At 72.9% G+C, this 48,190-nt stretch carries 35 protein-coding genes and 4 pseudogenes; 15 read left to right on the top strand and 24 right to left on the bottom strand.

The features are described 5' to 3' along the window. Window positions 1–113 precede the first annotated feature (113 nt). A complete protein-coding gene (locus tag G6R25_RS26040) occupies window positions 114–875 on the bottom strand; it encodes an XRE family transcriptional regulator (protein ID WP_235947234.1) in 762 nt (253 codons plus the stop codon). A 262-nt stretch (window positions 876–1,137) separates the two neighbouring features. Here G6R25_RS26040 and G6R25_RS02795 point away from each other — a divergent pair, with 262 nt between their 5' ends. Beyond that, complete coding sequence (locus G6R25_RS02795; protein WP_163551555.1) at window positions 1,138–1,455, top strand: hypothetical protein; 318 nt, start codon at window positions 1,138–1,140, stop codon at window positions 1,453–1,455. Between the two features lie 275 nt (window positions 1,456–1,730). On the opposite strand, the gene G6R25_RS24905 is transcribed toward G6R25_RS02795, so the two are convergent. The 3 genes from G6R25_RS24905 to G6R25_RS02780 all read right to left on the bottom strand — a co-directional run bounded on the left by G6R25_RS24905 (window position 1,731) and on the right by G6R25_RS02780 (window position 4,604). Next, entirely contained in the window at window positions 1,731–2,135 is a 405-nt protein-coding gene (locus G6R25_RS24905) for a hypothetical protein (RefSeq protein WP_205446814.1), read from the bottom strand. Continuing rightward, window positions 2,132–2,386 (bottom strand): hypothetical protein, encoded by a 255-nt coding sequence (locus G6R25_RS02785; RefSeq protein WP_163551554.1) that lies wholly within the window; start codon window positions 2,384–2,386, stop codon window positions 2,132–2,134. Before G6R25_RS02785 ends, G6R25_RS24905 begins: the two co-directional genes overlap by 4 nt. Before the next feature lie 964 nt (window positions 2,387–3,350). Beyond that, window positions 3,351–4,604, bottom strand: coding sequence for a tyrosine-type recombinase/integrase (locus G6R25_RS02780; RefSeq protein WP_163551552.1), 1,254 nt, complete (start codon window positions 4,602–4,604; stop codon window positions 3,351–3,353). 246 nt (window positions 4,605–4,850) lie between these two features. Between G6R25_RS02780 and G6R25_RS02775 the strand changes: the two genes are divergently transcribed. From G6R25_RS02775 to G6R25_RS28640, 4 genes and pseudogenes are all read left to right on the top strand, one after another. Further along, on the top strand, window positions 4,851–5,543 hold the full coding sequence (locus tag G6R25_RS02775; RefSeq protein ID WP_163551550.1) for a copper resistance CopC family protein: 693 nt from the start codon (window positions 4,851–4,853) through the stop codon (window positions 5,541–5,543). Between the two features lie 2 nt (window positions 5,544–5,545). Further along, the gene (locus G6R25_RS02770) at window positions 5,546–7,990 is read left to right on the top strand and encodes a bifunctional copper resistance protein CopD/cytochrome c oxidase assembly protein (RefSeq protein ID WP_163551549.1); all 2,445 of its coding nucleotides are present in this window, start codon (window positions 5,546–5,548) and stop codon (window positions 7,988–7,990) included. Between the two features lie 281 nt (window positions 7,991–8,271). Beyond that, the gene (locus G6R25_RS02765; RefSeq protein WP_336500426.1) at window positions 8,272–9,393 is read left to right on the top strand and encodes a Na+/H+ antiporter NhaA; all 1,122 of its coding nucleotides are present in this window, start codon (window positions 8,272–8,274) and stop codon (window positions 9,391–9,393) included. Beyond that, window positions 9,309–9,482: pseudogene (locus tag G6R25_RS28640) on the top strand (Na+/H+ antiporter NhaA); the annotation flags it as partial. The gene G6R25_RS02765 and the pseudogene G6R25_RS28640, both read left to right, overlap by 85 nt. A gap of 166 nt (window positions 9,483–9,648) precedes the next feature. Here the strand turns inward: G6R25_RS28640 and G6R25_RS02760 are convergent. From G6R25_RS02760 to mftR, 6 genes and pseudogenes are all read right to left on the bottom strand, one after another. Beyond that, window positions 9,649–12,309: an HAD-IC family P-type ATPase gene (locus G6R25_RS02760; RefSeq protein WP_163551547.1), complete on the bottom strand. Its 2,661-nt coding sequence runs from the start codon at window positions 12,307–12,309 to the stop codon at window positions 9,649–9,651. 164 nt (window positions 12,310–12,473) lie between these two features. Then, window positions 12,474–13,352 (bottom strand): undecaprenyl-diphosphate phosphatase, encoded by an 879-nt coding sequence (locus G6R25_RS02755; RefSeq protein ID WP_163551546.1) that lies wholly within the window; start codon window positions 13,350–13,352, stop codon window positions 12,474–12,476. Window positions 13,353–13,503: 151 nt separating this feature from the next. Further along, window positions 13,504–13,995 carry a cation transporting ATPase C-terminal domain-containing protein gene (locus G6R25_RS26035; RefSeq protein WP_235947240.1) on the bottom strand — a complete coding sequence of 164 codons (492 nt, stop codon included), beginning with the start codon at window positions 13,993–13,995 and terminating at the stop codon, window positions 13,504–13,506. 190 nt (window positions 13,996–14,185) lie between these two features. Beyond that, window positions 14,186–15,928 (bottom strand): annotated as a pseudogene (locus G6R25_RS26030) (HAD-IC family P-type ATPase); the annotation flags it as partial. A gap of 2,545 nt (window positions 15,929–18,473) precedes the next feature. Further along, complete coding sequence (locus G6R25_RS02745) at window positions 18,474–19,127, bottom strand: hypothetical protein (protein WP_235947231.1); 654 nt, start codon at window positions 19,125–19,127, stop codon at window positions 18,474–18,476. Between the two features lie 866 nt (window positions 19,128–19,993). Continuing rightward, complete coding sequence (gene mftR / locus G6R25_RS02740; RefSeq protein ID WP_235947229.1) at window positions 19,994–20,605, bottom strand: mycofactocin system transcriptional regulator; 612 nt, start codon at window positions 20,603–20,605, stop codon at window positions 19,994–19,996. Window positions 20,606–20,754: 149 nt separating this feature from the next. Between mftR and G6R25_RS31210 the strand changes: the two are divergent. Further along, a pseudogene (locus G6R25_RS31210) lies at window positions 20,755–21,921 on the top strand (mycofactocin system FadH/OYE family oxidoreductase 1); the annotation flags it as partial. A gap of 67 nt (window positions 21,922–21,988) precedes the next feature. Further along, complete coding sequence (locus tag G6R25_RS24900; RefSeq protein ID WP_235947237.1) at window positions 21,989–24,892, top strand: mycofactocin system FadH/OYE family oxidoreductase 2; 2,904 nt, start codon at window positions 21,989–21,991, stop codon at window positions 24,890–24,892. Between the two features lie 124 nt (window positions 24,893–25,016). Here the strand turns inward: G6R25_RS24900 and G6R25_RS02725 are convergent, their stop codons facing one another. Beyond that, complete coding sequence (locus tag G6R25_RS02725) at window positions 25,017–26,312, bottom strand: FAD-dependent monooxygenase (RefSeq protein ID WP_163551544.1); 1,296 nt, start codon at window positions 26,310–26,312, stop codon at window positions 25,017–25,019. Window positions 26,313–26,567: 255 nt separating this feature from the next. Then, window positions 26,568–26,768, bottom strand: a complete 201-nt coding sequence (locus G6R25_RS02720; protein ID WP_163551542.1) for a keywimysin-related RiPP — start codon at window positions 26,766–26,768, stop codon at window positions 26,568–26,570. A 480-nt stretch (window positions 26,769–27,248) separates the two neighbouring features. On the opposite strand from G6R25_RS02720, the gene G6R25_RS02715 reads away from it, so the two are divergent. Next, window positions 27,249–28,433 carry an aminotransferase-like domain-containing protein gene (locus tag G6R25_RS02715; protein WP_163551540.1) on the top strand — a complete coding sequence of 395 codons (1,185 nt, stop codon included), beginning with the start codon at window positions 27,249–27,251 and terminating at the stop codon, window positions 28,431–28,433. Here G6R25_RS02715 and ddaH read toward each other — a convergent pair. Next, the gene (gene ddaH, locus G6R25_RS02710; protein WP_235947227.1) at window positions 28,402–29,283 is read right to left on the bottom strand and encodes a dimethylargininase; all 882 of its coding nucleotides are present in this window, start codon (window positions 29,281–29,283) and stop codon (window positions 28,402–28,404) included. The two genes, G6R25_RS02715 and ddaH, sit on opposite strands and share 32 nt — an antisense overlap. 208 nt (window positions 29,284–29,491) lie before the next feature. Between ddaH and G6R25_RS02705 the strand changes: the two genes are divergently transcribed. The 5 genes from G6R25_RS02705 to G6R25_RS02685 all read left to right on the top strand — a co-directional run bounded on the left by G6R25_RS02705 (window position 29,492) and on the right by G6R25_RS02685 (window position 34,835). Beyond that, entirely contained in the window at window positions 29,492–30,499 is a 1,008-nt protein-coding gene (locus G6R25_RS02705) for a siderophore-interacting protein (RefSeq protein ID WP_163551538.1), read from the top strand. Further along, complete coding sequence (locus tag G6R25_RS02700) at window positions 30,496–30,681, top strand: hypothetical protein (RefSeq protein WP_205446812.1); 186 nt, start codon at window positions 30,496–30,498, stop codon at window positions 30,679–30,681. The genes G6R25_RS02705 and G6R25_RS02700 overlap by 4 nt, the downstream gene beginning before the upstream one ends. Window positions 30,682–30,847: 166 nt before the next feature. After that, window positions 30,848–31,126, top strand: a complete 279-nt coding sequence (locus G6R25_RS02695) for a GlsB/YeaQ/YmgE family stress response membrane protein (RefSeq protein WP_205446810.1) — start codon at window positions 30,848–30,850, stop codon at window positions 31,124–31,126. A 593-nt stretch (window positions 31,127–31,719) separates the two neighbouring features. Continuing rightward, the gene (locus G6R25_RS02690) at window positions 31,720–34,053 is read left to right on the top strand and encodes a serine/threonine-protein kinase (protein WP_163551537.1); all 2,334 of its coding nucleotides are present in this window, start codon (window positions 31,720–31,722) and stop codon (window positions 34,051–34,053) included. 476 nt (window positions 34,054–34,529) lie between these two features. Further along, a complete protein-coding gene (locus G6R25_RS02685) occupies window positions 34,530–34,835 on the top strand; it encodes a GntR family transcriptional regulator (RefSeq protein ID WP_235947225.1) in 306 nt (101 codons plus the stop codon). An 82-nt stretch (window positions 34,836–34,917) separates the two neighbouring features. Here the strand turns inward: G6R25_RS02685 and G6R25_RS02680 are convergent, their stop codons facing one another. Beyond that, window positions 34,918–36,075, bottom strand: a complete 1,158-nt coding sequence (locus G6R25_RS02680) for a glutamate ABC transporter substrate-binding protein (protein ID WP_235947223.1) — start codon at window positions 36,073–36,075, stop codon at window positions 34,918–34,920. After that, on the bottom strand, window positions 36,072–37,874 hold the full coding sequence (locus tag G6R25_RS02675) for a hypothetical protein (protein ID WP_235947220.1): 1,803 nt from the start codon (window positions 37,872–37,874) through the stop codon (window positions 36,072–36,074). Before G6R25_RS02675 ends, G6R25_RS02680 begins: the two co-directional genes overlap by 4 nt. A 183-nt stretch (window positions 37,875–38,057) precedes the next feature. On the opposite strand from G6R25_RS02675, the gene G6R25_RS02670 reads away from it, so the two are divergent. Further along, a complete protein-coding gene (locus G6R25_RS02670; RefSeq protein WP_163551535.1) occupies window positions 38,058–38,717 on the top strand; it encodes an HD domain-containing protein in 660 nt (219 codons plus the stop codon). A 90-nt stretch (window positions 38,718–38,807) separates the two neighbouring features. On the opposite strand, the gene G6R25_RS02665 is transcribed toward G6R25_RS02670, so the two are convergent. The 4 genes and pseudogenes from G6R25_RS02665 to G6R25_RS02650 all read right to left on the bottom strand — a co-directional run bounded on the left by G6R25_RS02665 (window position 38,808) and on the right by G6R25_RS02650 (window position 42,542). Beyond that, window positions 38,808–39,509, bottom strand: coding sequence for an alpha/beta hydrolase (locus G6R25_RS02665; RefSeq protein WP_235947217.1), 702 nt, complete (start codon window positions 39,507–39,509; stop codon window positions 38,808–38,810). A gap of 630 nt (window positions 39,510–40,139) precedes the next feature. After that, window positions 40,140–40,751 carry a superoxide dismutase gene (locus G6R25_RS02660; RefSeq protein ID WP_163551534.1) on the bottom strand — a complete coding sequence of 204 codons (612 nt, stop codon included), beginning with the start codon at window positions 40,749–40,751 and terminating at the stop codon, window positions 40,140–40,142. A 531-nt stretch (window positions 40,752–41,282) separates the two neighbouring features. Then, window positions 41,283–41,765 carry a bacterioferritin gene (gene bfr, locus G6R25_RS02655; RefSeq protein ID WP_136449120.1) on the bottom strand — a complete coding sequence of 161 codons (483 nt, stop codon included), beginning with the start codon at window positions 41,763–41,765 and terminating at the stop codon, window positions 41,283–41,285. Window positions 41,766–42,169: 404 nt separating this feature from the next. Next, window positions 42,170–42,542, bottom strand: a pseudogene (locus tag G6R25_RS02650) (response regulator). Between the two features lie 285 nt (window positions 42,543–42,827). Between G6R25_RS02650 and G6R25_RS02645 the strand changes: the two are divergent. Further along, window positions 42,828–43,817, top strand: coding sequence for a hypothetical protein (locus G6R25_RS02645; RefSeq protein WP_163551532.1), 990 nt, complete (start codon window positions 42,828–42,830; stop codon window positions 43,815–43,817). 114 nt (window positions 43,818–43,931) lie between these two features. Here the strand turns inward: G6R25_RS02645 and G6R25_RS02640 are convergent, their stop codons facing one another. The 5 genes from G6R25_RS02640 to G6R25_RS26015 form a co-directional block, all read right to left on the bottom strand. Beyond that, on the bottom strand, window positions 43,932–44,891 hold the full coding sequence (locus G6R25_RS02640) for a CoA transferase (RefSeq protein ID WP_235947214.1): 960 nt from the start codon (window positions 44,889–44,891) through the stop codon (window positions 43,932–43,934). Between the two features lie 32 nt (window positions 44,892–44,923). Further along, a complete protein-coding gene (locus G6R25_RS26020; protein WP_235947212.1) occupies window positions 44,924–45,532 on the bottom strand; it encodes a hypothetical protein in 609 nt (202 codons plus the stop codon). 155 nt (window positions 45,533–45,687) lie between these two features. Continuing rightward, a complete protein-coding gene (locus G6R25_RS02635) occupies window positions 45,688–46,371 on the bottom strand; it encodes an AIM24 family protein (RefSeq protein ID WP_163551531.1) in 684 nt (227 codons plus the stop codon). A 721-nt stretch (window positions 46,372–47,092) separates the two neighbouring features. Then, window positions 47,093–47,305 (bottom strand): NUDIX hydrolase, encoded by a 213-nt coding sequence (locus tag G6R25_RS02630; RefSeq protein ID WP_205446808.1) that lies wholly within the window; start codon window positions 47,303–47,305, stop codon window positions 47,093–47,095. Window positions 47,306–47,675: 370 nt separating this feature from the next. Further along, window positions 47,676–48,190, bottom strand: a 515-nt coding sequence (locus G6R25_RS26015) for an NUDIX domain-containing protein (RefSeq protein WP_235947210.1), incomplete at its 5' end; no start/stop codon positions are given.

Raw genomic sequence — 48,190 nt, 5'->3', positions numbered from 1 at the left:
CAACACCACATTGATGTCACGCAAAGCGACAAAACGTTACCGGGAAAGGCTCAGTGGCCGCAGGGACGATCGAGTTGGGCTTTGGCGCAGCCGGGTCGTTGTAGAAGTCCCTTCTAGCCACGGTGTGGCACGCTCCCCTCCACCGGCACGGAGCCGGAGTACACGCGGTCGAAGCTGCTCATGTAATGGTCGAACAGCCGACCGCCCGGGATCCGCTGTAGGTGGATCACCGGGCTCTGAGCGGCCGGAGCTCCGAACACATGGGTGTTCGCGAGCAGGACGTCATCGAAGCGGTAGATGGAGCTGTAGAGCGTCGTGCCGTGCAGGTGGATGTGAACCCCCGGCACCCCGATGGCATCTTGCAGGTGGGTCAGACTGAGGCGGACACGCGCCGACACCCCGCCGAACACCCCCTCTTCGGCGCCCCTCGCGGCCACCGCCTCCGAGTCAGGATCACCGAGGAGCACGCGGACACGCACTCCGTTCTCCGCCTTGCGGATGAGCCGCTTGGCGAGATCAGGTGTGCCGTCGGTCAGGAACAGCCCGGCGTAGACCAGCACATCGACACAGTCCTTCGCCTGGTCGAGTAGCACCGCGCAGAGGTCCAACGGGACAGCGCCCCGGTGTGGGTACAGGGTGACGAACTCGGCGCGGCTCGCCGAGTCCTGGCGCGCGTCATCAACGAGGGCAGGCCAGAGGTACGCCGCATCTTCCTTGAGCAGTGCCGCGGCTTCGAGAGCCGTTCGTCGGCGCGGTGTCCTGCCCTTCGAGAGCCAGCGCTCCGCCGTCTTGTGATCAACGCCTACCGCTTCAGCCAGGCTCGCAGGATCCATCCGTCTACTCGCCAGGGCGGCGCTCAGACGCTCATTTCGCATACCGGCTCCGCAGGGACGCAACGGGACGCCTTGCCGGGCGCCGTGACATCCCCAAGCGTCCCATGCGGGCGGTAGCAGTGTCCTCCGTACTGCGTGACGCTCGTGTGGCGTTCCGTCCGGGCAGCTATCCCCAGCATCGGCCCCCGGGCGGGGCGCCTACTGGCACCGGGCGCGCTTCAGCTACGGGCGGGCGTGCCCGGTGCCCTCGACCAACAGGAGGCGGGCGGATGGGTGTGACCAGGGGGCCGGAAGGGATACGACCGTGACCAAGCAGCGGACCCGCCGGGCGGACGCGGCTGAGACCGCGGACGATGCGGCTCCCCCAGATCCGACGTATCCGGTGCAGCTCCCGGCTATGCCGGGCGTCACCGTGCACTACTCGAAGATCATCGGCCGGCACACGGCGGTCACCGACCAGGGGATCACCGCATCGGCACTAACAGCGGCTCTCGCCCGCTACCTACCTGGCGATGTCCCACTGGTCGAGACGGTTACGCACGTCGGTGCCGCGATGCTGATCTTTCAGGGAGCGCCCGACCCGCGGGAGAGCGACGCCCCGGGGGATGGCGAGGCGACGTGATGGTGATCGTCGACTTCGCCAACCCTGACCGGGCAACCGCGCATGTGACGGTGGACGAGACTGAACCCGGGTTCGATCCGGTGGCCATCGCTCGCCGGTTGCGCGAGGCCATCCCCCACGCGAGCAGAGCCCGACTGTTCCGGCCCGGCGGTTCCATCGATACGGACCGGGAGGGGGCTCCGACCCCCGGGGAGGTCCTGGAAGACGTCGTTAACCGTCTGCTTGCCAGTAGGCGTGTGGTTCGCCCGGCGAATGACGACGCCGCCCAAGCCGGATCAGGCTGCCAGCGCTTCCACAGAGGCAAGGGAGACCCCGGTACCGACACGCCGGAGCTTGCCTGACGAGGGAGCGCAGTAGCGGCGCACGGTCCCGATGGACAGGCCGAGCCTGGCGGCAGCGTCAGCGAAGCTGACGACCGAATCAGGGGCCTGATCGACAGGGGCGTCCCTGCTGACGACATCGTCGCCCTGGTGATCGGGCGCGGCCGGTGCGACGAACACGGGTGACGCCAGGGTGACGGCGACGTCGGTCGGGCTGATGCCGCTGATGGCCACGGTCGGGGCGCCGAACATCTCGCGGACGATGTCCGCCCGGGTAGCCGGACGGCCGGATCCGAGTTCGTAGCAGAGCCGGACCATGACCGCAGCGCGCCGGGTCGGGGTGAGTCGAGTGGGGATCATCTGGTCACCTCCAAGTCGCCAAGCGCCACCAGACGCAACGCCAAGGCGTAGCGGACTGCGACGTCCGCGAACGGCTCACCCGCCAGGACCAGCCGCAGCGCGGCGTGCAACGCGCCGACCGCCGCCGCGTAGTCGTCGCGGCTAGCGAAGTCGGCCCGTGCCGTGGCGATGTCCTGCTCAGTCGGCGCGTATCCGGGCGGGATCGGCGGCAGCCAACTCGGATCAGCCGCCGCGGTGGGTGTGAGGGTCATGACTGCGCACCCGCAATCGACCGAGCCATGGCCCGCACAGCAGACGGGACCGCGAACCGTCCCAGTTGCTCCCTGGCGGCATCAACCGCCCACGCTGGCGGTTCGGGGGGGTAGGGCCGACAGGTCCAGCCGTGGTGACGGCTTCAGCCGGTTCGTCGGTGCGGTCGACGGTCTCTGCCAGGGCTGCATCTTCGGTGTTGATGATGATCTCTTCGGAGCGCAGACGCGCGACAGGATGTTCTTGCGGGGAGAAGAACCACCAGGGAGGCTGCCGGCAGGCCGGACCCTTTCCGAACCATGATCGGTACCAGTCGGCACGCTCTGGGTCCGGCTGTCCGGACGCTCCTTCTCGGCGAACAGGAGACGGTAGACAGCGTTCCTGCCTCGCCGTGCCCGTTCAGCCAGAGCCACCAGGCCGCGGGAGACGAGACGGGAAATCGTGACGGACAGTTGTGATCGACCCAGACCGGTACGTGCCGTCAGGACCTTGTGACCAGGTGAGCACGAGTCACGGCCGGACCGGCAATCCTCCGCCAGGGCGAGCAGCACGACGCGTTCCTGTGGGGTGAGTTCGCCGGGGAGCAGATCCCACGCGGCCAACTGATGTCCGAGGCTCATCGGCTAACCGCCACGGCCGGCTCCGCCGCATCGGGACGCACGAGCCCGACACCGCGGATGAGGCCATCAGAGACACGCATCATGTCCTGGTGGTGGAACGGGCACACGCGGGCCCGACCACCTTCTCGATCCTCCACGATCACCACGGCCGGGGCCTGGCAGCCGAGGATGGCTTCGCAGACGATGTTGGCTCCGGCCGCATCCGGCCGTGCGACAATGACAGACACGGGGTGACCTCCTGGGGTCGCTTCGAGGCCCCGGGGTCAGTGTTCGCAGCACCGCCCGGAGCCGTAAATTGCAGTCGGGGAATTTTCTAGATCAAAAACGGCTTCGGCTTCTCGCCTGGTCAGGCCGACTTCCCGATCTTCTTGTCGAGAGCCGCAACTGCCTCCGCTCCCATTTCGGGGAGGTAGTGGATATAGATCTCTCGCGTCAAGCGGTCGGACGAGTGACCCAGCAGCTTCTGAATGATCTTTGGGTCGATCTTCTCGCTGAACAGCAGCGTCGCGAAGGTGTGGCGAAGATCGTGGAGACGGACCACCGGTAGCCCGTAGCGCCGACATGCGGTCTGGAAGCGGTTGTAGATCACTGCCGGGGAGTACCGCTCGCCGAGCTCGTTCACGAAGACGTAGATCGGGGAGCCGTAGCCGTGCTTCAGGCCCTCGATCCGCTGGCGCTTCCGGTGCTCAGTGAGCAAGGTCACGACGACGCCGGACATCGGAATTGATCGCCGCAATGTCCCCTTCGGCTCCCTGTCTACGATCTTGGTCCCCGACTCGGTGTGCACGTACGCGCGCTGGTTCACCACGTGGATCAGGCGGGCATCAAGGTCGACATCGCGCCACCGCAGCCCGGCCAGCTCACCGCGGCGAAGGCCACCCATCATCGCCACGATCCACGCCAGGCCGAGCCGCTCCGCCGCGAACAGGTCGGTTCCCCGGTGCACCTCTGCGGCACTCCAGGGGGTGAACTCCTTGTGCTTGAACGCCGGAGGCTTGATCTTGATCATCGGGTGAATGGGGAACAGGTCGAGCTCGACCGCAAGACCAAGCATCGAGCGCAACACCTTGTGCACCTGCGCCGTGGTCGACGCGGACAGTGGCCTGCCCTCCCGACACCGGGTAACGTCCCCCCGCTCTGCGCGGGCGCGGTTGCGGTGGCAGCAGGACCGGTGCATGCCCTCTGTCCGGAGGAAGCGGTAGTGAACCTTCAGCCGGTCGGCGACGTCGCCGAGCCTGACGGTGCCGAGCCAGGGGATGACGTAGGTCTCGACGGTGTACTGGTACTTCGCGATCCGCTCGTCAGGTATCTCGTCCCGCTGATGTTCGGCCCACGCCTCCACGAACTCGGCGAGCGTCATCCGCCCACTGAAGTCGATCTTCCAGGCGCGGATCTCCCGCAGCCGCCGGTCCATCGCCTCAAGGGCCTCGCCTTTGGTCCGGAAGTTGACCCCGCGCGGCGAACTGCGGCCCTTCTCGCGGCGCCGACGACCATCGGGGGTCAAGCTCGCCGGGATGTTGATCTGGTAGAACCAGTGCTTCTTGATCTTGTCGTAGTAGGCATCGCTCGTGATGCGGCCCGTGGCCACGTGCACTCCCATGGCAGAACGCCGGATGTCGTCCGGTGCGTGGCGTCGGTGTGACGCAAGCTGCCGCTCAATGCCACGGGGAGCGCAGACGACTCTACCTGATCTCCCGTGGCGCCAAGTTGGCGTCAGAACTGGCGCCAAAGCGGGTCGAAGCACCTGCGACGGGGACGCGTTCCCGTCGCTGGCACGCAGGTTCCGCCCGGCAGTGCCCACGATCCACGTTCTACGGCGCGTAGAATCCGGCGGGTGCGACGACAGATGCAGACGGTTTATGCGCGTCGCGGCGGCGCTCGGCGGGGCAGGGTCACCGCCGCGGTCGGCGTCGTCGCCGCGATCCTGCCGGCGCTGCTGCTGGCTCTGGCGGCACCCGCCGCGGCGCACTCCCGGCTCGTGGCCACCACGCCGGCCGCGGACAGCGTGCTGCCCACCGCGCCGGGTGAGATCACCCTGAGCTTCAACGAGTCCGTCTCGTCCCGCTACACCCACCTCGCCGTGACCCGCACCGACGGCACCAGCGTGGTCATCGGCGCCACGGTGGTCGAGGGCGCCACCGTGCATCAACCGCTCTCCGCGCTGGCCGACGGACGCTACACGGTCTCCTACCAGGCCGTGTCCGAGGACGGCCATCCGGTCGGGGGGACGTTCGCGTTCACCGTCGCGGGACGGGCGAGCCCGCAGGCCGCCGATGCCGGCGCCGCGCCATCGGCCGGGAGCGGCGTTCCCGGCGTCGGCGCGGCCACCGCGGCGCCCGCCACGACCACGCCCAGCACGGGGACCGCGGCAGTCCCCGGCAGGTCCGCCTCGACCGCGACCGCCGCCGGCGCGCACGATGGGGACGGCGGGGGTATCGGCTGGGCCCTGTTCGTCGTGATCGCCGCCGTCGTCGTCCTCGCCGTCGGCGGCCTGATCGTCACCCTGATCCTGCGCCGTCGTCAACCCGGAGCGCGCTGACCATGGACTCTTCCTCCTCGGCGGGCACGCCCACCTCGGCCGACTCCCCTGGCTCCCCGGAGGTCCTCCCATCGGGGGGCGTCTCTCCGGCGCCGACGTCCGCCCGGCCGACATCGGCCCGGCCACCGGGCGCGGTCGCCCGCGCGCTGCCCGTCGCGGTGCTGGCCGGGTGCGCCGTGCTGGCTCTGGTCGTCGGCTTCGGCCCGGGTCCGCTCCGGCTGCCAGGGCTGCCCTCGGCCGGCGAAGGTACCTACTGGGCGTTGCCGTTCGCCCGGCTGGTGGGTCGGATCGCCTCGGTCGCCACGCTCGGCTGGCTGCTCGCCGCCGCGGTCCTGCTGCCGGCGCGGCGCACCCCCGCGCGCCGCGGCCATGAGCCGCCCGGTGCGGACGAGCCGTCCGGTACGGATGCGACGACAGCGCGCGCAGACGGCGCGACGACCCGCGCAGGCGGCGCGCGGACGGCCACGCGGGCAGCCGCCCTGCCGGACCGCGCGGCCGGGTCCCGCCAGCCGACCGCGCGCCGCTGCGGGCGGTACGCGGCCGACGCCGCGGTGGTGTGGGTGCTCGCCACGCTCGCGGAGCTGGTGTTCACCCTGTCCGACGTCTCCGCGAAGCCGGCCGGGGACGTGCTCGACCTGCGCGCGCTGCGGTCGTTCGTCGCCTCGACCGAGCAGGGCCGCGCCCTGATCACCGTCGCGGTGCTCGCCGCCGTGGTGGCGATCGTCGGCCGCACGGTGACGACGACGACCGCGGCCGGTGCGCTGCTCGCCGTCGCCGCCATCGGACTGCTGCCGCCGGTCTTCGCCGGACACGCCGCCACCTCCGGTGACCACGCGATCGCAGTGGTGACGCTCGCCGTGCACATCCTCGCCGCGTCGGCGTGGGTGGGCGGGCTGCTCGGCCTGCTGTCCGCCGTGCGGCTGCCCGCCGGTTCCTTCGGCCCGGCGCTGCGGCGCCACAGCCGGTTCGCCGCCGGCGCGGCGGCCGTCACCGCGGTCAGCGGGATCGGTGGGGCCGCGCTGCGCCTCGGCGGCCTGGCGCCGCTGTGGGAGACCCGTTACGGCCTGCTCGTCACGCTCAAGGCGGTGGGCCTGATCGCCGCGGTCGTGCTCGGCGGCCTGCTGCGCCGCCGGGTCGTCGCCCGGCTCGCCGCGACCACGCCGACGGCGGCGGCCACCCCGACGGCAGCGACCACAGCGGCGGCGGAGGCGGTCGGTCGGTTCCTTCGCCTGGCGGGCGTGGAGCTGACGGTACTGACGGCCACTCTGGGCCTGGCCGTGGGGCTGTCGCGCACGGCGCCGCCGGTGAACGACGCCCTCGTGCCCGCCGACCCGACCCGGGCGCTGCTCGGCTACCCGATGCCGCCGCCGGTGAGCGCCGCCCGGTTGGCCGCCGACTGGCGGATCGACTGGGTGTTCCTCGCCGCGTCGGTGGTCGCCGCCGGCCTGTACCTCGCCGGGGTGCGCCGGCTGCACGTCCGGGGCGCCCGCTGGCCGGTCGGGCGCACCATCGCCTGGCTGTGCGGTCTGGCCGTCGTCGTCTTCGCCACCTCCAGCGGGCTCGGGCGCTACGGGCCCGTCCTGCTCAGCGTGCACATGACCCAGCACATGCTGCTGAGCATGCTCGCGCCGATCCCCCTCGTTCTCGGCGCTCCAACGACCCTGGCGCTGCGGGCGATGCGCCCCGCGCAGGCCCCGCACCGCAGCGGGCCGCGGGAATGGCTGGTGGCGCTGCTGCATTCCTGGCCGGTGCGGGTGCTGACCCATCCGGCGCTGGTGACGGTGAACTTCGTCGGCAGTCTGTACGTGCTGTACCTGACGTCGCTGCTGACCACGCTGATGCACAACCACCTCGGCCACCTGTACATGAACGTGCATTTTCTCGCGGTCGGCGTGCTGTTCTTCGAGCTGCTCATCGGAATCGACCCGCTGCCGCGGCGGCTGCCGCATCCGGGGCGGATCCTGATGCTGATATCCGTCGTACCTTTCCACACCTTCCTCGGCCTGGCGATCATGGCCGAATCGTCGCTGCTCGGGGCCGACTGGTACGGCCGGCTGGTGCGGCCCTGGGGGGTCAGCCCGCTCAGCGACCAGCGCACCGCCGGCGCGATCGTCTGGTCGTTCGGGGAGCTGCCGACGTTCGTCGTGCTCATCGTGCTGTCCATCCAGTGGTCGCGGCTGGACGAGCGGCGCACCCGGAACCGGGAGCGCCGAATCGCCGCCGCCGGTGACGTCGACGCCGAACTCGACGCCTACAACGCCTACCTCGCCGGTCTCGCCGACGGCCCACCCCGGCGCCGTACCGCGGCGGCGACCGGCCCGGCAGTCACAACCGGCGTGCTGACCGGCAGCGGGCCGGTGGGACCGATCATGCCTCCCACGCCCCGCCGGGCAGCGGACGACGATATCGCCTTCGGCGGGCGCGCATCGGCCGGCGACGACGACTGAAAGCGATTACCTGGCGTCACTTCGACCGGCCTTCGCCACCGTCATGCAGTCCGCCGATTTGCGCCGACGGAATATCGATCGAAAAGTATAATCAACCTCCTGAGAAGGTGCGAGTTATTCTCGCTCAAGGGTGGGTCCTGATGTGATGTCTTCGCCATCTACGCGGCGCGTGCGGGCATTCCTCGTTACGATCTCTCAGGCGAACTGAAATCTGTCGCCATCCACACCTGCCGTCGCGCGGCGGCCGCGACGGAGGAGCAGCCAGGTGTCACAACCGCCCCGTGAGCCTGGCCCATTCCGCCGCCGAGCAGCGCAGAAGCCGGAACGTGTGGTCGCGGTGGGGAAAGGGCCGGGCGCGGCGGTCAGGCCGGCTCCGGCCCGGCACGCACGGGGCGGAGCGTGACGGGTTCGCCGTGTTCCTGCGGGCGGAGACCACCCGCGGGCTGCTGCTCGTCGGCACGACGGTGGCCGCCCTGATCTGGGCGAACGCCGCGCCCGGCGCCTACCACGCGGCGTGGTCCGCCCCGGCCGGTCTCGGACCGCCCTGGCTACACCTCGATCACCTGCGCGTCACCGACTGGGTCGCCGACGGCCTGCTCGCCGTCTTCTTCTTCGTCGTCGGCCTCGAACTCAAACAGGAACTCACCATCGGCGGCCTCGCCGACCGGCGCAGCGCCGCACTGCCCGTCGCCGCCGCCGCCGGCGGCATGATCACACCCGCGTTGATCTGCCTCGCTCTCACCCACAGCACCCCGGGCGCCGGGCGGGCCTGGGCCATCCCCGTCGCCACCGACATCGCCTTCGCCCTCGGCGCCTTCGCCCTCGGCGTCCTCTCCCCCGCCGGCCCCCGCGTACCCGCCGGGCTACGCACCGTCCTGCTCGGCCTCGCCGTCGCCGACGACCTCGGCGGCATCCTGCTCATTGCCATCGGCTTCAGCGACGGCATCACCCCCGGCTGGCTCGCCGCCACCGCCCTCCTGCTCGCCGCCGTCGCCCTCGCCCACCGGCAGCGATGGAACTCACCGCTGCTGCACGTCCCGCTCGCCGCGGCCACCTGGGTCAGCATGCACGCCGCCGGCATCCACGCCACCGTCGCCGGCGTCGCCCTCGGCCTGCTCGTCCCGGTCCGCCCGCGCCCCGGCGAACGCGAACCGCCCGCCACCCGACTCGAACGGCACCTGAGCCCGATCTCCGCCGCCGTAATCGTCCCCGTGTTCGCGCTGTCCGCGACCGGGGTCTCCCTCGCCCCTCTGCCCTGCTCCACGTCGCCACCGACCCGATCAGCCGGGGGGTGGCCGTCGGGCTGGTCGCCGGCAAGTTCCTCGGCGTCCCCGCCGGCGCCTGGCTCGCCGTGCACCTCGGCGCCGCCCGCCTGCCCGACGGCGTCCGCTGGCGCCACCTGATCCCCCTCGGCCTACTCGCCGGGATCGGCTACACCGTCAGCCTGCTCATCGCCCGCCTCGCCCTACGCGACTCGGACACCGTCGAGGGCGCCTCCACCGCGATCCTCACCGCGTCGATCGTGGCCAGCGCCCTCGCCGTCGTCGCCCTGCGTTCCCCGCTCGTCGCCGGGGACGATCGCGGCACCTGCAAGTCGCGCACGCGAGGCGGCCCGGACGCCGTCCGAGACGTGGTAGTCCCCGGCCGGAAGGCCCAGGTCAGGCCGGCGCGCCGGCCCTCCCCCCACCCGCGGTGGCCTCACCCCGAGCCACAAATTCGCCGTCGCCCTCCGGCCCCACGCCCGGCGCGGCGGGTTCGGCGCCGGACGCGGGCGGTGCCGCCGCCGGTGCCGGTGCCGGCAGCGCCGGCAGGGTCCGCACGTTGCTCTGCGACGCCGAGGGACGCCGCGCCGCGGCCAGCTCGTCCCGGGAGGCCGCGACGGCCAGGTGGCGCCGCGTCAGCAACCAGACGAGTTCGAGCAGCATCCCCGAGCCCGCCGCGATGCCCACCCCGGTCCACGGGCCGGTCGTCCCCACCAGCGACAGCTGGAAGAACTCCTGGCCGAACGGGATCACCAGGACCAGCACGAACGCGACCGCCATGGTCAGCACCAGGGCGAGGCGCCACCACGTGTAGGGGCGGGCGACGATCGCCAGCACCCACAGCGCGATCAGGAACAGCGTCAGGGTCGCCATCGACGTCTCGGCGTCCAGATCGTCGTAGATCGACCGCGCCACCAGGTAGGACGCCATCGTCGCCGCCGCGGCGATGATCCCGGCGGGCAGCGCGAAGCGCAGCACCCGGCCGACGAAGTCCGGCCGGGCCCGCTCGGTGTTCGGGGCGAGCGCGAGGAAGAACGCCGGGATACCGATCGTCAGCGAGCTGAGCAACGTCAGGTGCCGCGGCAGGAACGGATAGGGCACCCGGGTGACGACGACCAGAATCGCGAGCAGCACCGAGTAGACGGTTTTCGTCAGGAACAGGTTCGCGACGCGTTCGATGTTGCTGATGACGCGGCGCCCCTCGCCGACGACGGACGGCAGCGTCGCGAAGCTGTTGTCGAGCAGAACGATCTGGGCGACGCTGCGGGCCGCCTGGCTGCCCGAACCCATCGCGACACCGATGTCGGCGTCCTTGAGGGCGAGGACGTCGTTGACGCCGTCGCCGGTCATCGCGACCGTGTGGCCGCGCGCCTGCAGGGCGGCGACCATCGCCCGCTTCTGCTGCGGGGCCACCCGTCCGAAGATCGAATGGGTTTCCAGGGCGTCGGCGAGACCGACAGGGTCTGTCGGCAGCGTCCTCCCGTCCACCGGCGAGTCGGCGCCGGGTAGGCCCAGGGAGCGGGCGACCGCGCCGACGGACAGCGCGTTGTCCCCGGAGATCACCTTCGCCGCGACATTCTGCTCGGCGAAGTAGCGCAGGGTGTCCGCCGCGTCGGCCCGCAGCCGCTGGGCGATCACGACGAGCGCGACCGGCACCACGGAGGCCGGGACGCTCGCCGGTTCGGCCAGCGCGCCGTCGAGCGGGGCGGTGAACCGGCCGAGCAGCAGCACCCGCAGGCCGCGCGCGCCGAAGCCGTCAACCTCGGTGAGCACCGGGTGACCGGCGGGCAGCAGCACGTCGGGCGCGCCGAGCAGCCAGGTGGCGACGCTGCCGGCCGGGTCGGCCACCGTCGCGCCGCTCCACCCGCGGGCCGAGGAGAACGGGGCGTCCGCCCGCACCGCCCAGCCCGCCGGCGCCGGGTACGCGTCGATGATCGCCAGCATGCTGGGGTTCGGCCGGGCGTCGGTGGTGCCGAGCACGCCGAGCACCTGCCGGGCCACGTCGGCCGCGGAACCGATCGCGGTTGCGGAACCGATCGCGGTTGCGGCGTCCGCGTCGACGATGCGCAGCTCGGCGACGTCCATCGCCGCCTCGGTGAGGGTGCCGGTCTTGTCGAGGCAGACGACGTCGACGCGGGCCAGCCCCTCGATCGCCAGCAGTTCCTGGACGAGGCACTGGCGGCGCCCCAGACGCACCACCCCGACCGCGAAGGCCACCGAGGTGAGCAGCACGAGTCCCTCGGGCACCATCGGCACCAGACCGGCGACCATCCGGCGGATCGCCTCGGACAGGTCGTCGTCGTTGACGTAAAGCTGGCTGATGATCAACGCGACGCCGGTCGGGATGATCATCCAGGTCACGACCCGGAGGATCGTGCTGATGCCGGCGCGCAGCTCGGAGTGCACCAGGGTGAACCGGCTGGCCTCCTCTGCGAGCTGCGCGGCGTAGGCCTCGCGGCCCACCCGGGTCGCCCGGAAGGCGCCCACGCCCGCGACCACGAAGCTGCCGGACATGACCTGGTCGCCGGGCTGCTTGTGCACCGGGTCGGCCTCGCCGGTCAGCAGTGACTCATCGACCTCCAGATGTTCGGCCTCGGCGACGACCCCGTCGACGCCGATCCGGTCGCCCGGCCCGAGCTCGATGACGTCGTCAAGGACGATCTCGGAGGCGGCGAGCTGCGCCGCGACCCCGTCGCGGCGCACCAGCGGCCGGGACTCCCCGACCACCGCCAGCTGGTCCAGGGTGCGCTTGGCGCGCAGCTCCTGGAAGAATCCCACCAGGGTGTTCGCGACGAACACACCGCCGAACAGGGCGTCCTGAAACGGGCCGACGATCACCATGAACACCAGCAGGACGCCGATGATCGCGTTGATCCGGGTGAAGACGTTGGCGCGGACGATCTCGCCGAGGCTCCGGCTGGAGCGCAGCGGCACGTCGTTCACGCGGCCGTCGGCGATCCGCTCGGCGACCTCGGCAGCCGTCAGCCCGGCGGCGGGCCCGGCCGCCGAGACGGGGAAACCGGACGGCCGCGTTCCCGCGACCCCTGGCCGATCCATTGCGTCCTCCGTGCTCCGTCGCGGCCGCCATCAGGGGCTCGGCGGCGTCGGGCATCGCCTGCTGGGCCCGGGATCCGGCGGACGGCCGGCGCGCGTTCCGTACGCCGCATGGGCCGCATGCCCACCGTAGTTGACGCGTCTGCGACGAGTTCGCCCGCGGGTCGTCAGTCGGCCGGTGCGCCCGCGTCCGCGCTGATCGCGCCCCCGGCGAGCAACGCCAGCAACAGCAGCCCCAGCGCGACCCGGTACAGCACGAACGGCGCGAAACTGCGGGTCGAGATGTAGCGCAGGAACCAGGCGATGGCCGCGTAGCCGGTGGCGAACGCCACGATCGTGGCGAGAATCGTCGGCCCCCACGACACCTCGGCACCGTCGCCGTCGATCGACTTCAGCTCGAACACGCCGGAGGCGAGCACCGCGGGCATCGCGAGCAGGAACGAGTAGCGCGCGGCCGCCTCGCGGGTGTAGCCGAGCAGCAGCCCGCCGCTGATCGTCGCCCCGGACCGGGACACCCCCGGGATCAGCGCGGCCGACTGCGCCAGCCCGTAGAGCACACCGTCGCGCACCGACAGGTCGGGCAGGGTCTTACGTGGCCGCGGCAGCGAGTGCCGCCCGCGCGGGCGGCCCTTCGAGGCGTACCAGTCCGCACCGCCGAGGATCAGACCAAGCACGATCAGCGTCGTCGCGATCAGACGCAGATCGCGAAACGGGCCCTCGACGGCATCCTGGAACGTGACGCCGAGCAGGCCGATGGGGATCGTGCCGAGGATGACCAGCCAGCCGACGCGGGCGTCGGTGTCCTTGCGCATCTCCCGGCGGGTCCACGACAGCGCCCAGGCCCGCACGATCCGCGCGATGTCCTTGCGGAAGTAGATCAGCACCGCCGTCTCGGTGCCGATCTGGGTGACCGCGGTGAACGCGGCGCCGGGATCGTCCCAGCCGGCCAGCGCGGCGGTGATCCGCAGGTGCGCGCTGGAGGAGACGGGAAGAAACTCGGTCAACCCCTGCACCAGTCCGAGGACCGTGCCCTCGAAGAAGTTCATCGGCGCCGGCCGGCGGAACCCGAGCGCACGGCGGCCCCCCTGCCGGTCGGCAGGTCACCTGCCCGTCGGGTCCGATCTGGTCGCGTCATCGGTGTGCACCCCTCCACGCGCCTCACGCTAGCGGAGCGCGGAGCACACCCGGATAGCGGGCCTAACCCGACCGTGCGCCGGGCGGCAGGGCGGGACTGTGGTGGCTTGCCGCCCGCCAGGCCGCGAGGGTGGCCACGCCGGCAGCGCCCAGCGCGATGCTCCAACCGACCGGCCCGACCGGGCGGGACCCGAACAGCGCGCTGAGCACCGGCGTCTGCACCAGCACGGCAAGCACGACCACGCTGGCGATCGCCGTCGTAATGACCAGTGGATCCCGGCCCGCAAGGGCCAGGGTCTGGCCCAGCTGGGCCCCGACGAGCGCGAGCAACGCGACGGTCGAGGCGCGCCGCCGGGTGCCGGTGAGCCGGCAGAGCAGCCACGCGGCGCTCGCCGCGCCCGCGGTCGCCCCGCCGCGGATCAGCAGGATGCGTCGCAGCGGGCCGGTGAGCCAGTCGGTCGCCGCGACCCCGCCACGACGGACCCCCCCGGGGTCCGGCCGGGCCGGTCCCGCTGTGCGCCCGCCCGGTCTCCCCACCTGACCGGGCGGTGTCATCGTCGGCGCGGACGGCGGGAGCCCCCCCCTGCGGTGCACGCCCCCGGACGGCGAGGGCCATCGCCGGGGCCATGTCGGTCAGCAGGTTGACGAGTAGCAGCTGGCGCGGATTCAACGGCGCCGTCCCCCCGAGCGCCGTTGCGAGCACGGTGAACGTGACCTCCCCAGCGTTGCCGCCGACCAGCACCGACACCGCATCGGTCACCGCCTGCCACATGCTCGTGCCCTCTTCGAGGGCGTCGACCAGGCGGGTGACGTCGGCGTCGGTGAGCAGGAGGTCGGCGGCGCCGGTGGCCGCCGCCGACCCATGGCCGCGCACGGCGACACCGACGTCGGCGGCGCGGATGGCCGCGGCGTCGTTCGTGCCGTCCCCGGTCATGGCCACCACGTGACCGCGCCGGCGCAACGCGAGGACGAGGCGCACCTTCTGCTCGGGAGAGATGCGCGCGAACACCGTCGCCTCCTCGACTCGGCGCGCGTACTCCTCGTCACCGAGCGCCGCGAGCTCCGCGCCGGTGACGACGTGGTCAGCCCCCGGGACACCGAGCTCGGCGGCGATCGCACCCCCGGTCACCGGGTGGTCCCCGGTCACGACGAGCACCCGGATCCCGGCCTCGGCCAGCCGTCGCACAGCCGGAGCGGCCGATGGCCGGGGCGTGTCGGCCAGGCCGAGGAAGCCGACAAGCTCCAACGTGCGGAGCCGATCTGCCCCGATCGGGCTCCCCTGGTTCGCTCGGGGGTGCGCGCCCACGCGCCGCCCCCGGTCGGGTGAGGCCTGGTTCGGCCCGGTCTGGTCCGGCGCGGTCTGGTCCGCACGGGCGACGGCGAGGACTCGTAGCCCCCGCCTGGCCAGGTCCTCGGCGACCAGCACCGCCTCCCGCCGCCGGCCGGATCCCAGCCGGCATCGGTCGAGCAGCACCTCAGGGGCGCCCTTGACGGCGAGCACCTCCGTCCCGCCCGGGCCACGCAGCAGCGTGGCCGCGTATCCACGCGCGGTCTCGAACGGCATCTCCGCCAGGCGTCGCCCCAGCGCAGGGAGCCCGTGGGCGGCATCGAGCACCGCCCGATCGGTGGCATACGGCGCCGGCCCACCCGGCGCCGGACTGGCCGCGGCCGCGATCCGGTGCACCGCCGCCGCGGCCGGATCCGACGCGGGGACCCGCCGCCACCGGGCGGCAGGCCCACCCGCGGCACCGTTCGCCCGCCCGCGCGCGGCAGCAGAGCGGACGACGACGTCACGCAGCACCAGCCGCCCCTCGGTGAGGGTGCCGGTCTTGTCGAAGCACACGGTGTCGACGCGACCGAGGGCCTCGACGGTGCGGGAGGAGCGGACGAGCACGCCGAGCCTGGCCAGCCGGCGCGCCGACGCCATCTGCGCGACCGTGGCGACTAGTGGAAGCCCCTCGGGTACCGCGGCCACCGCGACGGCCACCCCGGCGTTGGCGGCGGCCCGCAACGACGTGCCACGCAGCCAGGACAGGCCGGCCACGACGATCCCGCTGACCGCGGTGAGCGGGATCGCGAGCCGGGTCAGATCGGCGAGCCGGGCCTGCACGCCTTGCGGCAACCCGTGGCCGACCGCCACCTGCCCCGCCCGACCGGCCTCGGTCGCCGTGCCGACAGCGACCACCACCGCCCGACCGGACCCGGCAAGCACGGTCGTCCCCTCGTAGAGCATGTTGTGCCGCTCGGTGAGCGCGGCGCCCGGCGTCGGGGCGGTGTCCTTGACGACGGGCACCGATTCCCCGGTGAGGGAGGATTCGTCGACCTCCAGGGACTCGGCGTGGACCAGTCGGGCGTCCGCGGGCACCACGTCGGCGGCACGCACCTCGACGAGGTCGCCCATGCGCAGGTCGACGGCGTCGACAAGCCGGGTGTCCGTCGTCGTCACCACCCGGGCCAGCGGGGTGTGCCGGGCCATCAGCCGCCGCATCACCGCCTCGGCCCTGGCCCGCTGCGCCCCGCTGACCACGGCGTTGGCGACCGACACGCCCGCGACGAGCGCCGCGTCGACCGTCGACCCGAGCACCGCGCTCGCGACGGCCCCGACGAACAGCACCGGGATCAGCGGATCGCTCAGGTCCGAGAGCAGCGCGACGGTGAACCCACGGGCCGCGGACGCCATCGAGCCGACGGCGCGTCCGGCGGTCGGGGCGGCGATTTCGGCGGTGCGGGCGCCGGCCGGTTCCGCCGGTTCCTGCGGGACGGCGGCCAGCCGGCGTCGCACAGCGTCCGCCGGCAGGGCATGCCAGTCGGTGTGCCACGCAGGCGCGGGAGGGCTGCGCCGGTCGGCGCGGCTCGCGCTGAGCGCGCCGAGCGCCATCGCGCCGAGCGCGGCGGCGTTGACCGGCGCGGCGCGCACGAGCGCCGCGGGCCGGATCAGCCCCGCCCGGCGGCCCTGGCCCGCACCGGTGTCGTCGCGTCCCAGCCCGGCGATGGTGGTGAGGACGGCCAGGGCCGACGCGGAGTGGGCGAGGGTCACCGACCGGCTGCTGACCGACGCGGCGACCGGTGGGAGTTGCAGGATCCGCCAGGCATCGACCAGACCGTCCGCACAGATCAGATCAGCCGACCAGGGCGGGCGGGCCCCCGGGGTGTCCACCCCGATGCCCACATCCGCGCTGAACAGCGCGTCGGCGTCCCCGGCGGCGACCGCCGGCGCCTCCGGGCGCGCACCCCCGGCCACGACGGCAACCATCCGGCCAGTCGCCTGCAGCCGCCAGACCTCGGTGTCCACAGCCGTGCCCGCGGGCAGCACGGTGTCGACGAGTGCGGCGAGCTCGACCGTGCTGGCGTGGGCGGTGAGCACGACGGTGCCGCACGCCCGGGCGGCGCGCAGGAGTGCCTCGGCGAACCCGTCGAGTTCGGCGCCGACGACGGCGTGCGCCCGGCGGCGGCCGACGCGGAGCTCGACGGGTAGCCCGGATGGGTGCAGCGCCGATCGTGGCCCTTCTGCGTGCACCGCCACCACCCGTTCGGCCCCCTGCCGCGCGACGACGTCGCCCGGTTGGAACACCCGCCGAGGGTCCACCTCGTCGAGCAGGCGATCCGCCCGCGACCAGGTGGCCGCGTCGGCGGCGGCCAGCACCCGCATCCGCTCCCCCAGCAGCACCTGCGCGCAGACAACGACGGCGTCGATCCGATCGAACCGGCGCAGGCAGCGGGCGTCGAGGGTCACCACGTCCCGAGCGGACAGCCGGCGGGCCGCCGTGGCCGCGAAAACCTCCCGGCCCAGCCGGGCGGCCCGCGGCACGGTCGCCAGCACCAGCTCGCCGCCGACGCGCGGGGAGCCGGTCGCGAGCAGGCTGGCGGCGCCGACGGCGGCCATCCGCTCGGCGCTCCGCTCGATCGGGCCGGCGGGAACGGGGCGGGGCCGGTGCTCCCGCGCGCGTGCGCCGATCTCGCCGGGTAGTCGCGACGGGCCAGGCAAGGCTCCGGACGGCTGCCCCGGCACCGGCGGATCCCCACCACCAGCCAGCGCCGCGGCGGCCCGCAGCTCCGCCGCGCCACCCGAGGTCCGCGCGGCAGCCGGTTCGGACGGGACAGCCGACGAGCCGGGAACCTGGTCCGCGCGGGCGGTACGGCGCAGGAGGTCGGGTTGGCGGCGGATGAACGCCGCCCGTTCGGCGAGCAGCTCGCCGACGACCGCCGCCCGGTGGGCCACGCCGACGACGAAGATGTCCGGGCTCTGGGTCAGGGCACCCGCGCCTGCGCCGAGCAGGCCGATCGTCAGATCGGCGCCTTGCTGGCCAAGGCGGCGTTCCACCGCCCGCCGGACCCACGGCTGGTGATCCACGAGCGCCACCACCGCGTCCGCCGCACGGGGCACGGCCGGCACCCGGCAGACCCGGGCCGCCACGGCGACGCCGAGTGCCGCGGTGTCCACGCCGAGTCCGATCATCGCGGCGATCACCGCCCCCGGATCCCCCGGGTGCGCGGCGTGCCCAGGCAGCGTCGCCCGGCCGTCACCGGCTCGAGGCGCGGCGTCGGCGACGTCGGCCGCAGGACCGACCTCGGCGCCGGCACCCGGCTGTCCCGCGTCATCCCCCTCGCTCCCGGCGCCGGTCCGGGCGTGCCCGGCGTCCGGGCCCCGCTCGCCGACCACGCCTTCGCGCTGGGTTGCCTCCACCGCGGCGACGGCGTCGACCAGCTCCGCCACGTACACGCGATCGGAGTCGAAGCTGATGAGCACCCGTCCCAGGCCCTCGTCGACCTGGGCCCAGTCGACGCCGTCCAATCGGTGCAGCGCGGCGACGACCGCGCGGTGCAGGCGACGGCAGGCGTCGGCGAAGGCCGGATCCGGCTGGGTGCCCTCGGGCCACCGCGGATGAAGCTCGATGTGCGCGTCGCCGTCCCGACTCCACACCCGCCGTGGTCGCCGGTCCGGGCGGGTCAGCTCGATGTTCAGCGTCCGGACGAGCATCACCGCCGCGGACCTCGCCGCGGCTGGGCCGGGCAGCCTCACGTGCGGCGGGCTATCACCGCGGTCGAGCGACGCCACCGCCGCGAAAGCCGTTCTGACCACGACCCTCGTGACCACGCCCCTCGTGACCACGCTCACGGTGGCCATTTCCGTTGTGATCGGTGCCGCCGGACAGGCCGCCGAGGCCGTGTTCGGCATGCCGGAATCGCCGCCACAGCCCACGCGGCCCGAGGCCGGTGGGCAGCTCCGCGCTGATCTCGACCTCGGCCTCGCCCGTCCGCGCGGCAGTGGCCTGCGGTCCCATCGCATGCCCGGCCACGTAGGTGCCGGCCGCGATGGCCAGCGCCACCGGCCACTCGATCAGTTCGACCACCGCGAGGGTGCCCAGCCCCAGGTAGTAGGCGGTGCGTCCCGGGGCGGGCAGGCTCAACGGCCCCAACCGGACCTGGCTACCGGGCGCGGCCGGTGGGGAGACCTCGAAGCGGGCGGTGACGAAGGGCAGGCGCAGCGTCGCCGTACGCGCCTCGGTCGATGTGCCCGCGGGACGGCGCGTCTGCGCCGCACCCCCCGACGGGGTGGAGGTCACCCGAACGGCGGAGGAGGCCGTGACCCGGCTGCCGCCGTCCCGGCGGGCGGTGCCCCGCCCCGACGCTGACCTGCCGCCGGGTGCGGTCGACGCCGAGACCGAGGTGCCGCGCCCGGACTCCACGCGGGTCGACGTCGCCCGGCTGGCGGAGCCCGCCTGGGCGGCTCCTGCCCGCGCGGCGGTCGAGCGGGTGCCGGCGGCCCGCGCCGTGGTCCCGATGGCCGCCCCGGCGGCCGATTCCGCCGGCGTCGCCGCAGTGGCGGATCGGCGGACGGAGGCTGTTCGCGTTGTTCCCGCCCGGGTGGAGCTGGCGCGCGCGGAGGTGGACCCCGCCGCGGCCGCCCCCGTGGCGGTGGACCTGCTCGATGAAGGCCTCGCCGGAGACGCCGAGCCCGCCGTGCGGGGCCCGGTCGCGGTCTTCGCATTCGTAGGCCGCGCCGCTCCCGCCTTCGTGGCGGCGGCCCTGCCGGTGCCAGCTTTGGCGGCGGCCTTCGCGGTGGACGTCCTGGACCCGCCGGACCCCGACGCGGTGGACCCCGACGCGGTGGACCCCGACGCGGTGGATCGGGCACCCGAGACGCCTGCCCCGGTCGTGCCGGGGGATGCGCTGGTCGAGCTGGCCTGTGGCGCGGACGACCCCGCAGATGCCGGGCCCGGCTGCGAGCTCCCGTCGCCCGGCGCGGCATCGCCGGCGGGCGATCCCGAGGGCTGCACGGCGCTCGGGCTGGCCGAAGCCCCGGCGATGGTGCTCTCACGCGTACCAGCGCTGCTCGGCCCGGCGCCGTTCCTGGAGCTCGTGCTTGCCATGGAGCGCTTCCTCCCCGTCAACCAGCCGGCCGTCAGCTCCGAAGAGTCATCGGACTGCGTCGATGGGTGCACAGCCTCGCAGCTTCGGTGCCACAGCGCTACCGCTCAGCGCAATGATGTGGCTACTTTCTGTCGCGACACGCGTGGACGGATCGCCAACGGGAGCTATGGCCGGCCGGCCGTCAGATCGCCTGGAAACCGGTCGCAAGCAGCCCGAGCGCCTCGTCGAGGAGTGCGACCAGGTCCGCGCCCTCCGCTCGCAGCCACTGCTCGTACGCGGCGACCGAGACCCCGAGATGCGTCGCCGCGACCGCCTGCGGCGCCAGGGCGTCCACTGGTTGACCGGCCCGGCGGGCGACGAATTCGGCGATGACGCCGCGCCAGCTTGCGTAGCGCAGCGTCGAGTGTGCCTGCAGGGCAGGGGTGCGCAGGATGAGCGTCATCCGGCGGCGTAGCCAGTCGCCCTCCGCGGGCGGATAGGTGTTGAAGTCGAGAATCGCCCGACGCAGGACGGCAAGCATCGGTTCGCCCGCCGTCGCGGCCGCCAGCGAGGCACGCATGACCTCGAGCTGGCCGTCGAAGTCACCCCAGGGGACATCGTTCTTGGAGGCGAAGTAGCGGAAGAAGGTACGCCGCCCGATCCCGGCCGCGCGGGCGATGTCGTCGACGGTGGTCTCCTCGAAACCCCGCTTGGTGAACATCTGCAGGGCGAGGTGCTCGAGCTCTGCCGCGCTGGTGGCGGGCCGGCGGCCGGTGCGTCGACCGTCGACACCCGTGGTCACAACGACGGGCACCACTCGCCCCTCACCCCACTTCACTTTCGACACCGAGTGCCACTAATGTCCAAGGCGGCGGTCGGCGGGCGGCCGGCCCGCATCGCCGGCATGCCGGTCCTACGGCCTCTGCCTGACCCAGACGACCACCATCACCGTAGAGGAGATCCATGCGGCCCGCGGAAGCGGCGGGTGCGCCGCCCGTTCGAGCGGTGGTGACGGCCACCCGGTTGAGCCAGCCGATCGTGCTGCGCGCCGGATTGCACGCGCCTTCCCGGGTCCTGTTCGGACCGCATGAGACCAACCTGGCCCGGGGGCGGGCGTTGTCCGAGCGGCACGTCGCCTACTACGAGCGGCGGGCGGCGGGCGGAGCCGGCATGATCGTCACCGAGACCGCCTCGGTCACCTCCGATGACTGGCCCTACGAACGGACCCCGCTCGCCGCCGACTGTGGGCCCGGTTGGGCGGCCCTGGCTCAGGCGGTCCGCCCGCACGGGACCGTGGTGCTCGCCGGCCTGGGCCACGCCGGCGGGCAGGGGTCGAGCGCGTGGTCGCAGCAGCCGCTGTGGGCTCCCTCCCCGGTGGCCGACGTGGTGAGCCGGGAGGTACCCGCCGAACTGGACCAGACCACCATCGCGGGCATCGTCGCGGGCTTCGCAGCCGGGGCCGACCGGGCGATGACGGCCGGGCTCGACGGGGTGGAGATCGACGCCGGGGTGTTCTCCCTGCTGCGGCAGTTCCACTCGGGACTGACGAACCGGCGCGCCGACGGCTACGGCCAGGACCGGCTCCGCCTCACCCGCGAGGTCCTCGCGGCGGTCCGTGCGACCATCGGCGACGCGCGGATCCTCGGTCTTCGGTTGTGCTGCGATAAGCTGGCGCCCTGGGCAGGCGTCACCCCGCAGCAGGCGGCCGGCCAGGTGGCCGCGCTCGCCGACCTCGTCGACCTGCTTGTCGTGGTCCGAGGCGGCCCGTTCGCGACGGGCGCGTACCGGCCCGACGCGGCCACCCCACCCGCCTTCAACACCGATCTCGCCCGCCGGATGCGCCGCGCCGCCGGTGGCCGGGTGCCCGTCGTGCTGCAGGGCAGTGTCGTGGACGTCGCCGACGCCGAACGAGCCCTCGGCACCGCGGCCGCGGACGTGGTGGAGATGACGCGCGCGCTGATCGCGGAGCCGGACCTGGTGGCACTGGTCCGCGCGGGCCAGGGTCATCGCGTGCGTCCCTGCGTGCTGTGCAATCAGGCCTGCCAGGTCCGGGATGTCCGCAACCCGCTGGTGAGCTGCATCGGCGAACCCGCCAGCGGCCACGAGACCGTCGAACCCCCACTGCACGGGCAGGCCGCGGCGCAGGTGGACGTCCTCGTCGTCGGCGGCGGCCCGGCCGGGCTGGAAGGCCGCGCGCGTGCTGGCCACCCGCGGGCACCGGGTCCGGCTGGCCGAGCGCACCGCCCGGCTGGGCGGGACGCTGCGGATCGCGGCCCGGGGGGCCGGGCGCGATCGGCTGGCTCGGCTGACCGACTGGTGGGCGGCCGAGTGTCACCGGCTCGGGGTACGGATCTGTCTGAACACCGACATCGGCACCGAGGAGATCGACCGGCACCGGGCAGCTGGCCACGCCGTGCTGCTCGCCACCGGTTCGGTCCCGGCGCCACCCGCCGCTCGGACCGACCTGCCCGCTCCCTGCGCCACGGCGACGATCCAGGTCCTCGACGTGGTCGACGTCCTGACGGCGGGGGCGGCGGACCTTCCTGCGGGGGCCGTGGTCGTTCATGACCCGCTTGGGGGACCCGTGGGGGTGGCGACCGCGCAGTGGCTGGCCGAGCTCGGCCGCCCGGTCACGATCGTCACGGCCGACCCGGTAGTCGGCGCCCGCCTGGCCGCCGGCGATCTCGCGCCCGCGAACGTGCGACTGGCCCGCGCCGGGGTCCACCGCCGGACGCGGTCCCGGATACGCGAGATCGGTCCGGACGGGCTCGTGCTGGCGGACGTGTGGACAGCCGAGCGGCAGACCCTCGCCTGTACCGCCGTCATCGACTGCGGTCCCCGGCTGCCGCGAGACACGCTGCACAGCCGCCGCCCGCAGCTGCCTCGGGCGGGGGACACGATTGCGCCGCGGACCGTCCTGCAGGCCGTCCTGGAAGGCCGTCACCGAGCGCTGGAGATCGGCGCCGGCCAGCCCGACTCCCCCTGGGCGGGCCATGACATCCCCGGCCCCGGCCCCGGCCAGGGTCGACCGGCAGGTAAGGAGGATGCCCCGAACGGGCCGCGGCGATCCGCACCCGCCCGGCCGGGCGACGCGGGGACGAGTGAACCGCCAGGGCTGTTCACCCCGCGACAGATCGGGCCGCTGATATTGCCCAACCGGATCGTGTTCTGCGCGCACCTGACCAACTACGCCGACGAGGGTCTGCCGAACGCGCGCCACGCCGCCTACTACGCCGCCCGGGCGGCCGGTGGAACAGGGCTGGTCATCACCGAGGAGCTCACCACCCATCCGGGCGACCGCCCCTACGAGAAGATGATCCGCGGTTTCGATCCGGCGGTGGTCCCCGGTCTGCGGCGGATCGCCGACGCGGTCCACGCGCACGGGGTGCTGGTCCTCGCCCAGCTCAACCACAACGGCGGGCAGTCCTCCTCGATCTACACCCGGCTGCCCGTGTGGGCGCCGAGCGCGGTGGCGGACCCGATGTTCCGTGAGGTCCCCAAGGCAATGACGGAGGCCGAGATCGCCGAGGTGGTCGCCGGTTTCACCCGGGCAGCCACGCACGCCGCGGCGGGCGGCTTCGACGGCGTCGAGGTGCAGTGTTCGCACAGCTCCCTGATCCGCGGATTCCTGGCGCCGACCACGAACCGGCGCACCGACCGTTACGGCGGCCCGCTCGCGAACCGGGCTCGGCTGCTACTGGAGATCATCGATGCGGTGCGGGCGGCGATCGGGCCCGGCCGGGTCCTGGGGGTGCGGCTCTGCGGCGACGACGGGATCGAGGGGGGCATCACCCTCGACGAGGCGGTCGCGGTCGCGGCGATGGTCGACGCCACCGGCTTGGTCGACTACCTCAACACGGCCATCGGCGTGGCCACCTCGACGCTGCCGCTGATCGTGCCGAGCATGCAGGTCCGCCCGGGCTACGCGGCGCACATCGCCGCGGCGATCAGGGCCGCGGTCGACCTGCCGGTCGTCGCCGTCGGCAGGTTCACCGACCTGGCGCAGGCCGAACTGGTCCTGGCCGCCGGCCAGGCCGATCTCGTCGGGGTGGTCCGCGGCCAGATCGCCGACCCTGCCTTCGCCGCGGCAGCCCGAACGGGCGCTCGGAGCGAGGACGGCCGGGGCGAAGGCGGCACCTGTGTGGCCTGCAACCAGGAGTGCGTGGGCCGGACGGGCCGCAACCGCTGGCTGGGCTGCCTGGTCAACCCGAGGGCGGGCCGGGAGGCGGTGATGCTGGCACCGCCGCGCCGACGCGGGCGGCGGGTGTACGTCGTGGGGGGCGGCCCGGGTGGCCTGCGGGCCGCCGTCATCGCGGCCGGGCGCGGCCACCGCGTCACCGTCGTCGAGCGTGGCGACCGGCTCGGCGGCCAGGTGCTGCTCGCCTCTCGGCTGCCGGGCCGGGGCGGGCTACGCACACTGGTCGACGATCTCGCCGCCCGCCTGGGCGGGCTCGGCGTCGAGGTGCTGCTGGGCACCGTCGCCGACACCGACCTGCTGCGCGCCGGCGAACCCGACGCCGTCGTCCTGGCCACCGGGGCCCGGCCGGTCCGGCCCGGCTGGGCGGGTGAAGATCCACGGATCGTCGGTGTGCGGGAGGTTCTGAGCGGCGCGGCCCGCCCGCACGGGCGGGTGCTTGTGGTGGACGCCACCGGCTTCCACCAGGCCCCCTCGGTGGCGGAGCTGCTCGCCGCCCGCGGCGCCGACGTGACGGTGATCAGTGACGCGATGGTCGTCGGCCAGGATCTCGGTCTCACCCTGGATCTGGAGCGGTGGAACCGACGCGCGGCCGCCCTGGGCATCCGGCAGGCCGGCGACCTCGTCGTGACGGGCTCCGAACCGTCCGGTGCGCCAGGTGACCGCGGGCAGACCGGTGACGCCAGCGGGCTGACGGTGAACGTGACGCACCATCCCACCGGGGCGATGCGGCACCACACGGTGGACTGGGTCGTGCACACCGAACCTCCCCGAGCGCACGACGCGCTGTGGTCCGCGCTGCGGGCGGATGCCCCGTTCGAGCTACACCGAATCGGTGACTGCCTGGCCCCACGGCGCGCGCACGCCGCCATCCTCGAGGGCGACCGGGTCGGCGTCCTGCTCTGAGTCGCCCGAGGCTGCGCGGAACCACACCCCACCGCCAGAGCCTGACAATCTTGATGTTCATGTTCCACGGAACCGGGGCAGGCGTCCCTGCGGATCACCTGCCCGAGTCGACGCCGGGCAGACGTCAGCCTGGCGAGCGCGGAGCCGCGCCGCTCGTCCGCACGGCATCGGCCCGCCGCGGTGTCGACTCACCCCGGCGGCGGGCCAACCACCGCCGGCCGCCCGCGTGCAGACCGCGTAGCGCCCGGCGGACAGCGGGGACCTGGATGGCGCGGTGCACCTGGTAGCGCCATGGCGGCTGAGGGCCGTGGCGTCCCGCCATCGCGTAGGCAAACGACACCGCGCCCGGGTCGCCGCCGTCACCGGCGCCATCACCGACGCCTTGGTCGACGTCGTGGTCGAGATAACAGTCCGCCTGCTCGAACCAGGCCATGCTGGTCCGCGCCGCCGCCTGCACCGGATGCAGCGCCCTGCGGCCCCGGACGTCGAACGACCGCAGCGCGGCGGTCAGATCGTCGCCGTTGTCGTGGAGGATCTGGGCGAGCATGACCGCGTCGACGATCGCCAACGCCGTCCCGGACCCCAGGGTGAAGTGGGTCGTGTGGGCGGCGTCGCCGAGCAGCACGACGTTGTCGTGGTACCAGCGCTCGTTGGTGATCTCGGTGAAACGCTGCCAGCGCGCGGTCGTGCCGCGGCACTGGCTGATGAGCGCATGGCCGTCCAACGGCTCGGCGAAGATCTTCTCCAGCTCCCGCAGCGTGTCCACGTCACCACGCTCGTCGAAGCCGAGCCCCTCCCAGGTCCGCCGGGTGCTTTCCACGATGCACGTGCTCAGGCCCGCGCTGGACGGGTAGGCGTGGCACCAGATCCAACCCGCCGGGGTCCGCTCGAAGGCGAAGGCGAAACTGTCGAGAATCCGGTCCGTCCCCAACCAGATGTAGGGGTTGCTGCCGGTCGTGGCACTGGTCCCGAACGCGTCGCCGGCCGCCTGACGCACCCGGCTGTTCGCGCCGTCGGCGGCCACGATCAGGTCGGCGTCGGCATACGGATGCAGATCGTCGACTTCGTGGCGGTATTCCACGCTGACCCCGAGCTCGATGGCGCGCCGCGCGAGGATCTCGAGCAGCGCCGCCCGCTGCATGCTGAAACCGTATCCGGCGAGGTGGGCCGCGCCCGCCCCCGCGACGCTGATGCGCTGCTCCTGCCAGAGGGTGGACTGTGCCCGGATGTCGCGCGCGCTGGGCGGGTCGTTACGGAAGAAGACGTCCAGCAGGTTGTCCCAGTAGACGACCCCCCAGCCGTAGGTGGCTCCCGGCGGGTCACGTTCGATCACCGTGACGTCGTGAGCTGGATTGCGCAGCTTCGTTGAGATCGCGAAGTAGAACCCTGCCGGTCCACCGCCGACGCAGACGATCCGCATGCCACTCCCCCTGCTCCCCGTCTCCCCCGGCTCCGCCAGGCTCCCGCGGCTCGGCCGGGACCCCGGCGGCGCGGCGCAACGAACGAAGGGGCGGCGACGGCCGCACGACTTCGCCGGCTCGCCACTACCCCGTTCGCTGCTGGGAGATCCCCGTTGGTGGGGGTCGTGATGGTGGGGCGTCGCACCCCTGGGCTGGCGGCCGCGGGGACCGGTCGACCGCCGGATTGTCAGGTGCCGTGGAGATCGGGCCGAGGGCTACCAGCCCCAGCCGCCACCACCCCAACCTCCGCCCCAGCTGCCGCCCCAGCCGCCCCAGCGGCTCCAACCTCCGCCGCCCCAGCCGCCCCAGCGGCTCCAACCTCCGCCGCCCCAGCCGCCGCCGAAGGCGACGAAACCGGTAGCCTGCCGGAACGTGCCCTGGGACTGAAGTTCCGGCGCCTCATATGTAGTCTTCATGCCGACTTCCCCCCGTCTGCGCTTTATTGCCTGTTTCGTCCTGCCCGGCCTTGGTTTTCCGTGCTCGGGTCGTGTGGACGGCCCTTGACCGAGCAACTCCATTCTGCTTCCACCGGACCCACTGACGGTTCACCGACGATTCGTTGCTCCCAGTCACAGCGTCACCGAGAGTGATCTTCACGCCTGAACCGGGTCGGGCTTCGCCGGCCCTGCCCGGACGTCAGGGCGTCCGGGCGCGATAGCATGCGGTTGCTCGCCATCTGAGAGAACCAATCCAGATGTTGGGACACCTCGAATGGGACGTTCCTGTGAGGGGATGCCCGTTGGTGTTTCCCGGCACGGCCGAGACGGTCGGCCCGGCGTCGGGAACCTCGATGTCCCGCCCGCCGCCGCGACCCGGCCGACGGGCGGGGCATCGGCCACGCCACCCGGTCCCCGGGCGGCCGTCCCTAGAACCCGAACCGGAGTCGACCCGCCGTCATGACGACCGTCGCCGCCCCACCCGCGCTCGCCGCCCGCGCCCGGTCGGTGCGCACCTCCCCGGTGCGCGAGATCCTCGCCCTGACCGCCCGGCCGGAGGTGATCTCGTTCGCCGGTGGCCTGCCGGCCCCCGAACTGATCGACGCCGCCGGCATCCGGCGCGCCTACGACCAGGTACTCACCGAGGAGCCCCGGCGGGTGCTGCAGTACTCCACCACCGAGGGGGACCCCGAGCTGCGAGCGGCGGTCGCCACCCGCCTGGGTCGTCGCGGCCTGCCGACGGACCCCGACGAGCTGCTGGTCACCACCGGCTCCCAGCAGGCCCTGACGCTGCTCGCCAGCGCCCTGCTCGACCCCGGGGACGCCGTCGTCGTGGAGAACCCGACCTACCTCGCCGTGCTGCAGTGCTTCGGCTTCGCCGGCGCTCGGGTGCTCGCAGCCCCCACCGACGACCAGGGGATCCTCCCCGACCAGCTGGCCGAGCTCGTCGCCCGGGAACGTCCCCGGCTGCTGTACCTGGTGCCCACCTTCCAGAACCCCACCAGCCGCACCATGGCCGCGGACCGCCGCCGCGCCGTCGCCGAGATCGCCGCCCGCCAGGGCCTGTGGATCGTCGAGGACGACCCCTACGGCGAGCTGCGCTACGAGGGGACGGCGCAGCCGTGGATCGCCTCGTATCCGGCCGCGGCCGACCGCACGGTGCTGCTCGGCAGCTTCTCCAAGACCATGGCCCCGGGCATGCGGCTGGGCTGGCTGCGCGCACCGGCGCCGCTGCGCCGCGCCTGCGTCATCGCCAAGCAGGCCGCGGACCTGCACACCTCGACCGTCGACCAGGCGGCCGCCGCCCGCTACCTGGCCGAGGCGGACCCCGACGCCCACATCGCGCGGATGTGCGCGGTGTACGGCCAGCGGCGCGACGCGATGCTCGCCGGGCTCGCCGAGGCGCTGCCGGCCGGCAGCTCCTGGAACCGGCCCGAGGGTGGCATGTTCGTCTGGGCCCGGCTGCCCGCCGGCCACGACGCCACCGCCCTGCTGCCCGCCGTGGTCGCCCACGACGTGGCCTACGTCCCCGGAGCGCATCGCCGAGGGGATGACCCGCCTCGCCCGCGCTTTCGCCGGCCGGGCCGCGGCCGGGTGAGCTCCACCGGTCTACTCAGGACTGGATCTCCAGGGGGGCGCACTTGATCCCGCCGCCGCCGCGGCGCAGCTCATCGAACTCGATCCCGATCGGCTCGAACCCCCGGTGGCGCAGCTCGGCCGCGAACCCCTCGGCGGCGGCGGCGAGCACCACGTGCCGCCCGTCGCTGACGGCGTTGAGGCCGAACGACACCGCGTCGGCCTCGCTCACCCTGATCGCAGCCGGGAACAGGGCTGCGAGCAGTCCGCGGCCGGCGTCGTCGAAGGCCGCCGGCAGGTAGGCGACGAGATCGTCGTCGAGGACGCACAGCGCCGTGTCCAGATGGTAGAAGCGCGGGTCCACCAGGGGCAGTGAGTGCACCGGTCGGCACAGGATGCGGGCCACCTCGGCATGCGCCGCCCGCTCCGACCGGAACCCGGTGCCGGCAAGGATCATCCCGCCGACGGGCAGGAAGTCGCCCTCGCCCTCGCCCTCGTTGACCAGCGTCGGGCGGTACACCCCGCCCGAGGCCAGTCGCGCCAGTCGCCGCAGGTAGGGCTCCTGCTCGCCGCTGCGTTCCGGATGGCGGAACCGGACCCCGAGCGCGCGTCCGCCGACGACGAGCCCACCGTTGGCGGCGTAGACCATGTCGGGCAGACTCGGCAGCGGGTCGATCAGCTCGACGGTGTGGCCGAGGTCGCGGTACAGCGCCCGCAACGTCTCCCACTGCGCGCAGGCCCGGTCGGTGTTGACCGGCTGGCGCGGGTCCATCCACGGGTTGATGGCGTAGCGGACGTCGAAGTAGGTCGGCCGGCACATCAGGTACCGGCGCGCGCGGGCCCGGCGGACCCCGGCGCCCAACGTCATCGGCGCCCCCCGGACCGACAGGTAACCGCGCTCGCCCATCGCCAGGCTCAACGCGCCAACGCCCGGCACCGTGCGGGCTGGTAGGAGGCGGGTGCCACCATCCCCAGCCTGCAGGCCAGAGCACTGCCCGGCATTTCGGTAGTTTCGTCCGCAGTGGTAGCCGAAGCGTGCGACCGCACGGACGCCGGGCCGGTCGTCGCACCGGGGCGCACGGACCCGCCGTCCGGTCCCGCGGTCTTGAAAGGCAGGATAGAGGGAGATGTCAACCTCCGAATCCGACCCGTCCGGGCCACTCGATCCCGCCGCGCGACCGGCGCCGGGTGAGGGCACGCCGCGGCCACGGCGCACCCGCCCCGCCCCGCGGCGCGTGCAGGTCGTGCGGGTCACCCCGCTGACCGACGACATGGTCACCGTGACTGTCGGCGGCCCCGCGCTGGCCGGCTTCGCCGTGCCCCGACCCGCGCAGCACATCAAGATCTTCCTTCCGGTCGACGGGCAGCGGGAGCCGGCCGTCCCGACCTGGGGGCCGGACGGGCGGCCGGTCTTCCCCGCGGAACAGCCCCGCCCGGTGGTGCGGACCTACACCCCGCGACGATTCGACCCCGACACCGGTGAGCTGGACGTCGAGATGATGCTGCACGCGGAGGGTCCGGCCGGGCGGTGGGCGGCCGGCGCCCGGCCCGGGGACCATCATCTCGCCATCGCCGGGCCGGGGGGTGGGTACGAGGTCCCCGCCGGGGCGACCCATCACCTGCTCGCCGCCGACGAGACCGGCCTGCCGGCGCTGGCGACGGTCCTCGAGCGACTGCCCCCGCTGGTTTCCGTCACGGTGCTGGCGGAGGTCCGCGACGCCGGGCGCCGCCGCGACCTGCCGGCCGGCGCGGCGTCCACGGTCACCTGGCTGCACCGCGGCACCCGGGCCGCCGGCGAGCCGCTCGCGGAGTCCGTCGCGACGGCCGCCCTGCCCGCCGGCACGGCCGCCTGGGTCGCCTGTGAGGCGTCCGCGGTGCGCCGGATCCGCCGGCAGCTCCTCGGCGCCGGACTGGACCGCGCCCAGGTCTCGACCCGCGGCTACTGGCGACTGGGAACGGCGGACCATCCCGACCACGACTTCGGTGAGGGCGAGATCGGCGACGCCGGGCCTGGTGGCGAGGGTCGCCGGGACCGGCTGCGCGGCGCGCTCGGGCCCCTCAAGCGCCGCGTGCAGGACACCGCCCGAGAGATGCGCGCCACGCTGCGCGACCGCGGCGACGGACGGCCGCATTGACACAATCGCCGGTGCTGCACTGCGCGGGCGTCGCCCTGGTGCGCGGCGGGCGGGCGCTGGCGTCCGGGCGGGCGGACGACGTGCTGACCACCGAGCGGGTCAGCGCCTGCTTCGACCACCCGATCGCGGTACGCCGCGAGGACGGCCGGTGGTCGGCCCGCGCGCCACGCCGCACGGGGTGACCAAAAGGTTCGACCTTACTTACCCGCGAGCACTCGGGAACCTTTTGCGAAATCGGACAGTTTGACTGGGGCCGTGCCGGGGATACATCCCGCGATCACCCCGGCGAACAGGAAAGCGGCGCACCCCGGCACCGCCGCCGGCCACGGCAAACTTGCGGAGGCTCCCGTGCTCTGGTTCATCCTCACCATGATTCTTCTTGGGCTCATCGCCGGCGCAGTCGCCCGCCTGGTGGTTCCGGGTCGCGATGCGCTGAGCATTCCGGCGACAATTGGCCTGGGTCTTGTCGGCTCCTTCATCGGTGGCTTTCTCGGCTACCTCCTGTTCGGCCACGACTTCGACGAGGGCGCGTTCCAGCCCTCCGGTCTGATCGGTTCCATCATCGGTGCGATCATCGCGCTGCTGATCTACCGGGCCGTGAACGGCCGTCGGCCGGTGCGCCACTGATCTCCGCCTGAGCTCCGGCCTCCCCGCCCACCAACGGCGTCGCCGCAGTCACCGAATCTGTTTCAACCACGGGCCGACCGGGGTAACCCCGGTCGGCCCGTGGTTGCGCTCGGAGCCGCTCGGAGCCGCGCTCGGCAACCCCGCGGCGCCGATGCGGCGCCGACACTGCACGAATGCCGCCGATCCCGCCGCGCGGACCATCGCCCAAAAGGCCACGCCACCGGCGAAGTCCGGGTCCTTCGAACCGGCCAGAAGTCCGCCGTGCGCCGGCCGCCGAAATACGGCTGCTGGCGGCCGATTTCGGCCGGTCCCTATTTTTCGTCCTCGCTGTCATCACCCGCCGACAGAAACGCGGCGAGACTCCGCCCAGCCGACGAGACCACGGGACGACAAGCGGGGCCACGTTCGGGCCACAGCCCAGAAGGCCATCAGCATACGACCGACTTCTGGGTCACAGGTGCACCGCCGCCCCGGAACTGTCCGTGTCGGGAGCAAAGGGCGCCGCGCCACGACGAACGTGCGAGACCGTGGCACGCTGACGGCACGGCGCGGCAGCGCACCAGCCGGGCCGTGGACAGTGGCGGAGAGGATTCATGACGGAGGACGGCGCGACGCTGCCCGACGCAGAGCACCGCGAGGATCGAGCGGACTCGCCGTCGCAGCGCCGTGCCGGCGGCGCGGCCAGGACCGACCGGTGGCTCGAGCCCACCGAACCCACCCGTGCCCGCTTCACCGGTTCACCCCGGCCCGGCGACGACGATGGCGACAGCCGCGCGGGTGTGGTGGGCGTCGGCGCGGTGCCGGTCCCACGGACGATCTCCCCCCGCCGGGGCCCCGCGCCCGGCGTCCCTCGCGACCCGCTGCGCCTGCCCCGCCGGATCGGGCCACCATCCGGCGCCACCCCTCCGCTGCTGGATGCGCCGAGTGTGCCCGTGGGGTTGCGGGAGTGCGCCGGGTGCGGCGCGCCGGTGGCCCGACCGGGCCAGTCGGGAACGGTCGCGCTCGACGGCACCTGCGGGGGGTGCGGGCACCGCTATTCGTTCACCGTCAAGCTGCGCCCCGGCGAGCGGGTCGGCCGGTACACCGTGCACGGCGTGATCGCCCACGGCGGCCTCGGCTGGGTGTACGCGGCCACCGACGACAACCTCGGCGACGACGACATGCAGGCCTGGGTAGTGCTCAAGGGCCTGCTCGACGCGGCCAACCCGGAGGCCCGGCGGATCGCGGAGGGCGAGCGGCGCATCCTCACCACGGTGTCCCACCCGGCGATCGTGAAGATCCTCGACTACGTCATCCACGCGGGCGAGGACTACATCGTGATGGAGTACGTGCCCGGGATCTCCCTGACCGCGCTGGCCGACACCGGGCCGCCCGGTCCGGACGGGCGCCCCGCCCCACCACCCCCCGCGGATGTGCTGCGCTACCTGCTGCGGGTGCTGCCCGCGTTGGGCCACCTGCACCGGATGGGCCTGGTCTACTGCGACTTCAAACCGGACAACGTGATGGTCACCGCGTCCGGGGTGAAGCTCATCGACCTCGGCGGGGCCCGCCGCCTCGACGACCTGGTCTCCGGCTACCTGTCCACCCCGGGCTACCGCGCGCCCGAGCTCGACGACGACGGGGAACGCCCCGGCGGCGTCGAGCGCGCCGCGCCGTCGGTGACGACGGACACCTTCGCCGTCGCCCGCACCCTGGCCCGGCTCGTCCTGGGCCGCTTCCCCGGGTTCGTCGACGCCTACCGGCATGTGCTGCCACCGCGACGCGCGCATCTACCGCTGCGGGAGTTCGAATCGCTGGACCGGCTGCTGCGGCGGGCCACCGCGACCGATCCGCAGCGGCGCTTCCAGAGCGTCACCGAACTGGCCGACGAGCTGGTCGGCGTGCTCTACGAGATCGTGGCCCGCACGGAGGGGCCGGTTCCGCCACTGGCGAGCCGCTGGTTCGACGCCGCCGGGCATCCCACCGGGGAGGCCGGCCCGGCCGGACCCCCCGCCGCCTGGGAGGTGCTGCCGGAGCTGAGGGTCGACCAGGACGACCCGCGCGCGCCGGCGCTGACCGCCGGGCCCGACGAGGACCCCGCGGCGCTCGCCGCCCGCCTGTCCGCGATCGTCCCGGTCACCACGGAGGTGCACCTGGCGCTGGCCCGGGCGAGGATCCGCGCCGGGCAGCTCGGGGAGGCAGCCCGCACCCTGGACACCGCGGCCGCGGCTACCCCCCGGGAGTGGCGCATCGACTGGTACCGGGGACTCGCCGCCCTGGTGGCGCGGCGGCCGGGGCTGGCCGCGGCGGCCTTCGACCGGGTGTATTCGCAGGTTCCCGGGGAACTCGCCCCCCGCCTCGCCCTCGCGACGGCGCTCGCCGACGTCGCAACCACGGCGGGCTCCGCACGGGAGCGCCACGCGGCGCGGGAGCGCGCGGCCGAGCTGTTCGACGTCGTCGGCGCCATCGACCCCGGCGTCACCAGCGCCGCGTTCGGGCTGGCACGGTGCCGCACCGACCCGAGCGGCAAGATCGATGCCTACCAGCGGGTGCCCCGCTCCTCCTCCTCCTACACGGCGTCGCGCGCACGGATGATCGGCGTGCTGGTCGCCCGCGTCCCCGGGACGGACTCCCCGGCGGCCGGGTCGGCGGCGTTGCTACGAGCCGCGGCGCTGCTGGCCGATCCCCTGCTCGACCTCGGTGAACAACGCCGCGCCGAGCTGCGCCGCGACATCCTCACCGCTGCCCTGGCCCTGGTCCCCGCGGGCCACCCACCGCCCGACGGGCCGCGCCCACCGACCCTGCTCGGTCGGGCCATGGTCGAACGGGAGCTGCGCTTCGGGCTGGCCGAGACCTACCGGGAGATGGCCAGGCTGACCCCCGATCGGGCCAGCCGGGTCCGGCTGGTGGACCGGGCGAACCGCGCCCGCCCCCGCACGCTGCTCTGAGGCTTGCCGCCGAAGCCGGCCGGCGACGCGCAGCCCGGGCCGTCACCCCCGCCGCGGCCGTTCGAGCGGCCCGCTGTCTGACCCGGCGGAGACACCAGTGTCCTCGGTGTCAACGGGCTGAGTCTTAACGCTCGTCGGTTCCTGGGTGCATTACTGATCTTTAATTCACCGGGTCGGACTGGAGTGGATTCTGCCCGGTCCCAGTCCCGGTCCCGGTTCCGCGGAACACCTTGATCACCGGTCGGAGGCGGGAGCGGGTCGGGGGCGGGTCGGAGGCGGGGTTGTGCGCCGGCCGGGAACCGTCCGCGGGCCGGTCCGGCACCGTTCTGACCTGCCCGAGAGGTACTTCGCCATCACCGGACCGACCGTGGAGCCATCATCATGATCCACCAACCGGCACCACGCATTAAAGATCAGTAGTCGAGTAATGGACCAACGAACGAACGGGACAGGTGAGTCCGGCCGGGGAAAGGGGCATGGACGTGCTCGATGACAGCAGCCCGATCTTCGCCCAGATCGCCGAGCGGCTGGCCGACGAGATCGCGGACAGCGCGCTCGCCGAGGGCGGACGGGTGCCGTCGAGCAACGAGCTCGCGGCCTTCTACCGGATCAACCCGGCCACCGCGGCCAAGGGGCTCGGTATCGACGCCGAGGCGCTGCTCACGCTGGTCCGCCAGGCGAGCGAGGTCCGGCCCGCCGCCGCCCTCGACGGCACGCGGCCCAATCCGACCAAGGGAGGCATCACGGTATGGCCGGCAGCTTCACCACGCTGCGCCGGGTAACGATCTGACCGGCCGCCCGGGCCAACGCCCACATCAACGACCTCTACCTCTACCCCGCCGCCACCTTCCATCGCCGGTCGCTCTAAGAGCCGCCGGGCTCGGTGCCAGCGTCAGCCAGCGGTGGGCGGCCGGGGACGCGCAGGCCGGGCCGCAGCCACTCGTCGTACAGCCGCGACCAGGTGCCGTCGAGCATGATCTGGCGCAGCACTCCGTTGACGAACGCCACGAACCCGTCGTCGCCCGCGGTATCCCCGGTGATCGGCATCGCGATGCCGTAGGGTTCATCGAGTCGCCCGCCGGCCGCGAACGCCGCCCCGAACGCCTGCGGGCCGAGCACCGTCGTGTAGGGATCCTGAGCGGCGAGCCCGGCGAGCAGGACGTCGTCGCCGACGATCGCATCGACATCGCCGTGTTGAAGGGCGACCAGGCAGTCGGCGATGCGGGAACGGGTGACCGGTCGCGGGGCGGGCACCGGCAACCGGGCGAGCTTCTCGCTGGCCGTGCTGCCCGCCGAGGTGCACACCGGCCGGCCGGCGAGGTCCGCGATGTCGGTGAAGCCGGCATCCTGGCGGACCAGCAGCCGCAGGGTCGATTCGTAGTAGACGCTGGAGAACCGCACCTGCCGCTTGCGTTCGCAGGTGATGGTCATCGTGGCGACGAGCATGTCGACCATGTTGGAGCGCAGCAGGTCCTCCCGTTCCGACGTGGTAACCGCCCGGAACTGGATGTGGTCGTCGACGCCGTCCGGTCCGAAGATCGCCGCGGCGACGGCGCGGGCGATGCCGACGTCGAACCCCTCCAGCCGCAGGGTGCGCCAGTTCATCAGCCCCGCGGGCGGGGCGTCGGTGACGATGCCGACCCGCAGGTAGCCCCGGTCCTCAGCGATCAGGCGCATCCGGCTGCCGACCGGCATGTGACCCGGTGCCGGCATCGGGTTCAGCGGCGGCTGCGTCGAGCGCACCAGCCGGCCGTCCTGGCGGCAGGTGCCATCCGGGTTGACCGCCCCGGCCGGCGCCGGCGTCGGTTCGGCCGGGGGCGCCGGGGAAGGCGGCAGCGGTCCGGCCTCGATCGGCAGTGGGCTGCGCGCCGTACTGCAACCCGCACCGCCCAGCAGGGCCAGGCAGCAGGCGAGCCCCACGGCGACCAGCCGGCCGGAACGGCGGGAATGGCCGGAACGATGGGAACGATGGGAACGGCGGGGACGGCGGGGACGGCGGGCGAGGGCGTCGCGGCTCGTCACAGGAACTCCCGCAGCCGCGGCCACATCCCGGCCGCCGCGGCGACCATGGCGGCAAGCACGAGAGCCGGGCCGGCCAGCGCCAGGCCCCTCAGGGCGTCGGCCGCCCGGCGCACATCGCCCTCGAACCGGCCACGGGCGGCGTCGACGGCCACGTCCAGCTTGCCGAGGAAACGGGTGAACGCGGCCGTACCCGGTCCGAGGGTCCGGGTGACGGCCTCGCCGAACGTGTCCGACGAACGTAGGTCCCCACCGGTGGAGCCGGCGTCCCCGGGGCCGTGGGCGGCGGCCACGACCGAGTCGGGCGAGGAGGCAAGCAGCCGCACCACCGAGTCGCGCACCCGCAGCCAGGAACGCAGGTCCGTCTCGAGCCCGGGCGGAAGGTCGGCACCCTGATGGCTGTCGAGCGCCACGACGAGGGACCCGCGACGGGTGACCGGTTCGGGCGGCAGCCGGTCGCCGGCCGAGTCGAAGCCCAGCCCCCTGGTCACCCAGGCGAAGTGCTCGTCGAAACGGACGCCGTTGCCCAACGCGGTCAGCGACAGGTTCTCATCGACCCGGGCCTCCAGGGCCAGCGTCTTCGACCGCGCGAGCAGCGTCATCTGCCGGTAGCCGGCGTCGCGGGCGGTGTCCAGGCGGGTCTGCTGGGTGCCGAACGCCACCGCCGTCCAGATCATGGCCGCCAACACCGCGCCGGTCGCGACCACCAGGCCGGGGTTTATCAGGCGGTTCGTCCGGCGCACCAGCAGCAGCTGCACGCCGATCAGCGAGCCGAGCGCGAAGCCGCCGGTGATCACGATGGCCCATTCCCCCTGCGACCCGGTGGCCTGCTGGTAGGCGAGGTCGACGGCGGCCGCGTAGCGGGCGACGAGGACCTCGGTCGAGGGGAGGATCTGGGTGCGCATCATCGTCGAGGCCGCCCGCAGATTGGCCTCACCCACGGACAGGCCGGCGCGGTTGTTCGCCCGGGCCCGTTCCACCATCCCGTTGTAGACGGGTATGCCCTCGGCCAGCAGGTCCAGCGGACACGCCGCGGACGGGACGCCCCCCGGCGCCCCCGCGCCCCCGGGCCCGCCCGCAGCCCCGGGCGCACGCACATCCCCGGTTTCGGACCAGGGCGGTTCCATCCCACCGGCCTGGTCCGCCCCGTCGACCGGTCCGTCTCCGGCGACCGCGAAGTCGGACCCCTCGCCGTCGCCGTCGTTGTCGCCGCTGTCTCCCGCCACGGCCGCCGGGTCCGGGACGGGGAGCCCGAGTCGGGGGTCCGGATCCGTGGCGCACAGCCTCGGGCCGAGGCGGCGCAGGTCGAGGACGTCGCGAGCCGCCTCGGCCACGCTCGTCTCGAACGGTTTGCCGGCCTTGATCCCGTCGTAGCGGGCCCGCAGCTCGGCCACCGGCTCGCCCTTGTCGACCAGCAGTTCGATGGGGGCGAACACCTCGGCGGCGGCGGCGGCGTCCGCCTGGGACAGCGCGGCACGCAGTTCCTGGGCCGTAGCCAACGCCCGCCCCTGCCAGGCGACCAGATCGTCGGTGGCGTCGAGCCGGTGGGCGACGACGCCGCGCAGGATCAGCCCGAACAGCGCCAGCACGACGACGAGCACGCCGAGCAGCCCGAGCAGCCGGACGCCGGCATCGCAGCGCGCGGCGACGGTCCGCGCCAGCCGCGCGGCCCGGACGACCCAGCCAGTGCGGGGCGGGACCGGCGCCCCGGGTTCGCCACCCTCGCGCCGTCGCCGGACGCCCCCGCGGCGCCGTGCATCCGGCCCCCCGCTGGGAGCAGGCGGCGGCGCTACAACCGTCACAGTCACTGAGCGTACGCGTATCCCGCAGATCTGGTTACTTCAAGTGAGCCCCCTGTCTGAGTCGGGCCGGAAATGCGGAGTAGTTGACAACCGCGCCGATCGACCGGCCAGCGCAAAACCCGCGTGAGCAGCCGTATCCTCGGTAGTCGCAACGCGGGCAAGCGGCAAGCAGCGAGGAGCGACGTGTCGACGATCCCCGTCACCGAGGGGCCGGTGGACCCGGCGGCGCGGCCGGTCGAGCCGCCCGCGGGAATCACCGATCCGCGCCTCGCCCGGCAGATCGCGTTCCTGCTGGAGATCGACCAGCTCAAGTCGGTGCTGCGGCAGAGCCACCTGATCGACCTGTCCCGGCGGGAGAACGACGCGGAGCATTCCTGGCACCTGGCGATGCTCGCCGTCGTGCTCGGCGAGTACGCGGCGGTGGAGGTCAACCAGGGGCGTGTCATCCGGATGCTGCTGATCCACGATTTGGTGGAGGTCTACGCGGGCGACACCTTCCTGTACGACACCCAGGCCGCCGCCGGTCAGGCCGAACGTGAACATGCCGCCGCCGACCGGCTGTTCCCGCAGCTTCCCGGCGACCAGGCGGACGAGCTGCGGGCGCTGTGGGACGAGTTCGAGGCCCGGCGCACCCCCGACGCCCGGTTCGCCCGCGCGCTCGACCGGGTCCAGCCGCTGCTGCTGAACTCCTACACCGGTGGGAGCACCTGGCGTCCGCACGGGGTGACCCGGGCGGACGTGCTGGCCCACCAGAAGACCATCGAGGACGGCTCGCCGGCACTGTGGAAGTACGTCCGCATCATGATCGACGAGGCGGTGCGCCGCAGGTACCTGCTGGCCTGACGGCCTGCCTACCCGCGGCGATGCGGCCTCCGGAGCGATCCGGACGCCGGGACGGGGACCGGGCGGGGACCGGGCGGGGACCGGGCGGGCTCAGGCGTCCAGTAGGGACTCCAGGAACAGCACCGTGCGCGCCGCGACGCAACGCCGGCCCGGTCCGGTGAGCACGTCGTGGCCCCCGAGAACCACGTCGAGTTCGGCGCGCGGCGCGGTCCGGGTCGTCATGCGCACCAGAGGCAGCGGGCTGACCTCGTCATCGGCGCCGTGCAGCAGCAGGATCGGCAGGTCGGGCAGGGCGCGCGGGGAAGGCTCCTCGACGGGCAGGCCGGCCACGGGCAGGTGCAGCAGAGGCAGGCTGAGCAGGAGCAGGCCGTCGGGGCGCACCGCGGGCGAGCCGACCATCGCCAATGCCGCCAGTGCGCCGGTGTCGGAGCCGAGCAGCACGAACGGCGCGCCCGGGACCCGGCACTCGACGAGGGCCGACACCCGGTTACCGCCGTCGGGGACGACGGTGAGCAGGTAGCCGTCGAGCGCCAGCCGGTCGGCGAGCGCGTCGAAGACCGCCGGGTCCTCACCCCGGCCGGGCAGGGCTGCGATCGTGGCCCGGATGTCGCGGCGGGCGACGGTGGCGCGGGCGGCCGGCCGCACGGACGTCGCGACGGGGCCTCGTGGGGCGGGGGTTGTGGCGGTAACCGGGCCGCGCGGGCTCGGGGAGCGCGGCGCCGCGACGGCGGGATACGTGCCCGCCTGCCAATCGACGAGGGACTGGGGCTGGGGCTGGAACGGCGACATCATCGGCGCCTGGTCTCCTTCGGAGGAAACGGATCGCCGCGGCCTGGTGACCGGGCGTGCCGCAGACGCGGCAGGAGCGTGGGCGTGCAGCGGGTGGTCGGTCGGACGGATCACGCGAGTGGGCTGGATCGGGCCCCACGACCGGGCGCGGCACGTCGTCTCCGGGCGTACCGACGGGCGGTGCCTCGGCCCCCGCCGGTCCGAGCATCGGACGCGTGGACGGGGTTCCACGGCATGACCGGTCCACCGGTCGAAGGACGACGCGGCGCCGGCACGCGAAGCGGGTGTGAGGCAAGCTGGCGAGAACGAGGGCGCCTCACGGCGACCGGCCCTCAGTCAACGGTCGAAGGTCCGGCGGCGGACCGACGATCGGTAGGAGCTCCCGGCGGATCAGCTCAGCGACAACGCCACGGGGCGGGGGATGGCAACAAGGAGACCTCGCGCCCGAGTCGAACGGACTGACGTGCGTCCACAGACATGCTTACTACCCTCCGTAGTTGAGCCGGCATCCGTCAACCCGGTCCCGCTGTGCTCTACATCACATTCATGAATCACATGCAGGAGAAAAACGAACAGCGGCAAGGGCATCACCCGAAAGGGATACCCTTGCCGCAACCGGCGGTGATGCTGCGATCAGACGGCCGCCGCGGCCTTCGCCTTCACGAGACGCTCGGCGACGTCGGCCCAGTTGACGATGTTCCACAGGGCCGTCGCATAGTCGGCCTTGACGTTCTTGTACTGCAGGTACCAGGCGTGCTCCCACGCGTCGAACACCAGCAGCGGGGTGTTACCCACGCCGACGTTGCTCTGGTGGTCGTACACCTGCTCGATGAGCAGCCGCTGGCCGGTGGCGTCGTAGGCCAGCACGCCCCAGCCGGAGCCCTGCACCGTCGTGGTCGCGGCGTTCAGCTGCGCCTTGAAGGCGTCGAAGGACCCGAAGTCGGCGGTGATGGCCTCGCCAAGCACACCGTCCGGCTTGTCGCCGCCGTCCGGGGAGAGGTTCTCCCAGTAGATCGAGTGCAGAATGTGCCCGGAGAGGTTGAACGCGAGCGTCTTCTCCAGGCCGACGATAGCGCCGAAGTCGCCCTTGTCCCGCGCCTCCGCGATCTTCTCGAGGGTGTCGTTCGCACCCTTGACGTAGGTCGCGTGGTGCTTGTCGTGATGCAGTTCGACTATCTGCCCGATGATGGATGGTTCCAGTGCGCCATAGTCGTATTTCAGTTCCGGCAGCGTGTACGTCACCACTAGAGCACGATCCTTTCCATTTGCAAGGGATTTTTTCGGGGGCACCCACGCGGGGGCTCCCGGCGGTTCAGGTGGGCGGTTTCGACGACGCCGACGGCCACCGGCCGGGGTCGGGCGGGGCCTGACGAAGCCTGGCGAAGCCCATCGGCCCACTCCTCTCCGGCGAGCCGCCGAGCTGGCGGCCCCTGTGGACGTCGACGTCAGATGCCGCGATCGCCCGCCTGGACACTATCGCCAGGAGGATCGGTCCTGCATAGCGAGACCGGGCATCATCACGCGGGAAGGATTGACCACAGCCCCAGCCAATAACAGTCCGTGACGGCGGCGAGACGGAAGGCGGGATTCGGTGACCCACCGAACAACCCACCACGCCGGCCGGGCTACCACCCCCACGAACGCCCGGGGAATCCCTGGCATCGCCCGACCAGCCCGCTCGGCGCGCCCGCCGGTTCCTGTGACAGGCGGGGGCGGCGGACCGGGGCATGATGCGCCCACTTCCCGCCCGCGGGGCCAACTATTCCGCCCGGCTCGTCAGTCGTCGGTGTGGATCTGCTGGGTGAGGTAGTTCGCCGCGCCGAGCTGGGAGATCAACTCCAGCTGGGCGTCGAGCCAGTCGATGTGCTCCTCCTCGGAGACGAGAATCTTCTCCAGGAGAACCGCCGAGCCGATGTCGCCGCGCTCGCGGCTGAGCGCGACGCCGCCACGCAGCACATCGACGGCCTCGAATTCGCCGGTCCGGTCGATCTCGAGTTGTTCGGGGACCGTCTCACCGATACGCAGCGTGTGCAGGCGCTGCAGATTCGGCAGGCCACCGAGGTACAGGATCCGCTCGATGAGCAGATCGGCGTGCTTCATCTCGTCGATGGACTCGTGGTAGTAGTGCTCCGAGATCCGCCGGTAGCCCCAGTTGCGCTGCATCCGGCTGTGCAGGAAATACTGGTTGATCGTGGTGAGCTCGTTCGTCAGCACACTGTTGAGTACTTCTATGATTTCCGTGTCGCCACGCGTCGCCATCGGTTCCACACCTTTCCGTCGACTGTTTCCAGCCAGACGCCCCACAGGGTGCCGGAGCGGGGCGGCTGGCTGCTCCGGGCACCCCGGCGGCCCACGACCGGACACCGACCATCTGCGACGACGAGGGCACAGATCGACCGGACCGGGCAGGCTTACGAACCTCCAGGCACCAGCAAATCACAAGGATGCGTAATTCGCAGCGAGCCGACACTCCCGCCCTGCCACAACGTTCGGAACATCAATGTAGGTAAGGCTGCCCGAAGTTAGGGGAACCTACCCGGAAGTGGTGCGCGCAGCGGGGCGATCCACCACAATCACAGCCGGGTTCGCCCCCGCCGGGTGTACCTGAGAATCGAACCGGTGGTGGCCCGCCACCCCCGGCAATACCGGCGGACGCGGCCCGCTCAGCTTCCGGGCAGGCGGACCAGGCCGAGATAGAAGTCATCGATCTGGTGGAGGGCCTGGATGAACGCGTCGAATCGGAGCCTCCGAGGTCGTCGGGACGACGACCGGGATGGCCAGCAGATCCGGATCCGCCTTTATCGACACGAGGACCTCCCGGCCGTCCATCCGGGGCATGTTGAGATCAAGCAGGATCAGGTCCGGCCGGGGCTCCGCGGGATCGCGCAGGAAGTGCATCGCCTCGACGCCGTCGGCGGCCACATGCAGCTCGTAGTCGAATCCCCGGTCCGTCAGCGCCTCGGTGATCATGCGCGTGTCACCGGGATCGTCCTCGGCGAGCAGGATCCGGAACGATCGAACGGCGGTGGCGGACACTGAATTCGCCTCTCCTGGCAGTCGTCGGCGTCCCGGCGAACCGGCGCGGGTCGCCCACTCGCGGGCACGTTCACAATATCGAGCCGGGCGCCGGGTTCGGCCAGGTCTGTTCGCGGTCCGCGGTCGGCCTGGCTCGGCCAGGCGGCGGGCCATCCGCCACCACCGGTAACGTGGTGTAACAATCCCGCCACGACTTCCGCGGCGCGGAGGTGGCTGGTTCGCCCGGCGGGTGCCTACCCGGCCACCACCCCGCCAGCCCGGGTCGGTCGGGAGGAGCCGCGTTCGATGTCCACGGGCCAGCGCGCCACCGCCGTCATGCTGCTAATCTGCGCGGTGTGCGGCGCGGTCGGCCTCACCGAGCTGCGCCATGCCCTCGACTACCCCGAGGTGCTCAGCGCGCCGCCGGCCGACACCCTCGCGCTGGTGCGAGAGCACTGGCTGGCGATCGGCATCGGTGTCGTGCTCGCCGGCGTCGCCGCGGGTCTGCTGTTGCCGATCACCGTCGGGATCGTCCGCCTGCTGCCGCGCGGCCCGCACCGCCCACTGCTGACCGTGCTGGGTGCGGCGACCGCCGGCGCGCACCTCACCGGCCTGCTGTTCTGGCTGATCACGGTGCCCGCGTTGGCCCGGCGCGCGGCTGTCCCCACCCAGGCGGACCATGCGACCGCCGTCTTCGACACCGCACGCACTCTGTTCGGGGTGATGATCGGCGAGGTGCTCGCCTGTCTGCTCACGGCGAGCTGGACCGTCGCCCTGCTGACCCGCGCCGCGCGGGCCGCCACGCCTCGGCGGCCACCGCTGCGATCCGCCCTGCCGAAACCGGCCGCCGTCGCTCTCGCCGGCTGGGGCGGCCTTGCCGCGGGGGGTGTGCTCGGGGGGGTCCTGCTGCCCTTCGGGGTGGATGCCGCGATCACCGGCCGCGTCGTCGGGGAGCTGCTGTGGTACCTGTGGCTGGTCGGGCTGGCGGTCGCCGTCTGGCATCTCGATCCCCGCTCGTCGGGGGCGCCCCCGACCGCAGCGCCGGTGGCCCGCGGGCCCGCGTCGCCCGCCGAACGGGTGATCGGCGACCAGGCCCATCCGGGCGACAGCGTCCTCGCCCCACCCCCCGGCCGCCTCCCCTCCGGGGCCGCGCGCAGCGGTCGGCGGTCGGGGTCGGGGCCGTCGCCGGCGGGACGGCTGCTCGGCGACGACGCGCCTACCGACCCGGCGATCGAGGCCGACGGGCGCGTCTCGTCAGCTGAGCCGCCAGCCGGGCGGAAACCGGCCCACGATTGACCCGCGGTGCGCAACCACGCCCCAACCGGCCAGACGATCGTGGTGTTCCGCGCAACCGCGTGCCGACCGGGCGGTCGGGCGGCGGGATGCCCGCCGCGGCGTGCCACGCCGCTGTCAGGCCAGGCGAAGTGCGTCGACGACGGCGCGGGTGTCCGCTCCGGAGACGGCGGCCTGCCTGCGCCCGGCCTCCCCCGCCACGGCCCCCCCGCGCGGCGGGCGCGGGGGCAGGACCCGCTGGGTCCGGCCGGCCTGGTGGACCGTCCAGCCATCCCGATCGCAGCCGGTGACGGTCCACGGCGCCGGCTCGGCTGGCGCCGCCGCCGCCCAGGCGGCCACCTCGCGCATGGCGACGTCGAGCAGATGGCCGCCGCCGCCGAGCACGGACGCGGCCGTGGCCAACGCGGCGAACAGGCCGGTGAGCGGGTCGGCGATGGCGTCCCCACAGAACACCGGGGTCACGGCGTCACCACCGCCCGAGCGGTCCCACGCGACGAGGCCACCCCCTACCGCAGCGTCGTCGCCGAACGCGACGGGGTCGGGGCCCGAATGGGGGTCGGTGTAGAACCGCCCGTAGCCGGTGATGCTCACCCACGTGCGCCCCGGCCGGGCGGCGACGAGCTCCGCGGCGTCGAGCCCGAGCTGGGCCAGGGCCCGCGGCCGCGATGACTCGATGACGACGTCGGCGCGCTCCACCAGGCGACGCAGCATGGCCCGGCCGCCCGGGGGCGCGAAGTCGAGGGCCACGCTTTCGTGACCGGCGTGCAGCCAGTCGTAGAAGTCCGGATCGCCACGGCGTGCCCCGTCCGGCCGCTGCACGCTCTCGACCTTCACCACGCGCATCCCGATCTCGCCGAGCAGGTGCGCGCACAGTGGACCCGCCCACATCGCGGACAGGTCGATGACCAGGGGTGGCTCGGCACGGACGCCCACCGCTCCCGCCGCCGCCCCGCGCCAGGACGACGCCGGGAGGGCCGGCGGCGAACCCACGGTCGGCAGGGTCCGGATCGGCGTGGGCCGGCGGGAGCCGTCGAGCTCGGCGGCCGGGATGGCGAGCAGCCGAGCGAGGTCGACCACGTCAACGGCCGGTCTGGCGGCCGCCGCCGCCCTCAGGGCCGCCCACGCCTGCTCGACAGGATGCAGGCACGGGTCGGCCGAGACCAGTCCGACCTAGTCCCCGAGCGCGCCGACGAGGGCGTCCACGGCGTGGGGGCGCGAGAGGTTGACGGCGATCCAGCCATCCGCAGCCGGCAGCAGCCGGGGCAGCTCCCGTTCGCCGACCAGTCACCCCGGCGGTGCAACCCCAGCAGCGCGGCCCGGCCGCCCAACAGCGTGGCCACATCGGGCCAGACAGCCCGCCCGAGCTGCCGGGACAACGCCGTGAACAACCAGGCTGCCGCCTCGGCGCGGGCCAGCACCGGCCCGTCCGGAACCAGCGGGGCCCGCCCGGGCGGGCCCGTGAGCCACATCAGGCCGCTGGCCGCCCAGCCCAGTGCGGCGGGCAACTCAGGTGCCCCGCCGGCTCGGGGGGTGGCCGGCGCGGGCGGGTCGACGGTGGCGACCGGCAGACCCTGGCCGGCGAGCATCGAACGCAACTCGTCGAGCAGCGCGCCAGGCGCGGGCCCGGCCGGGGCCGAGGGTCGGCTGCCCCGGTCGCCCCATCCGGCTCGTTCCGCCTGCCCGGCTCGTCCGACCGAAGGCGTTGCTGGCGACGACATCACGGCTCCCTGCGCGATCACGGTTCCCTGCGCGGCGGGTTTTCCCCACGCGAGGAGTGTTCCTGCCGGCGGGGACTTACTCCCCACGCGCAGGGGTCCCCACGCGGCGGGATCCCCACCCCAGCTGCCCCGACGCGACGGCGCCGGCAGGCGGGTCAGTGCTTGTCGGGGCTTGTACCGGCCGCCGGAGTTTCGCCGCACTGGACGACGACGAAGCCTCCCCGACCGGAGTACTCGATCTGCGCGAGTTCCCCGGAGCTGCGCCCCACGAGATTCCCCATCTTGAAGGTGGAAACAACACGGGTACGCACGCCCGCGGTCCAGGCGACGGCCGCGTCTCGATCGACACACACCGGTTCGTCCGTCGCAAGCACCAGGGGTGAACCCAGGCAGAACACGGCCACCCCGCCGGTGCCGGAAACCTCGGTGTTGAACACCCCACCGGCGATCATCGCGCCGATCCCGCCCGAGGTCGTGGTCACCTTGTAACGCACCCCGGATTCCAACGCGAGCAGGCTGCGACCGTTGACCGTCAGGCTGTCCCGGTCGAGCGTGAAGATCGAGATATGGCTGCCCGACTCGGCGAACCAGACGGTCCCGCGGCCCGTGACCCGCATCAGGTCCTGGCCCTCGCCGGTCACCGCCCGCCGCAGGAACCCACCCACGCCCTGCCCCTTGTAGGCGAAGTCGAGCTTGCCCCGGTAGGCCACCATCGACCCCTGCTTGGCGTACGTCTGTCCACCGTCGAGGCGGACCCGCAGCATCCGGTCGCCCTCCTCCAGGGCGACCGGAGGGCCCGCAGGCTGACCGTTCGCGAATTGTCCCAGCGGGTGTGTCATGCCTCCAGTGTCAACTCCTGTGTCTGCGAGTGCCCTGGAGTGTCACTACGTCCGCTTCCGTCCCGGTATGAGCTCTCCATAGGCGGACCGAGTGTCGTGCCGTGTCGTGAGGTGTCGCGCAGTCCTGGTGCCAACGTGGCGCAGCCCTGGCAGGAGCTGCTGGACGAGCACCGAGCACAGAAGAACCTCTGCGACAGAGGTAATGAGCCACCCGCCGAGCCACTGAACCGTTCACTTCCCGGGCGCTAGAAACTGGGCAAACCAGACATAAAAGGATCTTGTAAAAAGTAGGCGAGTAATTCTCCACTCGCCGTCGCCGCGACCGGATGGTGCACCGTGCACCGCCGGGCGCGCACCGAGTCGGGCCAGCGTGCCCGCCAGGCTCCGCCGGCCGTTATCGATGTCGTGCGCACCCTGGTCGCCGCTCGGAGCTAGTGGCCCTCATGATCGGCGACGTCCGCGAGACCTCTGACGGCCGTGGGCCTGTAGCTAGCGATCACCGAGTAACTGATCACGACCATCTTGATCCTTAGTAGCGATCTTACCGACCGCGACTATCATCATTGATCAACTTACGTCACGCCGAGTAGCGACATGAAGAGTATTTCAATCATGCCTCCCGCCCGTTAAATGATCTTCAATCAAGATCACCTGCCCGGTCGGTCGCGTAGGATTTTCCGGAGCGCAAGCGATCAGTGACATGCTGTCAGCTGAGTCTTCCCTAGCCGAGGTAGGGAGTCGACTGGCGGGCAACGAAGTGATCGATTCGCAGCCGCATGGATGGGTGCAGGTTCAACGTGTCGAGTTCCTCCGCCGCGACGAAGCGCGCTTCCTTCGCTTCGCTACCGTCCGCCAGCAGCGTCCCGCCGATAGTCCGTGCCTCGAAGCAGATCGCGAACTGCTGCCGTACCTCCCCATCGTCGTAGGCGATCACGTGGCGTGGGTCCGTGTAGGTCCCCAGGATGCCTACGATCTCAACGTTTACTGATCTTTAATTCACCGGGTCGGACTGGAGTGGATTCTGCCCGGCCCCAGTCCCGGTCCCGGTTCCGCGGAACACCTTGATCGTCGGGTGGAGGTGGGATGCGGCCGGGTCGAGGGCGGTTCCGCGGAACCTGCATGACCGTGCCACGTGGCCGCGGCCATGGTGGTGATCGCGGAGTGTGACGGCGGCGGTGGAGTGTTCGGGGTGGATGCGTGGGAGCGCGCCTATGTGGTCGCTCTGATGGGTTCGGCGTCCGGTTTGTCCCTACAGAAGGACCCAGGTGGCACCGTTCCCACGCACACCCCCGCTCCCGACTCCCTCACCGACCACGGAACGTAATCGTCGACCCCGACCCCGACCCCGACCCCGACCGGAACCGGACCGGGACCGGGACCCGGATAGAACCGTGCGGACGTGGCAGCAGCGACGGTGACGACCGCGACGCGGTTCCGCGGAACACCTTGATCACCGGTCGGGGGCGGGTCGGGGGCGGGGTTGTGCGCCGGCCGGGAACCGTCCGCGAGCCGGTCCGGCACCGTTCTGACCTGCCCGAGAGGTACTTCGCCATCACCGGACCGGCCGTGGAGCCATCATCATGATCCATCAACCGGCACCGCGCATTAAAGATCAGTAGTCCGGTCTCCTCCCCGACTTCGCGCGCTGCCGCTTCGGGCAGCAACTCGCCCACCTCCATCTGTCCGCCCGGCAGCGCCCACCGGCCGTTGTTCGACCGGCGGATGAGCAGCACCCGCCCCTGTTCATCGGGGACGGCGACGGTAGCCCCCGGGACGATCGAGTTCGGCTTCGGTGCGGCCGGGTCGTTGTAGAAGTCTC

This window comes from Candidatus Frankia alpina (genome assembly GCF_902806485.1).
GTDB classification, from domain to species: domain Bacteria; phylum Actinomycetota; class Actinomycetes; order Frankiales; family Frankiaceae; genus Frankia; species Frankia alpina.
This window is presented reverse-complemented; position numbering and strand designations above follow the sequence as displayed.

Coding starts and splice junctions, on each gene's coding strand:
- G6R25_RS24905 (WP_205446814.1), bottom strand. CDS start 2,135: ATGATCCCCACTCGACTCACCCCGACCCGGCGCGCTGCGGTCATGGTC.
- G6R25_RS02755 (WP_163551546.1), bottom strand. CDS start 13,352: ATGAACTTCTTCGAGGGCACGGTCCTCGGACTGGTGCAGGGGTTGACC.
- G6R25_RS02770 (WP_163551549.1), top strand. CDS start 5,546: ATGGACTCTTCCTCCTCGGCGGGCACGCCCACCTCGGCCGACTCCCCT.
- G6R25_RS02645 (WP_163551532.1), top strand. CDS start 42,828: ATGTCCACGGGCCAGCGCGCCACCGCCGTCATGCTGCTAATCTGCGCG.
- G6R25_RS02715 (WP_163551540.1), top strand. CDS start 27,249: ATGACGACCGTCGCCGCCCCACCCGCGCTCGCCGCCCGCGCCCGGTCG.
- G6R25_RS02720 (WP_163551542.1), bottom strand. CDS start 26,768: ATGAAGACTACATATGAGGCGCCGGAACTTCAGTCCCAGGGCACGTTC.
- G6R25_RS02775 (WP_163551550.1), top strand. CDS start 4,851: ATGCAGACGGTTTATGCGCGTCGCGGCGGCGCTCGGCGGGGCAGGGTC.
- G6R25_RS02690 (WP_163551537.1), top strand. CDS start 31,720: ATGACGGAGGACGGCGCGACGCTGCCCGACGCAGAGCACCGCGAGGAT.
- G6R25_RS02705 (WP_163551538.1), top strand. CDS start 29,492: ATGTCAACCTCCGAATCCGACCCGTCCGGGCCACTCGATCCCGCCGCG.
- G6R25_RS02780 (WP_163551552.1), bottom strand. CDS start 4,604: ATGGGAGTGCACGTGGCCACGGGCCGCATCACGAGCGATGCCTACTAC.
- G6R25_RS02635 (WP_163551531.1), bottom strand. CDS start 46,371: ATGACACACCCGCTGGGACAATTCGCGAACGGTCAGCCTGCGGGCCCT.
- G6R25_RS02725 (WP_163551544.1), bottom strand. CDS start 26,312: ATGCGGATCGTCTGCGTCGGCGGTGGACCGGCAGGGTTCTACTTCGCG.
- bfr (WP_136449120.1), bottom strand. CDS start 41,765: ATGGCGACGCGTGGCGACACGGAAATCATAGAAGTACTCAACAGTGTG.
- G6R25_RS26035 (WP_235947240.1), bottom strand. CDS start 13,995: ATGACACCGCCCGGTCAGGTGGGGAGACCGGGCGGGCGCACAGCGGGA.
- G6R25_RS02785 (WP_163551554.1), bottom strand. CDS start 2,386: ATGACCCTCACACCCACCGCGGCGGCTGATCCGAGTTGGCTGCCGCCG.
- G6R25_RS26040 (WP_235947234.1), bottom strand. CDS start 875: ATGCGAAATGAGCGTCTGAGCGCCGCCCTGGCGAGTAGACGGATGGAT.
- G6R25_RS02665 (WP_235947217.1), bottom strand. CDS start 39,509: ATGATGTCGCCGTTCCAGCCCCAGCCCCAGTCCCTCGTCGATTGGCAG.
- G6R25_RS02685 (WP_235947225.1), top strand. CDS start 34,530: ATGGACGTGCTCGATGACAGCAGCCCGATCTTCGCCCAGATCGCCGAG.
- G6R25_RS02760 (WP_163551547.1), bottom strand. CDS start 12,309: ATGGATCGGCCAGGGGTCGCGGGAACGCGGCCGTCCGGTTTCCCCGTC.
- G6R25_RS26020 (WP_235947212.1), bottom strand. CDS start 45,532: ATGTCGTCGCCAGCAACGCCTTCGGTCGGACGAGCCGGGCAGGCGGAA.